Source organism: Neorhizobium sp. SHOUNA12A (assembly GCF_023006505.1).
In the GTDB taxonomy this organism is placed as follows: Bacteria; Pseudomonadota; Alphaproteobacteria; order Rhizobiales; family Rhizobiaceae; genus Neorhizobium.
The window spans coordinates 1-57,671 of sequence record NZ_JALBGV010000016.1; the positions used below are offsets into that span (position 1 = coordinate 1).

General features: G+C 60.5%; 50 protein-coding genes and 3 pseudogenes (1 of these 53 running past the window's edge). 21 read left to right on the plus strand and 32 right to left on the minus strand.

Features of this window, described 5'->3' with window-relative positions:
- Positions 1–180: 180 nt before the first annotated feature.
- The 7 genes from MOV63_RS09910 to MOV63_RS09940 form a co-directional block, all read right to left on the minus strand.
- Positions 181–1,320: an ABC transporter ATP-binding protein gene (locus tag MOV63_RS09910; protein ID WP_247033523.1), complete on the minus strand. Its 1,140-nt coding sequence runs from the start codon at positions 1,318–1,320 to the stop codon at positions 181–183.
- A 42-nt stretch (positions 1,321–1,362) separates the two neighbouring features.
- Complete coding sequence (locus MOV63_RS09915) at positions 1,363–2,769, minus strand: FAD-dependent oxidoreductase (protein ID WP_247033524.1); 1,407 nt, start codon at positions 2,767–2,769, stop codon at positions 1,363–1,365.
- A gap of 15 nt (positions 2,770–2,784) precedes the next feature.
- Positions 2,785–3,621, minus strand: a complete 837-nt coding sequence (locus MOV63_RS09920; RefSeq protein WP_247033525.1) for a carbohydrate ABC transporter permease — start codon at positions 3,619–3,621, stop codon at positions 2,785–2,787.
- The gene (locus MOV63_RS09925; RefSeq protein ID WP_247033526.1) at positions 3,618–4,559 is read right to left on the minus strand and encodes a carbohydrate ABC transporter permease; all 942 of its coding nucleotides are present in this window, start codon (positions 4,557–4,559) and stop codon (positions 3,618–3,620) included. The genes MOV63_RS09920 and MOV63_RS09925 overlap by 4 nt, the downstream gene beginning before the upstream one ends.
- 1 nt (position 4,560) lies before the next feature.
- Complete coding sequence (locus tag MOV63_RS09930) at positions 4,561–5,916, minus strand: ABC transporter substrate-binding protein (protein WP_247033528.1); 1,356 nt, start codon at positions 5,914–5,916, stop codon at positions 4,561–4,563.
- 63 nt (positions 5,917–5,979) lie between these two features.
- Positions 5,980–7,554: a trehalase family glycosidase gene (locus tag MOV63_RS09935; protein WP_247033530.1), complete on the minus strand. Its 1,575-nt coding sequence runs from the start codon at positions 7,552–7,554 to the stop codon at positions 5,980–5,982.
- Positions 7,554–8,261 (minus strand): GntR family transcriptional regulator, encoded by a 708-nt coding sequence (locus MOV63_RS09940; protein WP_247033533.1) that lies wholly within the window; start codon positions 8,259–8,261, stop codon positions 7,554–7,556. Before MOV63_RS09940 ends, MOV63_RS09935 begins: the two co-directional genes overlap by 1 nt.
- Before the next feature lie 495 nt (positions 8,262–8,756).
- Here MOV63_RS09940 and MOV63_RS32930 point away from each other — a divergent pair, with 495 nt between their 5' ends.
- Positions 8,757–9,437, plus strand: coding sequence for a zinc-binding dehydrogenase (locus MOV63_RS32930; protein ID WP_405029315.1), 681 nt, complete (start codon positions 8,757–8,759; stop codon positions 9,435–9,437).
- A gap of 691 nt (positions 9,438–10,128) precedes the next feature.
- Here MOV63_RS32930 and MOV63_RS09950 read toward each other — a convergent pair.
- Positions 10,129–10,788 (minus strand): hypothetical protein, encoded by a 660-nt coding sequence (locus MOV63_RS09950; protein WP_247033535.1) that lies wholly within the window; start codon positions 10,786–10,788, stop codon positions 10,129–10,131.
- Between the two features lie 308 nt (positions 10,789–11,096).
- Between MOV63_RS09950 and MOV63_RS09955 the strand changes: the two genes are divergently transcribed.
- The 4 genes from MOV63_RS09955 to MOV63_RS09970 all read left to right on the plus strand — a co-directional run bounded on the left by MOV63_RS09955 (position 11,097) and on the right by MOV63_RS09970 (position 22,534).
- On the plus strand, positions 11,097–12,722 hold the full coding sequence (locus tag MOV63_RS09955) for a winged helix-turn-helix domain-containing protein (RefSeq protein WP_247033537.1): 1,626 nt from the start codon (positions 11,097–11,099) through the stop codon (positions 12,720–12,722).
- Between the two features lie 428 nt (positions 12,723–13,150).
- Positions 13,151–14,905, plus strand: coding sequence for a ShlB/FhaC/HecB family hemolysin secretion/activation protein (locus MOV63_RS09960; protein WP_247033539.1), 1,755 nt, complete (start codon positions 13,151–13,153; stop codon positions 14,903–14,905).
- Between the two features lie 10 nt (positions 14,906–14,915).
- Entirely contained in the window at positions 14,916–21,902 is a 6,987-nt protein-coding gene (locus tag MOV63_RS09965; protein ID WP_247033541.1) for an MBG domain-containing protein, read from the plus strand.
- Between the two features lie 98 nt (positions 21,903–22,000).
- Entirely contained in the window at positions 22,001–22,534 is a 534-nt protein-coding gene (locus tag MOV63_RS09970) for an invasion associated locus B family protein (protein ID WP_247033543.1), read from the plus strand.
- A gap of 632 nt (positions 22,535–23,166) precedes the next feature.
- Here the strand turns inward: MOV63_RS09970 and MOV63_RS09975 are convergent.
- The 3 genes from MOV63_RS09975 to MOV63_RS09985 are packed head-to-tail and all read right to left on the minus strand — an operon-like array spanning position 23,167 to position 26,406.
- Positions 23,167–23,763: a hypothetical protein gene (locus tag MOV63_RS09975; protein WP_247033545.1), complete on the minus strand. Its 597-nt coding sequence runs from the start codon at positions 23,761–23,763 to the stop codon at positions 23,167–23,169.
- Positions 23,763–24,212, minus strand: a complete 450-nt coding sequence (locus tag MOV63_RS09980; protein ID WP_038546276.1) for a (2Fe-2S)-binding protein — start codon at positions 24,210–24,212, stop codon at positions 23,763–23,765. The genes MOV63_RS09975 and MOV63_RS09980 overlap by 1 nt, the downstream gene beginning before the upstream one ends.
- Before the next feature lie 13 nt (positions 24,213–24,225).
- Positions 24,226–26,406, minus strand: a complete 2,181-nt coding sequence (locus MOV63_RS09985) for a xanthine dehydrogenase family protein molybdopterin-binding subunit (RefSeq protein WP_247033546.1) — start codon at positions 26,404–26,406, stop codon at positions 24,226–24,228.
- Positions 26,407–26,577: 171 nt separating this feature from the next.
- Here MOV63_RS09985 and MOV63_RS09990 point away from each other — a divergent pair, with 171 nt between their 5' ends.
- Positions 26,578–27,570: a LysR family transcriptional regulator gene (locus MOV63_RS09990; RefSeq protein WP_247033614.1), complete on the plus strand. Its 993-nt coding sequence runs from the start codon at positions 26,578–26,580 to the stop codon at positions 27,568–27,570.
- A gap of 174 nt (positions 27,571–27,744) precedes the next feature.
- Here MOV63_RS09990 and MOV63_RS09995 read toward each other — a convergent pair.
- Positions 27,745–28,224: pseudogene (locus MOV63_RS09995) on the minus strand (SDR family NAD(P)-dependent oxidoreductase); the annotation flags it as partial.
- Positions 28,225–28,291: 67 nt separating this feature from the next.
- Between MOV63_RS09995 and MOV63_RS10000 the strand changes: the two are divergent.
- The 9 genes and pseudogenes from MOV63_RS10000 to MOV63_RS10040 all read left to right on the plus strand — a co-directional run.
- Positions 28,292–28,573, plus strand: a pseudogene (locus MOV63_RS10000) (winged helix-turn-helix transcriptional regulator); the annotation flags it as partial.
- Between the two features lie 132 nt (positions 28,574–28,705).
- Positions 28,706–29,005 (plus strand): annotated as a pseudogene (locus tag MOV63_RS10005) (short-chain dehydrogenase/reductase); the annotation flags it as partial.
- A gap of 59 nt (positions 29,006–29,064) precedes the next feature.
- Complete coding sequence (locus MOV63_RS10010) at positions 29,065–29,655, plus strand: TetR/AcrR family transcriptional regulator (protein WP_247033547.1); 591 nt, start codon at positions 29,065–29,067, stop codon at positions 29,653–29,655.
- 72 nt (positions 29,656–29,727) lie between these two features.
- Complete coding sequence (locus MOV63_RS10015; RefSeq protein WP_247033548.1) at positions 29,728–30,357, plus strand: hypothetical protein; 630 nt, start codon at positions 29,728–29,730, stop codon at positions 30,355–30,357.
- 391 nt (positions 30,358–30,748) lie between these two features.
- Positions 30,749–31,324 carry a DUF308 domain-containing protein gene (locus tag MOV63_RS10020; protein ID WP_247033549.1) on the plus strand — a complete coding sequence of 192 codons (576 nt, stop codon included), beginning with the start codon at positions 30,749–30,751 and terminating at the stop codon, positions 31,322–31,324.
- Positions 31,325–31,484: 160 nt separating this feature from the next.
- Positions 31,485–31,787, plus strand: coding sequence for an SDR family NAD(P)-dependent oxidoreductase (locus tag MOV63_RS10025; RefSeq protein WP_247033550.1), 303 nt, complete (start codon positions 31,485–31,487; stop codon positions 31,785–31,787).
- 459 nt (positions 31,788–32,246) lie between these two features.
- Positions 32,247–32,633 carry a hypothetical protein gene (locus tag MOV63_RS10030; RefSeq protein WP_247033551.1) on the plus strand — a complete coding sequence of 129 codons (387 nt, stop codon included), beginning with the start codon at positions 32,247–32,249 and terminating at the stop codon, positions 32,631–32,633.
- Positions 32,634–32,938: 305 nt separating this feature from the next.
- Complete coding sequence (locus tag MOV63_RS10035; protein WP_247033553.1) at positions 32,939–33,481, plus strand: YcnI family protein; 543 nt, start codon at positions 32,939–32,941, stop codon at positions 33,479–33,481.
- Positions 33,482–33,511: 30 nt separating this feature from the next.
- Entirely contained in the window at positions 33,512–35,128 is a 1,617-nt protein-coding gene (locus tag MOV63_RS10040) for a copper resistance CopC/CopD family protein (protein WP_247033555.1), read from the plus strand.
- A 55-nt stretch (positions 35,129–35,183) separates the two neighbouring features.
- Here MOV63_RS10040 and MOV63_RS10045 read toward each other — a convergent pair whose 3' ends face one another.
- Complete coding sequence (locus tag MOV63_RS10045) at positions 35,184–36,401, minus strand: NnrS family protein (protein ID WP_247033557.1); 1,218 nt, start codon at positions 36,399–36,401, stop codon at positions 35,184–35,186.
- Positions 36,402–36,567: 166 nt separating this feature from the next.
- Here MOV63_RS10045 and MOV63_RS10050 point away from each other — a divergent pair, with 166 nt between their 5' ends.
- Positions 36,568–37,263: a Crp/Fnr family transcriptional regulator gene (locus MOV63_RS10050; RefSeq protein WP_038546264.1), complete on the plus strand. Its 696-nt coding sequence runs from the start codon at positions 36,568–36,570 to the stop codon at positions 37,261–37,263.
- A 52-nt stretch (positions 37,264–37,315) separates the two neighbouring features.
- Here MOV63_RS10050 and MOV63_RS10055 read toward each other — a convergent pair whose 3' ends face one another.
- From MOV63_RS10055 to MOV63_RS10075, 5 genes are read right to left on the minus strand one after another with little or no spacing between them, the layout of a single operon-like run.
- Complete coding sequence (locus MOV63_RS10055) at positions 37,316–37,516, minus strand: hypothetical protein (RefSeq protein ID WP_038546262.1); 201 nt, start codon at positions 37,514–37,516, stop codon at positions 37,316–37,318.
- Positions 37,513–37,800, minus strand: coding sequence for a metal-sulfur cluster assembly factor (locus MOV63_RS10060; RefSeq protein WP_247033615.1), 288 nt, complete (start codon positions 37,798–37,800; stop codon positions 37,513–37,515). Before MOV63_RS10060 ends, MOV63_RS10055 begins: the two co-directional genes overlap by 4 nt.
- 1 nt (position 37,801) lies before the next feature.
- Positions 37,802–38,323: a DUF2249 domain-containing protein gene (locus tag MOV63_RS10065; RefSeq protein WP_247033558.1), complete on the minus strand. Its 522-nt coding sequence runs from the start codon at positions 38,321–38,323 to the stop codon at positions 37,802–37,804.
- Positions 38,320–39,678 carry a hypothetical protein gene (locus tag MOV63_RS10070; RefSeq protein ID WP_247033559.1) on the minus strand — a complete coding sequence of 453 codons (1,359 nt, stop codon included), beginning with the start codon at positions 39,676–39,678 and terminating at the stop codon, positions 38,320–38,322. Before MOV63_RS10070 ends, MOV63_RS10065 begins: the two co-directional genes overlap by 4 nt.
- A gap of 12 nt (positions 39,679–39,690) precedes the next feature.
- Positions 39,691–39,960 carry a DUF2249 domain-containing protein gene (locus MOV63_RS10075; protein ID WP_038546255.1) on the minus strand — a complete coding sequence of 90 codons (270 nt, stop codon included), beginning with the start codon at positions 39,958–39,960 and terminating at the stop codon, positions 39,691–39,693.
- A gap of 200 nt (positions 39,961–40,160) precedes the next feature.
- Between MOV63_RS10075 and hemN the strand changes: the two genes are divergently transcribed.
- A complete protein-coding gene (hemN, locus tag MOV63_RS10080) occupies positions 40,161–41,513 on the plus strand; it encodes an oxygen-independent coproporphyrinogen III oxidase (RefSeq protein WP_247033560.1) in 1,353 nt (450 codons plus the stop codon).
- Between the two features lie 63 nt (positions 41,514–41,576).
- Here the strand turns inward: hemN and MOV63_RS10085 are convergent, their stop codons facing one another.
- The 6 genes from MOV63_RS10085 to MOV63_RS10110 form a co-directional block, all read right to left on the minus strand.
- On the minus strand, positions 41,577–43,475 hold the full coding sequence (locus MOV63_RS10085) for a nitric oxide reductase activation protein NorD (protein WP_247033562.1): 1,899 nt from the start codon (positions 43,473–43,475) through the stop codon (positions 41,577–41,579).
- 9 nt (positions 43,476–43,484) lie between these two features.
- A complete protein-coding gene (locus tag MOV63_RS10090) occupies positions 43,485–44,297 on the minus strand; it encodes a CbbQ/NirQ/NorQ/GpvN family protein (protein WP_405029316.1) in 813 nt (270 codons plus the stop codon).
- A 66-nt stretch (positions 44,298–44,363) separates the two neighbouring features.
- The gene (locus MOV63_RS10095) at positions 44,364–45,710 is read right to left on the minus strand and encodes a cbb3-type cytochrome c oxidase subunit I (RefSeq protein ID WP_247033564.1); all 1,347 of its coding nucleotides are present in this window, start codon (positions 45,708–45,710) and stop codon (positions 44,364–44,366) included.
- Positions 45,711–45,732: 22 nt separating this feature from the next.
- A complete protein-coding gene (locus MOV63_RS10100) occupies positions 45,733–46,185 on the minus strand; it encodes a cytochrome c (RefSeq protein ID WP_038546246.1) in 453 nt (150 codons plus the stop codon).
- Between the two features lie 257 nt (positions 46,186–46,442).
- Complete coding sequence (locus MOV63_RS10105) at positions 46,443–46,715, minus strand: cytochrome C oxidase subunit IV family protein (protein WP_247033566.1); 273 nt, start codon at positions 46,713–46,715, stop codon at positions 46,443–46,445.
- A 9-nt stretch (positions 46,716–46,724) separates the two neighbouring features.
- Positions 46,725–47,270, minus strand: coding sequence for a cytochrome c oxidase subunit 3 (locus MOV63_RS10110; RefSeq protein ID WP_247033568.1), 546 nt, complete (start codon positions 47,268–47,270; stop codon positions 46,725–46,727).
- A gap of 121 nt (positions 47,271–47,391) precedes the next feature.
- On the opposite strand from MOV63_RS10110, the gene MOV63_RS10115 reads away from it, so the two are divergent.
- A complete protein-coding gene (locus tag MOV63_RS10115; RefSeq protein ID WP_167551678.1) occupies positions 47,392–47,547 on the plus strand; it encodes a hypothetical protein in 156 nt (51 codons plus the stop codon).
- 59 nt (positions 47,548–47,606) lie between these two features.
- Here MOV63_RS10115 and MOV63_RS10120 read toward each other — a convergent pair whose 3' ends face one another.
- The 8 genes from MOV63_RS10120 to MOV63_RS10155 form a co-directional block, all read right to left on the minus strand.
- Positions 47,607–47,882, minus strand: a complete 276-nt coding sequence (locus MOV63_RS10120) for a DUF6522 family protein (RefSeq protein ID WP_247033570.1) — start codon at positions 47,880–47,882, stop codon at positions 47,607–47,609.
- 156 nt (positions 47,883–48,038) lie between these two features.
- Complete coding sequence (locus MOV63_RS10125) at positions 48,039–49,097, minus strand: ABC transporter ATP-binding protein (protein WP_247033572.1); 1,059 nt, start codon at positions 49,095–49,097, stop codon at positions 48,039–48,041.
- 27 nt (positions 49,098–49,124) lie between these two features.
- Positions 49,125–49,991 carry a carbohydrate ABC transporter permease gene (locus MOV63_RS10130; protein ID WP_247033574.1) on the minus strand — a complete coding sequence of 289 codons (867 nt, stop codon included), beginning with the start codon at positions 49,989–49,991 and terminating at the stop codon, positions 49,125–49,127.
- A complete protein-coding gene (locus MOV63_RS10135; RefSeq protein WP_247033576.1) occupies positions 49,991–50,926 on the minus strand; it encodes a carbohydrate ABC transporter permease in 936 nt (311 codons plus the stop codon). Before MOV63_RS10135 ends, MOV63_RS10130 begins: the two co-directional genes overlap by 1 nt.
- Positions 50,926–52,257, minus strand: coding sequence for a sugar ABC transporter substrate-binding protein (locus tag MOV63_RS10140; protein ID WP_247033578.1), 1,332 nt, complete (start codon positions 52,255–52,257; stop codon positions 50,926–50,928). The genes MOV63_RS10135 and MOV63_RS10140 overlap by 1 nt, the downstream gene beginning before the upstream one ends.
- A 50-nt stretch (positions 52,258–52,307) precedes the next feature.
- Positions 52,308–52,988, minus strand: coding sequence for a GntR family transcriptional regulator (locus MOV63_RS10145; RefSeq protein ID WP_247033579.1), 681 nt, complete (start codon positions 52,986–52,988; stop codon positions 52,308–52,310).
- Between the two features lie 5 nt (positions 52,989–52,993).
- Positions 52,994–53,872, minus strand: coding sequence for a dihydrodipicolinate synthase family protein (locus MOV63_RS10150; protein WP_247033582.1), 879 nt, complete (start codon positions 53,870–53,872; stop codon positions 52,994–52,996).
- Between the two features lie 225 nt (positions 53,873–54,097).
- Positions 54,098–54,847, minus strand: coding sequence for a hypothetical protein (locus MOV63_RS10155; protein ID WP_247033584.1), 750 nt, complete (start codon positions 54,845–54,847; stop codon positions 54,098–54,100).
- Between the two features lie 251 nt (positions 54,848–55,098).
- On the opposite strand from MOV63_RS10155, the gene MOV63_RS10160 reads away from it, so the two are divergent.
- The 3 genes from MOV63_RS10160 to MOV63_RS10170 all read left to right on the plus strand — a co-directional run.
- Positions 55,099–55,998, plus strand: coding sequence for a dihydrodipicolinate synthase family protein (locus MOV63_RS10160; RefSeq protein WP_247033585.1), 900 nt, complete (start codon positions 55,099–55,101; stop codon positions 55,996–55,998).
- A gap of 31 nt (positions 55,999–56,029) precedes the next feature.
- Positions 56,030–56,713, plus strand: a complete 684-nt coding sequence (locus MOV63_RS10165) for a GntR family transcriptional regulator (protein WP_038546205.1) — start codon at positions 56,030–56,032, stop codon at positions 56,711–56,713.
- Positions 56,714–56,926: 213 nt separating this feature from the next.
- On the plus strand, positions 56,927–57,671 hold the 5' portion of the coding sequence (locus tag MOV63_RS10170) for an ABC transporter ATP-binding protein (RefSeq protein ID WP_247033586.1). The gene runs 350 nt beyond the window's last position; the window shows 745 of its 1,095 coding nt (coding positions 1–745); the start codon lies at positions 56,927–56,929; its stop codon lies beyond the right edge, outside the window.

Below are 57,671 nucleotides of genomic sequence, written 5' to 3' on the forward strand. Positions count from 1 at the left end.
CGTTCAACTTCTCCAAAGCCTCCGCTGCCTGACAGACCCGGATATCGCTTCGCGAAAGGGGCTGGTTCAGAGATACCGCCTACGTCAATGTGCATGGAAAATCGCGCTTACAAATGAGCCCTGCCTACCTGCGAAGAGCTCCTCAATTCTCTCACCCTGATTGCACGCCGGAACACACACTTACGTTGAGTCAGCTGATTGCTTGCATTGCGAGCGTCGTTCCGACGGCGGTGGTTGACGAGTTGGACGCACCTGCTTCAAGGCACTCCCGTTGGCGCCAAAAATATGTATGCGTTCCTTGGCTGCGGCGAGGTGCACTACATCTCCTTTCCTTACCGCGAGAGTACTGTCCACCTTGGCGACTATCGGCTGGTCTCCAACATAGAGCAGCTGGTGCTCGCCCAACTGTTCGACAACGGACACGACTTCATGGAATACAGCGTCTTCTTGCGGGACAATCTCAAGATCCTCCGGCCGTATTCCGAGGCTGATTTTTTCTCCGATGCGGGTTATCGGCGGGAGCTGGTTGCCACATGGAATAACTTCGCCTCCAGGCAGCACTATCCGGCCTCCATCCTGCACGGTGCATGACAGGATATTCATCGCAGGTGAGCCGATGAACTGCGCGACAAAAAGGTTTGCGGGTTCCCGATAGAGTTCCATCGGGGTTCCAACCTGCTCGACGCGACCGTTGTTGAGGATCACGATCCGGTCGGCAAGCGTCATTGCTTCGACCTGATCGTGCGTCACGTAGATCATTGTGGCGTTCGGCAGCCGCTCGTGGAGCTTTGCGATTTCCAACCTTGTCGCAACTCGGAGTGCCGCATCAAGATTGGAAAGTGGTTCATCAAAGAGAAACACTCTCGGATTGCGGACGATAGCCCGGCCGATCGCAACCCTCTGGCGTTGCCCACCAGAAAGCTGTCTAGGCAGGCGGTCGAGGTAATCGGAGAGATGGAGTGTCTTGGCCGCCTTTCGCACTTTATCGTCTATGTCATGCCGGGTTGACCCTGCAAGCTTCAGTCCAAATGCCAGATTGTTGTAGACCGTCATGTGAGGATAAAGCGCATATGATTGGAACACCATGGCAATACCCCGCTGAAGGGGGGACAGCTCATTGACTACCTTGCCATCGAAGGTCAGGTTTCCCGAGGTGATGTCTTCCAGTCCCGCAATCAGTCGAAGGAGAGTTGACTTCCCACATCCAGAAGGCCCAACGAATACAATAAGTTCACCCGCTGTGATATCCAGATCAATCCCATGTAAGACCTCGAGGTTTCCGTAAGTTTTTCTTACATTTCGGAACATCATCTCTGTCATTTCTGCCTCCCGTTTTGATTTTTTGTCTCTGCCCGGCCGCTTTCAGTCCACGATAGCACCGGCGCTTCTCAGAGCTGTTCTGACGCTTTCGGCATCGAGTTGATGCGCCGAAATGTCACCTCGAGCGCAAAGGGCTGCGGCGGTTCCAGCCGCCTGGCCGGTTGCCATTGCTGGGCTTAGTACCCTGAGAGCCGCAAGCGCTTCATGGGTTCCACTGATGCAGCGGCCACTGGCAAGAAGGTTGTCGGCTTCGCTCGCAACGAGAGATCTGTAGGGGATGGTATAATAATCCCCGTCCTTGAGATGCTCCCACTGAGGAAGACCCCGGTCTGGTTGATGAATTTCAACGGAACTGGCATTGCATGCGATGGAATCGTCGAACTTTCTGCCCGAGATCAGGTCCCGCGCTGTGACGTCGTAGAGCCCTGAGATGCGCCGGGTCTCTCGTACTCCGACATGACTTGCGATCTGTGCCACAAAACATTGCTCATAGCCGGCCACTTGCTTCCGTAGGAAATCAGACACAAATTCGTCAACCTGTCGTCGGCCTTCGAGTTCGGCTTTCGCGAGAAGCCGGTTGTCAGTACCCTTTTCCACATCCACCCGCGTCGCTATGAACGATCGCCACCCTGGCCTGCCGAAAATCTGATTGACGGCAGGATCGCGACGCGAGTTTTCAACCGCACTTTCAAACGCATTCCACGCTGCACTGATGACGTCACTCGGCGCAGCGCGAGCCTCATTAATGCCTGCAACTGAAAAAACGAGCGACATTGTCTGCGTCCGGTTGTCCCGCTGGCGACCCATCGGGGTAGTCAAGCCTGCAAGACGGGCAACTTGAGCGTCGCCAGAGCTGTCAATTACGACCCTCGCTCCGTATTGCAGCGCGCGACCGTCCTTGTTGTAGAAGGTCAGGCAACCTATCCGTTTCTGATCCCGCGCCACGGAAAGCAGCGGCGAGTAAGTGAGGAGCTCGACTCCGGCCCCTTCCAGAAGCCCTGCAAGAACGAACTGGAGCTGTTCAGCATCGATCGATATCCATTCCTTTGTGCTGAAGTCGTCGCCGACACCCCCGCGTGCCAAAAGCATCTCTAGGATTTCTGTAATGATCCCGCCGACAATCATTCGGTCGGAATTTCGGGCTCTCAACCCGCTGATGGGCAGGCCGGTCGTGCCGTTCCCACCCACGAAGGGAAGGGCTTCGGCGAGCAGCGTGCGAGCCCCTGTTCTGGCCGATGCGACTGCGGCGCAGACACCACTCAGTCCCCCGCCCACAACGATGACGTCGTAGTGACCTGCGAAATCGGTCGCAACTTGAACGGAACGGACTTCGCTGCCGGTTACGCCTTCGTCGGGTAAAAATTCGACCGGCTCCGGGTTTCCACATATCATGCTTTTATCCTTGCGCTTTTCACTGCCAATGCGCGGCGCGGCCTGAAGTCCGCGCACGTATCAAGGACAGCTTTATTTTGAAGATCCGGCAGTCAGGCCCGCGATGACATGCCGTTGAAGGCCAAGGAACACTGCGATCGGCACAAGCATGACGATCGTCGCGCCCGCCAGAGCCCCGGTGACATTGAATCTGAACTGCGACTTGAAGCCTGCTAGTGCCACCTGAACGCTCTGGTTCTCCTGAGATGCTGTGAGCAGGTTAGCGAAGAAGAAGTCATTCCAGATGATCACGAAGGCAACGACAGCAGCGGTTGCCAGAGCAGGGCGACAAAGTGGGATTACGATGTGAAAGACGATCCGGAAGTACCCAGCGCCATCGATCAGCGCTGCTTCCTCAAGATCCGTCGGGAGACTGAGCAGGAATGACCTGAGGATGACGAACGAAAGTGGGAAGAGCTGCGCGCTGAAGAAAATTACCATTCCGATCTTGGTGTCGAAAAGCCCAAGCGCTCGCATAATGAAAAACTCAGGGACCGCCAGGCCAACGACGGGAAGGGCGAGCGCGAGGCTGATGATAGCTACGAGCTGGTTTCGGCCGCGAAACTTGTAACGTGCGAGTGGGTACGCCGTCAGGACTGCAAGTGAGAGGGCTCCGATTGTACCTCCGGTCGCGTAGATGAAGGTATTCAGGAGATATTCGTGGAGACGAATCTGCGTGAAGGCATCAATATAGCCTTGACCAGTCACCGGCGCCGGCAGAAGGCCGGATCCGGAGAAAATCTGCGGGGTTGTCTTGAATGAAGACAACATTACCCAGAGCGTCGGGCCTAGCGCTGCCATGGAGGTGAGCGCCAGGGTGGAGTAGATCGCCAGCGCCGAGCAAAAGGGGCGTCGGTTCGCTTTTCTCATTGGGCACGCTCCCCAATGCGGAATACCCGGCTCACACCAATGATAAGGACAAGCCCAATCAGCAGTATGGTCGCTCCCACGGCGTTGGCGAAACCCCATTCACCATTGAGATATGCGCGATATGCATAGAGAGCCAGAGTAGCGGTGGAGTCGTCGGGTCCGCCCGATGTGAGAATGTAGACCACGTCAAATAGCCCGATGTCCGTGAGCAGTCTGATGAGGACGCAGGTTCCAATCGCGTTACGAAGGAGCGGTAGTGTGATGTATCGATGCTGTTTCCAGCCACTTGCTCCATCACATCTCGCAGCTTCGTACAGTTCTTTGGGGATGCCTGCGATTTCGGCCATCACCACGATCATCGTGAAACCGATCACGAACGCGAAGGTGCCACCGATTGCCCACGGTGCCGTTGACGTGTCGAATAGCCAGTCGTGACGTCCGCCCAATCCGACGACCGCGACGAGATCGTTCAGCAGGCCGAAGCGGGGATTGTAGAACATTGAAAAGACCAGGGCGAAGGCTGCGCCAGAGATCACCCATGGAATGAAGATGATCGCCCGAAACACTCGCCAACCCGGGATTTTCTGCGAAAGGATGACGCCGACCAGAATACCGAGTGGCATCTGAATTCCGACGCCAATCATGGAGTAGAAGAGAGTATTCCTCACCGCCTTCCAGAAGACATCATCCACGGCCATTCGGTGAAAGTTCTGAACTCCCGTGAACCTGAAGTCTGTGCCGCTCCAGTCTGAAAACGCTGTGACAACAAGTACGGCTAAAGGTACGATGAAGAAGGTGAAGAACAACAACAGACCGGGTACCAGCGACAAGCCAATCTGCAGCCGCATCCCTGGCCGGACCTTAGCTGAACTATCCACCACGGCTGTTCGGTGTCGGTCGGGCCGCCATGAACGGCGATTTGCGGTAATCGCTGCCATACTACCCCCTCTTGCCAGACGACGCGTTTGCCAGGCGCTGGAGAAACGTAGGCGTGTCCATTTCGCCCTTGGCGTAGGCGGGCCAGAGGTTTTTCCATGCCTCTAGGAAGCCGCCGGGCGCATGTACGCGCCAGTGCGGGTAGGTAAATGGTAGGGTATCCGCAAGCTCTCCAAGTTTAGCGCCGAGAGGCTCCAGATTGCTTGACTGCATGATTTCGCGGTCGACCTTCACGGCTGGACGCGCCCCTGTCTCGCGGGCTTGCACAAGCTGTTCGTTCGGAGACGAGAGGAACTCAAGGAACGCGAGGACGGCCTCCGCGCCGGTGTCGTGTGCAGTATGACCGCTCGACCACCCGGCGCCAGTTACAACCGCAGCGCCCCGCATAGCCTCTTTCCAGCCCGGTGAAGGAGCGTATCCGGTCTCCTCGTACAGCCCGGCTGCCGCAGCATTCGTTTTGATCTGCGTGTTTACCATCCAGGGGCCATTGGCAATCATTGCCGCTTCACCGGACATGTAGACCGAGGCTGCATTCTGGAATTCGCCCGAGAACGCGTCTACGTTGACATACCCCTTGGTGTGCCAGCGCCTGAGTGTCTCGGTGGCGATCACGACAGCCTGGTTAGCCGTATATGCTTCCGCAGTTTTGATGCCTACTTCCAGGAAAGCCTTGCCATCTGGATGAGTGCCGATCATGTTTGTCCACATTAGCAGTGTCGACCAGCCGCCATCCATCGCGATAGCGATCTTCCCGCTCGCTCGAAGCTTCTCGGCGGCATCTTCGAAATCTTCCCACGTCTCCGGGAAATTGCTGTAACCAACCGAGGCAAGAAGAGCCTTGTTGTAAAAGATCCCGATTGCGTCCCGCTGTTGCGGAATTGCCCAGATATGTCCTCCATCACTCGACAATGCTGAAAACACATTTTTCAGGAACGAGTCACGCCATGCTGAACGAGCAGCAAGATCATTCGCAAAATCCCGCAGTTTCCCGGTCTGCTGAAGTTCTTTTATCTCTGAAGCATTCAGCAGAAATATATCTGGAAGGTCTCCAGCAAGTGCCAGCCTCTTATAGTATTGAAGCCTATCGGGACCGCCGGAGTTCGCGTACTGGTTCTGCAGTGTTTCGACGTGATATTTTCCCTTATTCTTCTCATTGAATCTCTGGGCAGCCTCGAAATTGTACTGCAGAAACGGGTCGCTGGGACTTTCCTGACATGCACCACACGTGATGGTGATGGTGCCGGCCTCTGCGAAATCAGCGGACATAATGCCAGTGATGAAGAATGCAACCGTTGCTGCTCGCAAAGTGCTTTGGAGCTTTCCAGCCTGTACGGGCAAAACTATCCTTCTAAGCGGCATGATATTCTCCTCCCTGTCTGGTGAATTTTGTGTGGTACGGTCGACGCCTTGTCTTGAGTGCCATCAAACCTCTTGGCTATGCAGCGCCGGAAAGGCATCGCCGAAGCAGGAGAAATCCGGGTAAAGATCAAGCAGCGCTAACGTGATACTTGCGGTCCAGCCCTGTCCGCTCTGGATAGGATAGCCGCCGCCGCCGCCCGGTCCGCACTCCACGACATCATACTTCTCAAAGAGCCTGCCGGTTTTTTCGTAGACCCCCGCCGTCATCGCCAGCCATCTGCCGGCTATATCTCGGGCATCATCATCCAGGCCGTAGCGGCGTAATCCCTCAACGGCGATCCACTGGTTGGCCGCGAAGCCATAGGGGGCATCCCACTGCTCCCCTGTTGTGCAATTCGTGTTCAGCAACCCGCCTTTTTCAAGCAGATCCTTCCGGACCCGGCGAGCTGTTGACAGTGCTTGCTCTTCTGTGGCGAGTTTGACAAAAAGGGGTGCAAGCATCGCAGCAGAGACGGCGGCGCGGCGACTTTTGGCTTTCCAGTCATAATCGTCGAACAATCCCAGTTTCTCGTTCCATAGAACTTCATTCATCGCTGCTCGACGGGCCGCGGCCCTACCTTGGTAAACTGCTGCACCTGCATGGTCGCCAGAGCGCGCGCAGCCGGAAGCAATCGCTTGCTCAAGACCATAGATGAAACTGTTAAGGTCAACTGGGACGATGGATGTCGTCACGATTGTCGCCATCGTCTGCCGATCGGCAAACCAGCGCGAGCTGTAATCCCACCCACTTTCAGCGCCGGCGCGGATATCGCGGAACACCTCAGCGGCGGATCGCCCCACCGCTGCGGAAGCAATGGCACTATCACGGAAAAAAGCCTCATCTCTTGGCGTATCACAATCATCCCAATATCGATTGAGGATGGCACCGCTCGTCAGCCTGACGGCGTGGCGGCTGGCTTCACCTGGCTTCAGGCTTTCTTCCCCTGCCATCCAGTACGCATGTTCCTTTTGAAGCAACGGTAGATGCTCAGCGAATACGAGTGCCTCGTCCATTGGGTTGAGCAGGCTTAGCATGCTGAAAAAGAGCGGCGGCTGTGACCGGCTGAGATAATAGGTTCGATTTCCGTTTGGTACATGACCGAACCGATCGATCAGGCTGGCGATGTTGCCCACCATCTCTGTCTTGAGCGCGGAGTGCTGTGCGCCGAGCCCGACCATCAAGAAATAGGTATTCCAGTAGTATTGCTCCCGCCACAGTCCACCGGACGTGATGAAACGGCCTGGCATTGAGATAAGAGAACTGTGAGGTGGCACGTCCCTTGACTGGATGGTTGAGCGCGTCCACCTGCCCGCGATGTAAGAACGCAAGGAAAGGGTATCCACTGAGCCGGCATCAGACGGCACGTCTGAAGGTAGTTCGAACCAGCGCTCGATGAAGGTATGAAGATCGTCAGCCCCTCGAGGTGGGTTGCTGCGAAAGTTTTGGAGGATGACGCCTGGAGCCTCTTTTGGGACCGCATCCGCGAACCGTTTCATCTTCTGGAACAGTTCACTTGATCCAACCCTCTGGTAAAGACCCGGAAACAGGTCGGACGGAGGTAGCATCACCGCCTCCTCGATTTTATCAGGACGGGACATTACCAGCCACTCCCGGCCTTCCGGCCGAAACCTGAGAATCGGATATCGTCTGAAGCCGCCAGTCGAAGAAATAGATCCTCTTTGGCGCCCGTCAGGTGGGCGTCGATAATCTTCGCCGCTTGGTCGCCGTCGTTAGCTGCGAGCGCATCGATAAGTTTCTCATGTTCGCCAGAAGCCTCGCGCAGTCGCTCAAGTCCGTAACCTACACGTAGACGCTGGGCGTCGGGAATCTTGCTTTGCCGCTCAACGAAATCGAGGGCAAGATCATTGCCGCTCAGACGATTGATAGCCCGATGGAAGCGCTTATCGGCCCGCAGACAAGATGCTACGTCGCCCTTTCCTACCGCCTTGTTGAATTTGACTGCCTCGGCTTTGACGAAGTCCAGCACGTCGGATGACGCTACTTCTGCGGCGTTTCTAACTAGCAGCATCTCAATCGCCTTGAGCATATCGTAATGGTCGGCCAAGAACTTCTCGTTGATGGCCTGAACAACAGCGCCGCGGTTTGGAAGTACCCGGACCAGTCCTTCTCCTTGCAGAATGTGAAGGGACTCGCGGATCGGCATCTGACTGGTCACATACCGTTTGGCCAGATCGAGAATCTTGAGGCGCTGCCCCGCGATGAATGAGCCCGCAAAGATGTCCTTCCGGATCAGGTCCGCGATCCGAAGATAGGTTGGCGTGCTGGCTGCTATTTTCGGCATCATGCTTTCTTTCAGCGACTAGTTGCGTTGCTCATTTTCAGCGAGAACGCCTACCCGCGCTCCAGTTCGTTTTGGGCTCGATGAAATTAAGATAATCGATAATTATTCAAAGCGCAATACGGATGACAATATACTGTATCTATTTGAAAATACTAGAAAAATATGAGATATAGCTCGCATTCTGGAGAATTATCGATAATATATAGAAGCAATATGACTGGCGTGGCGCCGCTGGTTGGCAGAGCCATGCCGTTTCGAAAAGCGAGAATCTGCGCAAGCTGGACTATCGCATGCACCGTTGAGTACCGCGCCCGGAGTGCTGGGAAATGCCGGGTTCACGGCCTGGGCAGGCCTGGAAAATATCGGCCAGCCGAAACTAGGTGAGACAGCGGTGATCGCGGCGGCAAGCGGCGCGGTCGGATCGGCGGCCAGATCGCACGCATTTGAGGCGCACGCGCAGTGGGGATCGCCGGTGGGTCGGAAAAATGCGCCTTCGTCTTGAACGAACTCGGCTTCGACGCGACAGTCGATCATCGGCGCCCCAACTGTGCCGAGGAACTTGCCCGAGCCTGTCCGCAGGGGATTGACGTCTATTTCGAGAACGTAGGTGGCAAGGTTTGGGATGCGGTCTTTCCGCTGTTCAATCCATTCGCCCGCATTCCCGTCTGTGGCCTCATTGCTCAGTACAACGTCGCGACCGGTGAAACGTCTGGTCCGGACCGTCTAGCCGATACCATGCGGACGGTTCTGACGAAGAGCCTGCAGATTCGTGGGTTCATTCAGAGGGAGTTCGCCAGCCAACGCGACAGATTTTACAACGAGGCGAGTGAATGGCTCGCACGAGGTCAATTGCGTTATCGTGAAGATATCGTTGATGGGCTGGAGAATGCACCGGAAGCTGTCATCGGGCTCCTGCAAGGGCGCAATTTCGGCAAGCTTGTCATCCGAGTCGCAAGCGACGCGGTGCGATACAGGGTCCGCGACTATCGAATTCAGCACTCCATTAAGACCGACACCAATAACTGTTCATGCTGCCAGTTTTGGTATCGCGCGCTCAACCAATCGCAGGAATCGGGTGTTGCGAGCCCCCCGCAACCAACGGACACTCTCGAAAAGCCCGGCAATCCAATAGGTTACCGGGTTTTTGCTTTCTGTGCGTACAGGCCCATTTGCGCGTAGATTAAACAAAATCAATGATTTAGCTGTGTAGGTTCAAATCTTGGGTACTACACCCCGCAACCAGCACAGTTTTGCAGTTTCCTTGCTGTGGCTATGCCCGGATATGTGGATCTCAATGTGAATGAGCATGGGGAAAGCAAGATAGGCTTTCATCCCTCCGGAAATGTTGCAGCAAGCAGCGCTTGACGAATAGTCAAAGCAAATGTCCAAAGTTTAAAATTCTCCTGTCCGGTTCAAATTCATAGTTGCCGCAGAAGAAGGAAGGGATGTGGCCGCGAGCCGCCCCCAATCTTTCAGGACTCCTGCATTGGATTGGCAATAAATCGCTGTCCGTGGCGCGCCGTTATCTCTGACGTCGCTGGATATAAGTCTGGCGTTGGAGCTGCAGCCACCTCAGACACCGAAAAAGAGAAGCCCTGCCGAAACTATGAAAAAACGGCACAATCCTCGTCGTCCATTTTTGATGCTCGCCCTGCGATCTCTGCGAACGCCTCTTGGAAGATGATGAGCTTGCGCGCCTGCGCCATCGCGTATTCCGTATAGAAACCGTCCGAAATCCAGATGCGCGAGCGCCCGCGACGGCCATTCCAGCCTAAGCCGCCGATCGATTCCGCTTCGGCGAACTTGCGGCTGGTATGCGCCCGTGAAAGCGCTAGGAAATCGGCGAGATGCGAGATCGATCTGACATCCGTTAGGTAGCCGCCAGGCCGCGATGCGTGTCGGTCGATCCCGCGACAAGCCGGTCCATCAAATGCCCGCCTGCATCGGTCCAGGCGAAGATCCGGTAGAGCGGCCCCGGCCTTCGTATCTCGGGGCTCGCCAGGAGGCGATCGCCTATGGCCGGCGCGAGAAGCGGAAGCAGCCGTTCGGGCGCGCTGCGAAAGCGACTGCCCCTATCTCCCCCGTCGATACAGTCGAGAGCGGCAAGATGCACCTCGTACCACCCTCCGAGTACCAGTAGGGCTGCGGGCGCAGGCACCACTTCCCCCGCGCGGCTCTCTTCGGGCGCGGGAAGGACTAGGCCGTACTTCAGAATTTCGTCGAAGAAGGCATAGGCGGTGTTGCGGCTGGCAATGCTGTGCTGGACCGCGAGATGCCCGATGGCCCTTCGCGACACGCCGGGTCCGCCAGCCCCTGCGGCGCGAAAATGCCGAGCGAGCGCTGCCTGGGAGAGCAGCCAGCGCTGCTGCGAGGCGAATAGCGCCGATGGACGCGGCGCGGCGACATGGCTCGCGATGAAACTCTGTGCCAGCAACGCGATCGCATCGCCAAAGGCTTCCGCCGCCATCAGACCGTCGATCCCGCTTGCTTCCGGCAGAAGGTGGAAGCGCCGCTCAAACATGGACGTCACAGCATGACACTCGAGCGATATGGAGCCATGACAGACAGATCTGCGCTCCCTTTTTTTGTCAGGCACGGTCATTCCCCAGTCATGCATCACCAGCCGCCACCCTGTGACCCGTTCGACAGATAGCCGCGATGCCGGCGCAACGTCCTGAAGGCCAGCCGGCAGAATTCTGAAATTTCCTGATTCTTTTCTGAAATTGCCCACCTGCACCGACCGCGCCATACCGTCCCCACACGCCCGACCCCACCGGTTGGCGGCTCTGCCGGGTGCTCATTATGGTGCGCCCTATTGTGTAAGGGCGTGGAGGGCACTTGTTCTTATTTTCGGGCTTCGTTTTGGATCCGGACCGTGCCGAACTGCGCGCGCCTGACGGGTCCGTGACCCGGCTGCGCCCGAAAGCCTTCGAACTGCTGAAACTGTTTGTTACCAACAGCCATCGCGTGCTCGGCAAGCAGGACTTGATGGACGTCGTCTGGCCCGGCATCCATGTCGGCGAGGACAGCCTCTTCCAGTGCATCCGCGAAATCCGCACCGCGCTCGGTGATAGCGAGCGGCAGATGATCAAGCTGGTCTCGGGCCGAGGCTATCTCTTCGCCGTCGATGTTACCCACGGACAGGAGCGCGAGACGGCACTACCGCTCCCGCAAACGGGGAACCAGTCCGGCGCAAGGCTGCGCCGGAGACTTCGCACCGTGGTGCTCGCTAGCCTCGGCGTTCTAGTTGTAGCACTCCTCATTCTCTTCAACCGTTCCTATCTTTTCCAACAATCTCGGCCCGTGCTGGAAGTGCTCCCGGTCGCCGATGCCTCCGGTAGTCCCGAGGGTGTGGCCCTGTCCCGCAGCACCACCGCCGAGCTGGTCGGCGGCCTTTCCAAGATCGAAGGCATCGATCTCGTCGCAAGCGAGGGATCGAACACCCGTGCCTCCTACCAGGTGCAAGCTGATCTGCGCAAAACTGGATTATCCTGGACCATTCAGGCGCGCCTCATCGATGTTGCCAGCGGCGAGATCCAGACGGTCGCCGAGATATCGGTGGACGCCGGGGAAACCGATCCACAACGTCTCCAGTCCCGCCTTACGGCGGGCGTCGGCTATGCGCTGGCCGTCCGGATGAACAATCTTGCTGAACGAGACAGCACGCACCGAACCGGCGGCGCGGATATCGCGATCCAGCAGGCCGTCGCGTCGATCAACCAGACGACGCGTGAGCGTTTTGCAACGGCGCGGGAGATCCTTGAGACATATCGTGCCGCCGATCCTGGAAACGTCGACCTGCGAGTGGCACTTGCCGGCCTGCATCTGCGCGCTGTGCAAATGGGCTGGTATAACGCCGCCGAAAGCGCCGCCGCCGAAACCGATGCCCGCGCCTTGCTGGAAGATGCTTTCCGGTCGCGACCGCAATCCATAGCCGTGCTGGGTGCATACTGCCGCTTGCTGACGGCGACCAACCAGTTCGCCGAAAGCCTTGTCGCCTGCGCGCGTGCGCTGACACTCAATCCCTGGGACGGCGCGGCGCTCTATCAGATCGGTCTCGCAGAGGTCCAACTCGGCCGCTTCGAGGATGGGCTGCGGACATTCGCCGAGGCCGACCGCTTCGATACGCCGGCTGTCTCCCGTTGGACCTGGCTGCTCGGGGCTGGCTGGGCGAACCTGCTGCTCGATCGCAACGCAGAAGCAATCGGCTTGCTGGAACGCTCGATCGCCATCACTCCTGGCTCCGGCCGCTCCTACATGCTGCTGGCGACCGCCTACCGGCGCCTCGGCCGCAAGACGGAGGCATGGGAAGCGTTCCTGAAAGGCATGACGCTACGTCCCGACTTCACCGTCCGCACTCTCCCCCTGTCGCGTCGCAACGCGAGCGACACCTACCTCGTCGCCACCCAGGCCGTTTTGCGAACGCTTGTCGAAATCGGCCTGCCGACCGGCGATCCGCGATAGACGCCAGATACCGTTTGGCACTAAGGCGGCAACGATCTGCGACCCCTGCATGATCGCATAGGTTCCGGCATTGTTCGGCAGCAGTCCGTCCAAGCAACCCCTGAAGCATAGCAAATCGCGGATGCCGGTTCACGGGCAGTCAAAAATGGACGCAGACAATCACGGAGAATTTTCCTAGCTCTTGGGCGGAACAGGTTCCCCGAACGCCCTGTTCTCGCGATTGCGGGCAAAATAGCCGCTCCACGGACGGATTCTGCATGGGTCTGCGCTGAGTGAGCAGCGCGACTTTTGTGGGTTGTCTAGGGCGTTGCTGGGCTCGCCTTCGATCGCCGGGGGAAGCGTGCGGGGAAACAGGCAGGTCGAGGTGAATTTTGATTTCGAGATGTGACGATGTGCGGCGGGCCGCGTTGCTCGCCGGAACGGCGATCATGCTGTTTTCGGTGGGACCGGTCCTGGCGCAGACCGCCTCGCAAGTGACGCCGCAGACGTTTGAACCAAAATTGCAGAAGCAGGCGCGCGGTATCGTGATTCCCGAAGGCGCGGAGCAGGCCGCACCCGCCGGTGCGGAAAAGCTCGACGTCCATATCGGGAGTGTCGTCGTAGAAGGCGGCCTGCCGGCGCTGACGGAAGACACGGCGAAGCTGAAGGCGGAACTTGCCGGCAAGACAGTCACCGCTGCCGATCTCTTCGCCGCCGCGAGCCGTTTGCAGGCAGCCTATGCCGCAAAAGGCTATCCGTTGGTGCGCGTTCTCCTGCCGGCGCAACGCCTCGTGAACGGCGCGACTTTGCGCATCGCCGTCATCGACGGTTTCCTGGAAAGGATCGACACCTCGCATCTGCCGGACAACATCCGTGAACGCGTCGCGAAACTGCTGGCGCCGCTGGTAAGTAAGAAAAGCATCACCAATGCCGAGATCGAACGACGGGTGCTGCTGGCCGGCGACCTGCCGGGCATCGTGCTGCGCTCTACCCTTTCCAGGGGGACGACGGCTGGCGGCAGTGTGCTGACGATCGAGGCCCGTTACAAGCCGGTGCTCTTTTCTCTCAACGCGGACAACCGTCAGTCGGACCAGCTTGGCAAATATAATACGGGCATGGGCATCGACTTCAATTCGGTGTTCGGTTTCGGGGAGCTTATCTATCTGCGCGCTTCCGGCGCTCCGCGCTTCGACGGCGACACCGATTTCTTCTCAGGAGCGCCGCGCAACCGCATGCTGGCCGGCGGCGTCACCCTGCCGCTCGGCAATGATGGACTGAGCCTCAATTTGGAGGCGACGGTCTCGCGCACCGCGCCGGAAGCTGAGGCTGGCAGCATTGCCTTCCAATCGGACTTCACCCGCTATTCCGCCAAACTCAACTATCCGCTGATCCGGTCGCGCAACCTGACGCTTAACCTGACAGGCGCATTCGACGCGCAGCAGGAGAAACTGAGTGCCATCAATCTCAGCGGCGTTGCTCTATCAAAGGACCGGCTGCGCGTCCTGCGAACCGGGGCGGACCTCTCCTGGTACGTGTTCGGCGATTCTCTGTTCTCGGCCGGGCTGACCGGCTCCTTCGGCATCAACGGTCTGGGTGCGCGCAGTGCTGCGGATGCTGCCGCCAGCGATACGCCGCTGTCGCGGCAGGGCGCCGACGCCGACTTCCAGAAGCTTGAACTCACGCTTGGCTATCGCCAGCCGGTCGCCGAACACCTGACCTTCGATCTGGTCGCCAAGGCACAGACCTCCTTCGGCCAACCGCTGCTCAATTCCGAGCAGATCGGCCTTGCCTCGACCTCCGGCCTTTCGACGTTCCCCTCCGGCCTGATGCAGGGCGATGACGGCTTCGTCGTCCGCGCCGAGGCGCAGTTTCCGTTCACCATGCCGCTCAGCCTGCCGTTCGCGCTATCCGCCTTCCCGGCGCAGCAGGGCACTAACCTGCCGGCGGACGGGGCGGCGAGCGGCGCCTTCCTCGCCTCACCCTATCTGTTTGGGGCCTATGGCGGTGTGCGCCTGCATCAGCCGACCGCATTGGAAACAGCCTGGACACAAGGGGCGTCGTATGGGGCAGGCTTGCGCCTCGGCGCCGCCGAGCAGGCGAGCTTCAATTCCATGACCCTCAGCCTCGAATATGGCCGCACCGAGCGCTTCGGTGATGGTTCAAACGACAATCGCTTCACGCTCTCGGCAGCGTTCCAGTTTTAGGACCATCGCCATGCTGCACGTCAAAGACCACCGCTCCATCGTCCGCCCCGTCCCCACGAGGACCCGGCTCATCGTCCTTCTTGCCTCCACGGCACTGGTCGGGGCCAATCCGGCCTTCACCCAGTCCCTGCCGACGGGTGGAAGCGTCGCGGCGGGCAGCGTGACGATCGGCACGCCGTCAAACGGCACGCTGACGATCAACCAGACGAGTGCGAACGCCGTCGTCAACTGGCAGAACTTCAATATCGGCCAGGGCAATGGCGTCACTTTCGTCCAGCCGAATGCCTCCTCGGCCATCCTCAACCGCGTCATCGGCTCGACCACGACGACCATCGCTGGCAGTCTCACTGCCAACGGACAGGTCTATCTGGTCAACCCTAACGGCATTGCCATTACCCCGACGGGGACGATCAATACCGGTGCCTTCGTCGCCTCGACGCTCGGCATCTCCGACGACGACTTCATGGCCGGCAAGCGGACGTTTACCGGCAACGGCGCATCCAGCTCCGTGACCAATGCGGGCACGATCACCATCAATCGGAGTGGCTATCTCGCCTTGATCGGCCGCTCGGTCGAGAACTCCGGCGTGATTACCGTGCCGATGGGCAAGGTGGCGCTTGGCTCGGGCGAGCAGGCGACGCTCGATCTGGCCGGTGATGGATTCCTGCAGGTGGCGATCCCGACAACGGCCGCGGGCACGAAAGCGCTCGTCTCCAACAGCGGCAAGATCTCCGCCAATGGCGGTACGGTGCAGCTTTCGGCCGCCGCCGCCAGGGACATGGCGCGTCAGGCGGTCAACATGTCCGGCACGATCGAAGCCAAGGGCGTTTCCGGCAGGAGCGGCGACATCACGCTCACCGGCGGTGACGGCGAGGTGGCGATCTCCGGCACGCTCAATGCCAGCAATGCCGCCGGCATCGGCGGTAAGGTCACGGTGACCGGGCGGTCGATCAAGCTCGCTTCTGCCAGGGTGAATGCTTCCGGCAAGAGCGGCGGCGGCACGATCAATATCGGCGGCGAGCGGCAGGGTAGCGGCACCTTGAAGCACGCCGAGACGCTGACCGTCGATGCCGGCACCGTCATCAATGCCGATGCAATCACGACCGGCAACGGCGGCAATGTCGTCTTGTGGTCGGACGATCGCACGCAATTCGAAGGCCTGATCACCGCCCGCGGCGGTTCGCTCTCCGGCAACGGCGCCGATGTGGAAGTCTCCGGCAAGGCGCTACTTTCCTATACGGGCTTTACCGACCTGACGGCGGCTAATGGCGCTTTCGGCAATCTGCTGCTCGATCCGTATAACGTCACGATCTCGTCGGGCACTGACAGTAATTCGTCCGGCTTCACCGCCACCGGCGACGACAGCGTCATCAATGTCAGCACGCTCGAGGCCGCACTCGCGGGCGCCAATGTCACTGTGACGACCGGCGACGGCAGCTCCGCCGGCTCGCAGGCCGGCACGATCACGGTGGCCGATGCGCTCTCCTGGAGTGCGGGCACCACGCTCACCCTCAGCGCCGCGTCCGACATCGCGATCAACGCCGCCATCACGGCTTCGGGAACCAGCGCCGGGGTGGTGCTACAAGCCGACAATTCGGGCACCAGTACGGGCACGGTCTCCTTCGGTGCGGGTGGTTCCGTCAATCTTTCCGGATCGGCCTCCACGGCAAATATCTACTATAATCCCGCCATGTTCGGGACCGCGACCGATTTCAGCGGCAATGTCACGGCAAACAGCCTCGTCGCCTATCAGCTGGTAAACAATCCCACCGGCCTCCAAAGCATCCAGGATCACCTCACCGGAAGCTTCGCGCTCGGCAAGGATATCGACGCCTCCGACACCGCCAACTGGAATTATGGCTTTGGCTTCCGATCGATCGGCACCGATGGGTTCCAGGCGCTGAACGGCGGCGCCGGATTTGCCGGCAATTTCGATGGCCAAGGCCACACGATTTCCGGTCTGACGATCGACAATCAATTACTCTATGCCTATACCGGCCTGTTTGGCTATGTCGGTCCAGGCGCGACCATTGCGAATGTCGGTTTGATCGGGGGATCCATCACAGGCGCCCAATGGGTTGGCAGCTTGGTGGGCTACAACAACGGGGGAACCATCACCAACGTCTATGCCACCGGCGCCATCATCGCCCCCAACGGCGGTACATATATCGGAGGCCTGGTGGGTTACAACAATGGCACCATCACCAACGCCTATACCACCGGCGCTGTCGGCGGCTGGGACTACGTCGGCGGGTTGGTGGGTTACAACGATGGCGGAGGAACCATCACCAACGCCCATGCCTCCGGCAATGTCACCATCTTTGATATGGACGCTGGAGGCTTGGTGGGTACCAACTACGGCACGATCACCAACGCCTATGCCACCGGATCTGTCACCGGCAATTCATACGTCGGAGGCCTGGTGGGTGAAAATTATGGCACGATCACCAGCGCCCACGCCACCGGCGCTGTCACCAGCTACCTTGTCTACAGCGGAGGCTTGGTTGGTTACAACGACGGCACGATCGCCGGCGCATACGCGACCGGCGCTGTCAGCGGCTCGGACTATGTCGGCGGCCTGGTGGGTTACAACAAGTCCGGAAGAACCATCACCAACGCCTACGCCACCGGCCCTGTCAGCGCCGGCTTAGGGCTTCATGGCTACTATGCCGGAGGCCTGGTGGGTTACAACGACCACGGAACCATCACCGACGCCTACGCCACCGGCGCTGTCGGCGCCATTGGCGAAGCCGGAGGCCTGGTGGGTTTCAACTATGGTGGAACCATCACCAACGTCTATGCCGCCGGCGCCGTCACCAGCACCGGTTCCAGCGGCTCTACTGGCAACTTTGGAGGGCTGGTGGGTCACGACCTTTCCGGCACTCTCCGCAACGTCTATGCCACGGGCGCTGTCAGCGGCACGTATTATTTTGATAATTTAGATAATGGCAAGTTCGGAGGTTTGGTGGGATTCAGTGACCATACCACTATCACCAACGCCTATGCCACGGGTGCCGTCAGCGGCACCTTCACCACTAGTCGAAACTGGAACAATTATAATGGCCCCTATCTCGGAGGCTTGGTGGGTGGGAGCGAAGTAGCCACCGTATCATCCAGCTTCTGGGATATCGAAACCACGGGACAGCCATCTGGCGGTGGACAGGTTCAATACCCATATTCTTTTTCCGCAATAGGCCTCACCACGGCGCAGATGAAGGACCCGTTCACCTTTATCAATGCGGGCTGGGATTTCTTGTCTGACTGGGGCAAATCAACCAGCGGCGCGAACAGCGGCTATATGATGCTGCGCGCGCTCAGCACAGGCCTTTATGACGATTATATCTCCATCGGCAGCGCCACGCGCGTCTATGGCGACGCCAATAGCACCATTTCCGGCGCGGCGCTGACGGGCGTCGGCACGGGCAATGTCTCCCTGAGCTGGGGCAGCGCGGTGGGTGCCGCCACCAATGCCGGCACCTACAATTATTCGGATGCCAATATCGTGTCCGTGACCGGTTCGCGCACCGCCTATATCGACACCAGCAACGCTTTGACCATCGCGGCCCGCCCGATCACGGCGACGGCGACGTCGGGTCAGAGCTTCAGCTATGGTGACACGCCCACACTCGCCTACAGCGTGACCAGCGGGTCGCTGGTGAACAGTGACACGCTGTCAGGAGCACTCGCGGGCATCACTAGCTCGAGCGATGTCGGCACCTATGCTCTCACGCAGGGGACACTGTCGGCTTCGTCGAACTACGCCCTGACCTATGTCGGCGCGAATGCGACCGTCACCCAGCGCGCGCTCACGGTGACGGCGGATGCTCTGTCGAAAACCTATGGCGATGCCAATCCGGCACTGACCTATACAATCAGCGGCCTCGTCAACGGCGATATGCTCTCCGGATCGCTTTTAACCTCCGCCGGGCAATATTCGGACGTGGGTAACTATGCGGTTGGCCTAGGCACACTCGCTGCATCGAGTAACTATGCGATCACCTACAACACCGCCAACCTGACCATCAATCAGCGTACGCTAGCCGTGACGGCGGACGGGCTCGCCAAGACCTATGGTGACGCCAATCCGGCACTAACTTATACGGTCTCTGGCCTCGTCAACAACGATACGCTCTCCGGTTCACTTTCGACCCCGGCGGGGCGATATTCGGATGCAGGAACCTATGGCATCACCATCGGTACGCTCGCGAATTCCAACTATTCGATCAGCTACACTGGCGCCGATCTGACGATCAATCAGCGGGCGCTCACCGTAACGGCTGATGCCCTGTCGAAGACCTATGGCGATATCAACCCGGCGCTGACTTACACCACATCGGGCCTCGTCAACGGCGATACGCTCTCCGGTTCACTTTCGACCCCGGCGGGGCGATATTCGGATGCGGGAACCTATGGCATCACCATCGGCACGCTCGCGAATTCCAACTATTCGATCAGCTACACTGGCGCCGATCTGACGATCAATCAGCGGGCGCTCACAGTAACGGCTGATGCCCTGTCGAAGACCTATGGCGATATCAACCCGGCGCTGACTTACACCACGTCGGGCCTCGTCAACGGCGATACGCTCTCCGGTTCGCTTTCGACCCCGGCGGGGCAATATTCGGATGCGGGAACCTATGGCATCACCATCGGCACGCTGGTGAATTCCAACTATTCGATCAGCTATACCGGCGCCAACCTGACGATCAATCGGCGGGCGCTCACGGTGACGGCGGACGCGCTCACCAAGACCTACGGCGATATCAATCCGACGCTGACCTACACGGCGACGGGTCTGGTCAACGGCGACACGCTGTCGGGGTCGCTCTCGACCTCGGCAGGCCGCTATTCCGATGTCGGCAACTATGGCGTTACCATTGGGACGCTCGCCAATTCGAACTACGCGATCAGCTACACCGGCGCCAACCTGACCATCGGCCAGCGGGCGATTACCGTTCAGGCGGACGCTGCGTCGAAGACCTACGGTGACATCAATCCGACACTGACCTACACAACCTCGGGCCTAGTCAACAACGACACGCTCTCCGGATCGCTTTCGACCCCGGTGGGGCAGTATTCGAATGTGGGTAGCTACGGGATCACCATCGGCAGCCTCGGCAATACCAATTACGCGATCACCTATAATGCCGCCGATCTGACAATCACGCCGCGAGCACTGACGGTGACGGCGGATGCGCTATCGAAAACTTATGGCGATGCCAATCCGGCGCTAACCTACACGGTCGGAGGTTCGGGCCTTGTCAACAACGACATGCTCTCCGGTACGCTTTCGACCACGGCGGGACAGTATTCCAATGTCGGCGCCCACGCGATCACGCAAGGATCGCTGGCCAACGCAAACTACGCTATCAGCTATACGGGCGCCAACCTCACCGTGAACCCGCGGGCGCTGACGGTGACGGCAGACGCATTGTCCAAGATCTATGGCGATGCCAATCCGGCGCTGACCTATACCGCGACGGGCCTTGTCAACAACGACACACTTTCCGGATCGCTTTCGACCTCGGCGGGGCAGTATTCGAATGTGGGTAGCTATGGCATCACCATTGGCAGCCTCGGCAATGCCAATTATGCGTTCACCTATAATGCCGCCAATCTGACGATTACCCCGCGAGCGCTGACGGTGACGGCGGATGCGCTATCGAAAACTTATGGCGATGCCAATCCGGCGCTAACCTACACGGTCGGAGGTTCGGGCCTTGTCAACAACGACATGCTCTCCGGTACGCTTTCGACCACGGCGGGACAGTATTCCAATGTCGGCGCCCACGCGATCACGCAAGGATCGCTGGCCAACGCAAACTACGCTATCAGCTATACGGGCGCCAACCTCACCGTGAACCCGCGGGCGCTGACGGTGACGGCAGACGCATTGTCCAAGATCTATGGCGATGCCAATCCGGCGCTGACCTATACCGCGACGGGCCTTGTCAACAACGACACACTTTCTGGATCGCTTTCGACCTCGGCGGGGCAGTATTCGAATGTGGGTAGCTATGGCATCACCATCGGCAGCCTCGGCAATGCCAATTATGCGTTCACCTATAATGCTGCCAATCTGACGATTACCCCGCGAGCGCTGACGGTGACGGCGGATGCGCTATCGAAAACTTATGGCGATGGCAATCCGGCGCTAACCTACATGGTCGGAGGCCTTGTCAACAACGACACGCTCTCCGGATCGCTTTCGACCACGGCGGGGCAATATTCCGATGTCGGCGCCTACGCGATCACGCAAGGATCGCTGGCGAATGCAAACTACGCCATCAGCTATACGGGCGCCAACCTCACCGTGACCCCGCGGGCGCTGACGGTGACGGCAGACGCATTGTCCAAGACCTATGGTGACGCCAATCCGGCGCTGACCTATACGGCGGCGGGCCTTGTCAACAACGACACACTTTCCGGATCGCTTTCGACCTCGGCGGGGCAGTATTCCAACGTTGGCGCCTATGCCATCACCGGCTCGTTCTCGGCGTCAAGCAACTACGCCCTGACCTATGTCGGAGCCAACTTGAGCATCAATCAACGCGCAATCACCGTGACGGCGGATGCGCAGTCGAAGACCTATGGTGATGTAAACCCGGCGCTGAGCTATACGGTCGGGGGTGCAAGCCTGGTCAATGGCGACACGCTCTCCGGATCGCTTTCGACCACGGCGGGGCAGTATTCCAATGTCGGTGCTTATGCGATCACCCAAGGCACGCTTCTGGCGTCCGCCAATTATCGCATGAGCTTCCTTCCCGGCGTGCTGACCGTGGAAAAGGCCGCCGACCCCCGACCCGGCACACAGGCAAGCTCCGTCACGCCGACCTTCGATGCCGGCCGGTTTGTGCCGATCCGGCCGGTGTCCGACGATGCCGAAACCGCGGATGACAGTCGCGACCTGATCACCGATCCGCGTTTCAAAGGAACGTTCGTCTGCCTCGCCAATGGCAGCGGCTGCGTCTCGCTCCCGGCCCAGTCAACGCCATAATCACTATACACAAGCCGCCAAACGCTGGCCGGTCGGCGGGTCTGAACCGCTCTGGCAGGGATGGTCGGATCCCAGCCATATGAAAGGAACCTGTTCGAATGACTTTATCCCGCTATTTGCCGAAGGCTTCACTGCTGGCGGCAGCGCTCGCTTTCGTCAGCTGCACCGCGACCGCCGCCCCCCTGCCGGGCGGCGCCAGCTCGCTGGTCGAGACCTACGACGATTGGAGCGTCGTCTGCCAGATGCAGGCCAATGCTCCATCCTGCCTCGTCCGGCAGGTCCAAACCAACAACCAGACCAAGCAGACCGTCCTGGCCGTAGAGATCGGCAAGAGCGCCGACGGCAAGTTCCGGGGCACGCTGGTGCTGCCGCTCGGACTGGCGCTGCCCCAGGGCGCTCAGTTAAAGATCGACGATGCCGCGCTCGGCAATACTTTGCCCTTCTCGACCTGCCTGCCGCAAGGCTGCGTCGTGCCGCTGGCCTTCGAGGCAGACACGATTGCAAAGCTCAGGGCCGGCAAGGCCCTCAACGTCACCGTTTCCGCCGCCAGCCCGGCCCAACCGCTGGCGCTGGCCGTCTCCCTGAAGGGCCTCGCCGGCGCGCTCAACCGCATCGCCGACCTCACCAAATAACGCCTCTCGCTTTCCGGCGGGAAACGACTTTCCAAGCGTACGGAAACCCAGAGGTACAAGAGGTCCGTTACCCGTGCCGGCCATAGCCTCTGGGACATCGTCACGGACCCCGGCGTGGGGCGCAGGGCCGGCAGCGATCGACTAAGCTTTCGTTGTATTTCAGCTACTTGAGTGCTGATTGGAAGCAACGGAAAGCCTAGGTCCTTGGTTCGAAGCCCATCAAGGCGAGGGATTCGAACTGGGTTTACCTCTACGGCCTAAGCCGCTAGATTTGGGACAGGCCTTTCGACCAATCGCAGGAATCGTTGGTTGTGAGCCCCCGCAACCAAATTCTTCCCACAACTTCAATAACTTCGCGGCCTCCCCACAGAGGCAGTAGTCGTTTCTACGCCTGGAGCCGGTGGTCAATCTGCTGGGACGAGGTAGCCCTTGCCGGGATCGACCAGAGGGCCTGTGCCGGACGCCGCGATGGTGCCGCCGGCCGCGAGCGCCGGATGAAGTCCGCACCCGCAAAACCCGGCCGGCGCGACCGTCGCTGCGGCCACAGATTGCAGGAAATTGCAGGAAGTGGCGGCGTCGATCGGTGTCGTCTTTGCTTGATCCGCCGCGATCCGGCAAGTCCTGAACTCCGGCTATTTCGGACATGCGGCTCCGCTGCTCACCCAGCTTTCGGCATCCTTCATGAATTCCTCATAGGGGACGGGCGGGGTTGTTCGTGTCTTCCCGGTCCGGTCGACGCCTGGCGACCAGGCCCATCTGACGAGAGCCGATCTGAGATGATCTATGACCTGACCACCATTGCGGTTTCCGTTGTGTTGTGGATCCTTCAGGTGTTCGCAAAGCTCATGTTGGGAAAGGCCGTCCCAACCCATGGTGAGTGGCGCGAGCCGCCATTCGTCGTTGGCGCCGGGGACGCCACTGGCTGCGTTGTTCGATCGTCCGTGACAGGTGGAACAAGGCAGGCCGGCCGCACCATCATCTGCGGGTCCACGCATCACATGGAACATGTGTCGATGCCGGTCGTCGCCCTGGCGCGGAAAGCCCGTCAGGGTATGGCAATTCTGACAGCGGGGGCTGGCCATGACGCGTGCAACCGTGTCGAAGGCGTCGGCCGCCGACGTACTGTCGCCCTTCGCTTGCGACCGCACAGGCGGCACGAAGGCCAAGGCTACCATCACGCCGAGCGTCACACCGGCGAGTGTTCGTGCCTGAAGCAAACGGCCAATCATCACGCACCTCGCACTGCACGATGCACTGCGGCGCGGATGCGGGCATAGGTGCCGCAGCGGCACAGATTGGTGATTGCCGCATCGATGTCGTCATCGGTTGGATGCGGCCTGTCTTTGAGCAGCGCGGCGGCGGCCATGATCATGCCGGATTGACAATAGCCGCATTGCGGAACCTGTTCCGCAATCCAGGCCCGCTGCAAGGGATGCGAGCGATCGTCCGATAGCCCCTCAATCGTCGTGACCTGTTTGTCTTCCGCGTCAGCGAGCGAAAAGGAACAGGAGCGTACTGGCTGGCCGTCGACATGCACTGTACAGGCGCCGCACGCAGCGATGCCGCAGCCGAATTTGGTGCCGGTCAGCCCGAGGTGGTCGCGCAACGCCCATAGTAGCGGCGTGTCCGGATCGGCGTCGACCGTGACCGCACTCCCATTGACTAAAAATCGCGTCATTGTATGGCTCCCGTCAGACCAACTGATAGCCGCTGCGCGAAATCGGCAGGGTTCGGATGCGCTCGCGAGTCGCAGCGAACACGGCATTGCAGAAAGCAGCGTGCGTTGGCACCGGACCTAATTCGCCAACACCGGTCGGCTCGCCGCCGCTGTCGACGAACCGCGTCGTGATTTTAGGGGTTTCCGACAGGTGCAACGGATCGAATTGATCGAAGTTAGTCTGCTCGATCTCGCTGTTAGCGAAAGTGACCTCCGTGCGCAGACCGGAAAGGCCCCAGACCACGCCTCCTTCGATGTTGGATGTGGCAATGCCTGAGTCGAGTGTGCGGCCGATGTCGACGGCGCTCCAGACGTGGTGACACCTAACGTCCTTGTCCATGACGGAGATTTCGACGACTTGCGCGATATAGCCGCCGAATGCCTTGGCGAGCGCCAGGCCGCGGAACCGCCCGGCCGGCAATGCGTTCGACCAGCCGCACAGCGCCTCGACCGCCTTCAGCACGGCAACCGCGCGAGGATCGGAAGCGGCAAGCTTCAGCCGATATGAAAGCGGGTCGTCCTTGGCGCGATACGCCAATTCGTCGACGACACTTTCCAGGACAAAGTTGTTCGGCCCGTGGCCGGTTGTGCGCCAGACGGAAACGGCAAGCGGCGTGCCGACCCGATGCTGCTCGACCGCGTAGTTTTGAATGGCGTAAGGCGTTTCCGTCAGACCTTCGACCGCCATGCCGTCATAGGCCGCCGGCGGCATGATCGGGCGCACCCAGTCGCCCTCTGCCTTGATAACGCCGCGCGGGAATATATAGAGCATGTGGGACGGCGAGACGACACGATGGGTCATCGCCACCGGTAGGCCGTCACTGCCGAGAGACGCCTTCACCTCATGAACCATTGGCGGGCGGTAGGCGTCGTAGCGAAAATCTTCTTCCCGGCTCCAGATGACCTTGACGGGACGGCCAGCGGCCTTTGCGACCATGATGGCGATCTTGGCGAAATCCGCGAGCAGCCGCCGGCCAAAGCCGCCGCCGAGCAAGGTCCGGTGGATTATGATCTGGTCGTCCGTGAGGCCCGTCACCTGCTTAGCGACGGCATGGGTGATCTCGACGCCCTGCGTCGGAATCCACAACTCGCACCGGTCCCGCGTCACATGGGCCGTGCAGTTCATCGGCTCCATTGTCGCATGCGCCTGAGCGGGGATCTCGAAAGTTGCCTCCAGCACGTCGTTCGCGGCCGCCAGAGCGGCGGTGGCATCGCCTGCTTTGACCTTGGCGTCGAACGAGGCGGATTTCAGCAGCGCGATATATTCGGCCTTCTGGCCCTCGGTTGAATATCCGGCGAGCGGGCCAGGCGTGAATGTAAGCTCGGCCCGGTCGAGAGCCTGCTTCGCTGTCCAGTAGTCATTGGCAACGACGGCGAGGCCGGACGGAATTTCGACGACGGCAAGCACGCCACGTTCGGCCTTGATCGCCGTTGCATCGAATGTCGCGAGTGATCCCCCTTGCGAACGGGCCCGGCGGATAGCGGCCACCGCCATGCCAGGCACTTTCACATCGATGCCGAAGATCGCCGATCCATCGACCTTCGAGGGTATGTCGACGCGGGGCTGCGGCTTGCCGATGAGGTCCGAGCTGCTTGCCGGCTTGATCTGGGGTTTTTTCGGGACATCGAGCCTCGCCGCGTCCGCGGCAACCGAGCCAAAGGTCACCATCCGGCCTGTCGGATCATGATGGATGCGGCCCTTGTCGACGCGAAGGCTGGCAGCCGCAACACTCAGGCGCGCCGCGGCTGCCTCGACGAGCATCTCGCGTGCGGCCGCGCCGATGGTCCGCATGATCGGGAAGAAGGTCGAGATCGATTCGCTGTTGCCGGTGAACATCCACTGATATTGCGGATGCCGGTAAGCGGGATCGAAATCGGACCATTCCAGCCTGACCCGCGACCAGTCTGCGCCGAGCTCGTCCACGAGCGCCAGGGGAAGGGTGGTTTGGATGCCCTGTCCCATTTCCGATTGGGACAGCAGTATCGTCACTTGATCGTCAGGATCGATGCGCAACCAGGCATTCACGAATTTGCCCAGGGATGCGGCCCGCGCTTTCACGGTCAAGTTCGCCGACAAGACCAGCGCGCCGGCCATGCCCAGGAACTGCCTTCGATCCAGTGATACGGGCTTTGTCGCAAGTGGGGTACGCATCATGGTCAGCAATTTGCTCCAAGCTCCGCAGGCCATGCCAGTACCGGCCTCTAGCCATCGATCATAGGATTTGCCATTATTCGATCAACTGAAATCGCTAGATATGCGATATGAACGAATGTGATATCACATCGCCGAAACAGGTGATCGCGTTGCGAGGAGGAGATGCAGTTGATGCGCAAAACCAATGCCGATCAGCTGAAGCTGCGCCGGCTGGACTTCACCATGCTGGCAATCTTCCGCGATCTCGTACGGATGCAGAAAACCACGCTCGTCGCGGCAACGCTGGGTGTCAGTCAGTCCGCCGTCAGCCATGCGCTCGCGCGGCTGCGCGAGCTGTTCGACGATCCCCTCTTCATCCGGCGCCCGAACGGGCTGGAGCCGACGCCTCGCGCCTCACAGCTTCTTCCGCAGATTGAAATCATTCTTCGGCTTGCCCACGAGGCCCTTGACGTTCCCACGCATTTCGAACCTGAATCTTCATCGCGCACCTTCAGGCTTGCGAGCAACGACCTCGTCGGCGCCGTGATTGCCCCTCCGCTGATAGGGATGCTGCGCGCCGAAGCACCCGGATGCCGGGTCGCGTTTCAATTCGCTGTCGGAGCCGAAAGCCTGAGCGCCCTGCGCACGAACGAAATGGAGATGGCGATCGGGCGCGTCTGGGATCTGCCGGATGAGTTCCAGGCCGTGCCGGTCTTCGAGGAAGACTTTGTCGTCGTGGTCAGGAAAGACCATCCCGTTGCGCAGGGCCCGATATCGCTCGACCACTACCTGGCACTCGATCACGTGCTTGTCTCATTCAGAGGCGGCTTTCATGGCATGGTCGATCAGGCTTTGAAAAAGCGCCGGCTCCGGCGGCGGGTCGTCGCGAGCGTTCCAATGTTCATGACCGCCATGGGCGTTGTCGCGAGTAGCGACCTCTCGTCAACGGTTCCGGCCAGACTCGCTGCCAAATACGCCAATCAATTCGGGCTTGCGGTGCTTGAACCACCGCTCGCCATCGACCCCTTCACGTTCAGCCTCGTGCGGCATGTAAGATCGGCATCAGACATTGGCCTGGATTGGTTGTCGGCAAAGATAATCGAGTGTGCCGGCTCGCCGCAGGCCGGCAGCACAATCAGGCAAGGCGAAGCGAATGGCGCTGACAGTGATATGCCCGATCAATGACAGGCTCACCGGCGATGCACAATCGACGCGTTACGCGCGAGTTGTTTCTGCTAGAGCGGATCCTGGTTTCGAGACGCCTTGGCCGCACGCAAGATTACGGCCTGTATTCCATCTCGGGCAAGCGGAAAGGTTGTCATCCCGCACGATCCGGCTTTGATTTAACGAGTCTTGAGCCTAGATCGTAGGGAGCATCCCGCCATCCAGTCGAATATTTGATCCTGTGATGTAGGCTGCTCGTGGACTGACAAGGAAAGCGATGGCATCCGCGATCTCTTGCAACGTTCCCACCCGGTTCACCGGCACCTGCGCAAACAGTGGCAACACGACCTTCTCGACGTCCCGCCAAGGTGCGTCGGCGGCGACACCGTGCTTGACCGCGACCTCGCGAAACTTCATGTCAAGCTTCGCGCTGTGGATCGTGCCCGGAGAGATAGCGTTCACTGTCACCCCTTCGCCGGCGACGGCCTTCGCCATCGATGCGGTCATCGCAAGCATTGCGGCCTTGGCGGCGGAATAATCTGGATTGACAGGAGGAGGCATCAGGCCCGCGAGGCTCGATATATTGATGACCCGGCCCCATTTTGCCAATCGCATGCCCGGTAGCACTGCGTTGGTAACCCGCAGGGCAGCAATCACGTTGCGGTCGTAGGTCGACCTTGCCATTCAGCTGTAAATCCATGATCCAATCACCTATCTTTTGTCGGACCAGATAGGAGGCTGCGTGGGAGCTACAAGAACGTACCAAAAGGTGCCTGTTCCATTAGATGCCCGATCCGTATGCCTGGGTCCGGATGGGGCGGTCGCTCATGTCACACGCACGCTTCACATGATTAGCGGGCGTTGGAAGATGCCGATCCTGTTTCGCCTTTATGCCGATTCAACGATGCGAAGCTCCCAGTTGCTTCGCGAAATAGAGGGCATTTCCCAAAAAATGCTGACGCAACATCTGCGAGAGTTGGAGCAGGAAGGGTTGATCGACAGGAGAGATTTCGGTTGTCATCCCATTGGTAGCTTTCGAATCGCGAGCGGAAGCTCCGACGTGGACGATCGAAAACCGCGGACGATAGGCGTCGCGCAGGCTCTCATCCGCGGACAATCCGTTATTTGCGGTGCCCGGGAAGCAAATCACGCTAGCTGCCCCGGCTCCTTCCGGACAGACTGGGCGGGGCGCTCCATGGTTCGCACAGAGCGGTCCATTGCAGATTACGACAGCCTTTTTGATCCGATCCGCGAGGCCCGACAGGCCGTGAGCGGCAAGCAGCTCGGCGACCCGGATAAATTGGCAGTTGCTGTCTTGACCCCGGTCGGATCCGATAATCCCCCGCCGCAACTTCTCCTGAGCAGTGATGCCTACAAGCACGTGTCGGCCAGGATAGAGCGCCTTCAGCAGGAAATCGACGCTTGGAAATCCATGACCCTCTCGACCGACGGCTGACAAACAATGTGATCGCGTTAAGCTATTGACGCTCTGCCTACTAGAAGGTAGAAGGAGATATGAGCGATCTTTCTACGACCTCCGATGAAATCCTGGCCTCCGCGCGAACCTTGATCATGAGCGGCGGCTATAATGGCTTCAGCTATGCTGATATTGCCGAGGTTGTCGGCATCCGCAAGGCCAGCATCCACCACCATTTCCCCAGCAAGGTCGACCTGGTGCGAGAACTGGTCAAGCAATACCGCGAAGTTGGCGTGGCAGGGGTGGCAATTCTTGAGCAAAACGTTTCGAACCCGCTTGATATCCTGAGGGCTTATGCAGGTCATTGGGCCAAGTGCATCGAAGATTCGAGCAGGCCTTTTTGCGTATGCGCTCTGCTTGCCAGCGAGCTGCCATCGCTGCCACCAGAGGTCGCGAAAGAGGTCACGGCATTCTTTCGTTTCATCTCTTCATGGCTGACCTCAGTTATGGAGCGCGGCGCGGAGGAAAAGACGCTCAACCTTTCGAGCGAGCCCGGCGTCGAAGCCGAGGCATTCCTGGCAACTGTTTACGGCGCGATGCTTTCTGCCCGCGCTTACGGCAACGGGGAGGTATTCGCCACCATACTGGCTCCCACTCTCAACCGGCTGTCGCCCGTCGCCACTCACTAATCCTGCGGGCGGCCTTGGCTTCCTCAGGTAAAACTGCGCCATCATCAACTACCAACTAGTAGGAAGAGTGAAATGATGAAGAACCACCTCCCCACCATTGCCCTGGTGCTGTCAAGTCTCTCGTCCGTGGCAATCCTCGTAACGCCCGCCCATGCGGAAGATAAGAAGGCCGCTCAGATCCATGTTCGCGGCAGCATCGTCAACTTTGGCGGATCCACTCTGAAGGTGAAGACGCGTGAAGGTGAGACGGTCGACGTCGCCATTGCTGCAGACCGGAAAGTTGCGAGCGTCGCGAACGCCAAAGTCACAGACATCGAGCCAGGCGACTTCGTCGGCATCGCATCCATGCCAAAAGACGGCGGTGGTGATGGTGCGCTTGAAGTCCTCATCTTCCCGCCGGCCATGAAAGGCGCCGGCGAGGGTAGCTACGGTTGGGATCTTAAACCCGATAGCAGTATGACCAACGCGACCGTCGCGGATGCCGTTAAAGGCGTCGATGGCCGGACGGTGACCGTGACCTATCATGGCAAGGAAAAGAAGATTGCCATCCCGGACGGCACACCTGTCGTGACCATCGCTCCAGCCACCAATGACGATCTAGTTCCCGGTGCCGTCGTCTTCATTGCCGCCGAGAAAGGTACAACCGGCACGATCGCGCATCAGGTGATCGTCGGTAAGAATGGCGTGGTTCCCCCAATGTAAACCACGTCGCCGTCGCTGGCTGGATCGGCCGCCATACCGGTTCGGCCGGCGACAACACACAAATGCTGCTTAATCTGCACCCGACGCGACCGACGAAGGGACGTCGTCATGAACGAGACCGCCACCAACGATAACGTTCGATATCCTCGGACAGTATTTATCTGCCGCCACTGTTCTTCGTTCAGCCGAACAACTGACCATGAAGGCGGGAGCATGAGGAACCCAGTTCCATGCATAAATCTCCCGGACGGTTTTCAGGCGAGAGCGAGCGGATCGGGCAAGGCAATCGGGGAGACAAGACACCCTTCGGAAAGCACGTCGTCTACGTGTGATTTCCAACATGCTTGAAAACAGAAGAACAACTCAATCAAACCAGAATTAGGATTTCACTATGACAAACTACCAAACGGACATCGCCGAAAACGGCGGGCATTACTGGCTGAAGCGGTACTACTTTGCGCGAGCGGCGTTTTCCATAATCTGGGTCGCAGCAGCGCTGACGGCCGGCCGCCAGTCTTTTACTATCGCGGCCATTCTGCTGATTATCTACCCCGCCTGGGATGCGGCCGCCAATTACGTCGATGCCGGACGAAACGGCGGCCTGGCGAACAACCGGAGCCAGGCGATAAACGTTGCGGTCAGTTTGGTTATGACCGTTGCAGTCATTGTCGCGCTCACAATGAGCATGAACTGGGTCCTTGGCGGCTTTGGTCTGTGGGCAATCTTTTCCGGCCTGTCACAGCTTGCCACAGCGGTTCGGCGCTGGAAGACGAGCAGTGGGCAGTGGGCAATGATCCTGAGTGGCGGCCAGTCGGCAATAGCAGGCGCGTTCTTCATCGCCCAAGCGCTGAAGCCCGTTGAGCCTTCAATTGCCAATGTTGCCGGCTATGCTGGTCTCGGTGCTTTCTATTTTCTTGTCTCGGCGGTTTGGCTCACAGTCAGCCAAATGCGGCAGAAGACTGCTTGACGAAGTTTTCTCTCTGATTCATCGGGCGGGAATTTTTGAAAGCTGTCGGAGTCCCGTAAACCATCAAGGTCGAGCTCGAGATGTTGTCGTAACCGGGGGATCGACCGGAATCGGTTTCTCCATTGCTCAAACAGCGGCATGGAGGGGCTAAGTCTTTACAATGCTTCGAAAGCCGCTGTCAGGTGCGTTCGCACGAACTTGGGCCAACGATCTTCGCGGTCAGAAAATCCGCGTCAACGCGCTCAGCCCGGGCTTCACGCTCACCCCTCTCATGGAAAACGGCCTCCATATGGGGCAGGCCGAGATCGAAGCCCTAAAAGACTTTGCGGCTCGCGAAGTTCCGCTCGGCTATATGGCGGAGCCGGTCGAGATCGCGACCGCCGCCCTGTTCCTCGCGTCGCAGGACGCCAAGTATGTCAACGGTATTGAACTTACCGTCGATGGGGGATTGTCGCAAATCTGAAGATCGGGAAATCTTGGCGGTCCGAATGCGAACCGCCATGCACGAGGGACACGATTCCAGCTCGGCAGAACTCTCACAAAACGCGATTGTTAAGTCTCTGATTTAGAGACAGATAGACAACGGGTTCGCCGGTTCAAATCCTATCGAGGCGGTAGATAATGCTACGCTGCGATTTCGGGAACGTGCCGCTCAACCAATCGCAGGAATCGTTGGTTATGAGCCCACGCAACCAAATCCAAAACTATCATCAACAAGCTCTCCTAACCAGGAGGGCTTGTTGCGTTCCGGGCCTTGCCCAGTTTAACTAACCGAGTCCGCCATAAGAGCGCTGAGCCGGGAGTTTGATGCGCATCAAAGAACGCTGTGGCGGAAGGGCGCATAGACAGATGTCACCGTGCCGTGCCAATAACGGATGTCCAAATCGGACATCCGTGGCTTGCCGCAACTGATGAGGGGACCGTGAAGAACCGCAAAGCAGCTGCCTGGGGTGTTGTGTTCGCGTCGATCGCGGCCTACGCGCTCGTCGTGCAGATGCTGCTTGGGTCCTTCCTTCTCGGTTCGGCGGTCGCAGCTCCCGTCCTCGATGACTTTGGAAACCCGCTTTGCATTACCCATGCCGGCGGTAGCGGCCAATCGGATCACAAGGACGGCTCAAAACTGCCCGAGTGCTGCACGCAGGCATGCAGCGTTCTCGCTCCAGCGCTCGCGCCGCAATTCTCCGACAATTTTCTGAACAACCGGCTGGAGGCCACCTCCAAACTGCTTCCAATCGAAGCGGATACAGGTCCCTTCGAACGCCCCGAGACCTCTCCCGGGAATCCCCGCGCGCCGCCTCAGGCGGCCTGAAGGCTTGTCGTGCAAAACGAACGCCGTCTTGCAACACGACATGCGGAACAAAGACTTAAGCGTGACGCGCGACATTGAGATCGCGGGCCGCTGTAAGTCGGGCAATCCTGCGATCTCCTGAGTTCACACCTGGCCAAACGGCAACGAAGCGGCGGAAGCCGCGTGTCGCGCCCTCGCGGCCGGCCGGCCCGGAACACGGATAGGACCGCCCTTTCAAGCCATCAGCCATACCGGCCGGCGCCCTCGTGGCTGCCAGTCGCCCGAAAATCAGGCCGCCCAACGCGCGGCCAAGCATGGAGAGTTACATGTTGAAGGCAATCACGTTGAAGACAATCATCACAACCACCGCCATCCTCGTGTTCGGCAGCACCGCCGCCCTGGCGCATGTCACCCTGGAAGGAAAAGACGCTCCCGTCGGCTCGACCTATAAGGCGGTGCTGCGCGTGCCGCATGGCTGCGAAGGCAAGCCCACGAACACCGTGCGGGTCCAGATTCCGGAGGGGTTCTACGGCGTCAAGCCGCAGCCGAAGGCGGGCTGGACGCTCGACAAGGTCAAGGGAGCTTATGCCAAGGCTTACGACAATCACGGCTCTCCCGTCACCGAAGGGGTGAAGGAAGTGGTCTGGAGCGGCGGCAACCTCGGCGACGACGAGTATGATGAATTCGTTCTGCGTGGCACGATTGCGGCCGACCTGAAAGCCGGCGACATGCTCTATTTCCCGGTGATCCAGGAATGCCCGGAAGGTCTCAAGGAACGCTGGATCGAAGTGCCGGCTGCAGGCCAGAAGGCGTCGGACCTCGAACTTCCGGCCCCGGGCGTCAAGCTTCTTCAGAAGACGGGCAATTAACGACCCATCCACCCGGGAGCATGAAGGCCGATGACGCCGCTTTGCCACAAGGCACTTTCACTGACCGGTACTCTGCAGCGGTTCGTGTTTGCGATCTTGCTGTGGTCGGTCATGACGGCGGCGGCATCCGCCCATGCATCCCTCAATACGACCGAGCCGCGCGATGGCTCGGTCGTGTCCACGGCCCCGCGTGTAATCGCTCTGACATTCAGCGAGCCTGTCTCGCCGACCAGCCTCAAGCTCACGCGGCCGGATGGCAGTATCGCCCCTCTGAAAAACTTCGTGCTGAAGGACAAGGCGGTCGAGATCACGCCGCCCGGAGACCTCAAGGACGGCAGTTATCTCCTTTCCTGGCGGGTTGTTTCGGAAGATGGTCACCCGATCGGCGGCTCGGTCGTCTTCTCGATCGGGCGATCGAACGCCGACGTCCGGGGCACTGCGGCCGATATCGACTGGCCGGTTCGCGCTGGCCTCTGGATCGGCAAGCTGGCGCTTTATGTCGGTCTCCTCTTCGGGGTCGGCGGCGCGTTTGCCATCCACTGGTTCGCGGACGGTTCCCGCAATGCGCTGAGGCAGGTGCTTGCAACCCTCTGCATCGGTTTTGCGGGTGCCTTGCTTTCAGCCGGCTTTCAGGGGCTGGATACGGTGGGCGAGCCGATCTCACGGCTCGTCGCGCCGGCTGTCTGGAAGGCGGGAATGGCTACGAGTTTCGGACCGACGGTCATTTTTGCGATCGCGGCCCTGGCGCTTGCGGGGCTCGCTCTGGCCAGCGGCCGGGGCAGGGATGCCCGCTGGATATCGATATCCGCCGTCATAACCGCGGCATTTTCCCTCTGCCTCAGCGGGCACGCGAGTGCTGCAGATCCGCAATGGCTGATGCGCCCGGCCGTTTTCCTGCATGTCGCGGCTATAGCTATCTGGGCCGGCGCGCTGCTGCCGCTCCTGGCCGAGTTCGGACAAGACAAAGAAGCGGGCGGCGCGGCACTGCACCGCTTCTCGGTCTTCATACCATGGGCCGTCCTGGTCCTTGCCGTGGCCGGAGGCGTGCTCGCCGTCGTCCAGATCCGCACTCCGGCTGGGCTGGTCACGACGGCGTATGGGATCGTATTCCTCGTCAAGCTCGGGCTGCTCGCCCTGCTGTTTGCCCTGGCAGCCATCAACCGGTGGAAACTCACCTCCGGTTCGAAAAAGGGGGAGCCTGCGGCGATCCGCCAGCTCGTTCGTTCGATCGCCGCGGAGACCGTCATCCTGCTCCTCATTTTCGCGGTGGCTGCGACATGGCGGTTCACTCCGCCCCCGCGCACCTTGCTTGCCGAAGTCCAAAGGACTGCCGCGGTTCACCTGGAGACCAGCAAGGCGGTGGCTGACGTCAAGATCACGCCGGATCGGGTCGGGCAATTGGCGATCTCCGCAGTCATCGCCAAAAGCGACCGGTCGCTGCTCGATCCTCAGGAGGTGGCGGTCGTGCTCTCTAACCCCGGGGCCGGGATCGAGCCGATAAGGCGGAAGGCCGAGAAAGGCAAGGACAGCTGGACAGTGCCCGATATCGTGCTTCCCATTCCCGGGCGGTGGCGACTTCGCCTTGACGTGATCATCAGCGATTTCGAGATCACCAGGATGGAAGGCGAGATCGAAATCGCACCTTGACCCGACGCCAGCCGGACGCTCCTCCAGGGCGGAGCGTCCGTAAGCCAACATTCCTTTATCCTTCCGCCACCCGCCGCCGCACGCGGGTCAGCATCGGTCCGTATTCGAGAACAAAGAGGCCGAAGGCCGCAAGCCATGCGGCGCCGGACAGTGAATAGATCAGGCTCGTAAATTCCGGAAAGAGGCCGGCGCTTGGCCTTAGAAGGGCGCAGAGCACGATTGCCGCATAAGAAGCGACAGTCGTCCGCGATGCGGTCAGCCCCCGTCCCGTATGGCCCCGGCTTGCCCGTGTCATGACGGCGAGCATCATCGTGGTCACGGTTCCGACGCTCAGGACGTGGATAGCCGAAGTCCCGTCGAAGAGGTTCACGGCTGCAAGGCCAATTGCGAGGAACCCAAGCGGCACGAACAGGTAGGCGATATGCAGGACCGTCACCAGCATTTCGGCCGTCGTCGTCCAGCCGCGCCAGCGTGCGAGCCGAACCGTATGCATGACTGCCGCCAGTCCTGCTGTCCCCGCGACGAGCTTTCCGTCGCCTAGAATGACCCAGGCGGCCAGTGCGACGACCCCGCACAGGATGGCTGCCGTATCGAACCGGTCGTAGGTGGCGGGGAAATCCGTCCGTCCGGTCTTGTTGATCCAGTTGCGGGTGAAGCTCGGGATAATTCGGCCGCCGACGATGAGGATCATTGCGGTATAGGCCGAGAGGGCGAGCTTGATACCCACGGATGGGTGCTGCCCGCCGGCCACCGCCAGATGATACAGGATGTTTGCGGCGGAGAGGGCGATCAGGCCACCCACGACCTTCAGATCCTTCCACTTCCGTCCTGCGACCACCTCGCGCACGCAGATGAAGAGGAGGAGGGGCAGAAAGGCGCTGTCGGCCAGGATGGCGGCCATGGTGCCGATAAAGTCGGACAGAAGCAGCGCCAGCCGGCCGGCGACCCATACGAGGAACAGGAAGACCAGTGGCCAACCGGACACCGGCAGCCTGCCGGTCCAGTTGGGAACCGCGGTCAGCAGGAAACCGGCCAGCACGGCGCTCGCATAACCGAACAGCATCTCGTGTGCATGCCAATGGACGGTGCCGTAGGAAACCGCCACGTCGATCAGTCCGGCCAGGCTTGCCATCCATAACAGCATCGCGGCAGCCGCCCAGAGGGCCGACGAGAGAAAAAATGGCCGGAAGCCGTAGGAGAATATGATGGGGGCGGTTGTGGAAAGTCCCCTCGGGATGCTTCCAGGTCGCCGCCCGGCCGGAATTGTCGTCATCTTCGGAACTCCTTGTTCGGCACCCTTGTAGCGGCGGCGGCGACGCCCTTCATTGCGGCGTCGCAAGTAGACGCGGGAATGTTTGCTGCCGGCGCGGCAATAGCGCATCTTCGATCTCGCCGCGGGCTGTGCTAGGTTCGCGCGGACCGTAGCGGAGCATAGGCCGTTGAAGATCGATAAGAGCCTCGTGAGAAGTTTTCCCCTGTTCGAAAGGATGGAGGATGCCGATACGGAAGCGCTTCTTGCTCACGCGACCTCCCGCAGGGTGCCTGTGGGCGAAGCCGTCTTCGAACAGGGGGCGGTCGCGGCGCATTTCTATCTGCTCCTGCATGGCAGGCTAAAGGTCACGCAGGTCACCGAAGACGGCCAGCAGATCATCGTGCGCGTCGTCCACCCGGGCGATCTCTTCGGTTTTGCCAAGGCGCTTCAACGGATGGACTATCCCGGCACGGCGATGGCCGTTGCGGAAAGCATCGCGCTTTGCTGGCCGACGGAACTCTGGCCGCAGTTCGTCGATCGCAATCCCCGCCTTGCGGTGACCGCCATGCAGACGATCGGGCAGCGCCTGGAAGAAGCCCATGCCCGCATCCGGGAGATGTCGACGCAGGAGGTCGAGCAGCGGGTCGCCCACGCGGTTCTGAGGCTGGCCAAGCATGCGGGCCGCAAGGAGGGCGACGCGGTGCGGATCGACTTCCCGATCTCCCGGCAGGACATAGCCGAGATGACCGGCACGACGCTGCATACCGTCTCACGGATCATGAGCGCATGGGAGGCGAAAGGCCTGGTCGAAGGCGGACGCCAGAAGCTGCTGGTGAAGGATGCCGAAGGCCTGCTGGCGCTGGCCGAAAGCACGAAGGGATAACGGAGCGGGATAGGCGTTCTGAAACGGGCGCCGGACAACCCGGCGAAATGCCTCAGATCTCCCGGGCGATTGAGTCGCTCAGGCGCTCGATTTCCTCGATGATGAACAAGGCCGGGTCGTCCGCAGCGCCGGATGCTACCATCTCGTAGACCACATGGCGCTTGTCCCGGACATTTCCCGCATGCGAAACGAGCGGCGTCCTATCGTGGTGCCGGGCCCCTCCCCAGCGCCTGATCAGCGTTAGAAGCTTCATGGCGTCATCATCGATGCGTTCCACGGCGGGTCGTAGGTCAGCTCCACTTCGACGCTCTTTACGCCGGCGACCGATGTGGCGCAGGCCCGGATGGCTTCCTTCAGAAAGGTCGAGGCGGGGCAGCCTTTCGTGGTGGTGGTCATCATTATGTGTATGTCGCCGGCATCATCGGCCTCGATGAGGTAGATCAGGCCCATGTCCACGACGCTGCGCCCCATCTCCGGATCGATGACCATGGAGAGCTGTTGCCGGACCTGTTCGGTCAGGTTGGCCTGGTCGGACATGTCAGGCATCGGCAACCCCTTTGCCGATGCGGATCATGATGCGATAGGCGCTGCCGTCCCGATCGAAATTTCCCACCCATTGATGGCCCCGGCGCGTCAGTTCCGGGAACAGGAAGACCGGCTCGCGTGCCAGCACCGCGAAGATCACTTCGCCCGGGTCGAGGGCTTCGGCCGCGCCGAGAATTCGCTGCATCGGTTCCGGCGGATCGAGGTCGGAAAGGTCGAGTTGCACGGACGGTTCGGCCCAGAGTTCGGGCGAGACCGCGTTTTCGGAGAGCGCGACCGCTTCTTGCTGGCGCGGCGTGAAGCGGACCTCGAAATCCCCGCCGTCGAGTTCGATCACGGCGTGATCGAAGCCCCTGGCATCCATGACGCGATAGAGCGGTTGCGGCTTGAAGGGCGCAAGCAGCTTCAGTCCCTGACCGGGCTGCAGCGCGGCGACCGCCGTCATGATCGCTTCGAACGGCTCGCCGCCGTTCTTCAGGATGGACCTGACATCGAGTTCCTTGAATTCCTGGGTCATCGTGACCTCCCGTTGAAGCTTGGTAAGATGAGCCGCCGTGCGGCGACGGCCGATGGCAGCCGGGTCGCGGCCGGAACCATGGCGAGGCGGCGGGCCTGGATGAACTCGAAGGCGAGAGCGCAGACAGCCGCGAGCTGAGCGAACGCAGCCGCCCTGAACAGGTCCGGCATGTCGAGGATCAGGACCGCGGTCGCCGTTGCCGTCGCGGTGAAATAGAGCGCGAACCACAAGGATGCCCGCCGCTCGTTGACGAGGTCCTGGACGCGCGGGACGGCTGTGCGGCCAAGAACGGGCCCGTAAAACTCCAGCCACGTCATGAATGCCACGATCTTATAGAGCTGCCCGAGCCCGAGCCCGGTCAGCCATCCAAACGTGAAGAGATAGGCGACGGGCATCACCATCCCGGCCGGATTGCCGACGACGACCGAGGCCGCGAGAAGAACGAAGCAGAAGAGCAGCATGCCGATCGCCACCAGGCTCGCCATCACGTTCAGCTCCACGGACCTCCGTTTCCGTGCGCGGAAGATCGAGTGGATATCGAGCGTGTAGAGAAGAGCGGCAAGTCCTGAAAGGGCGATCGCCAGGTAAAGCGGCCAGTCCGCGGGCACGCCGGCTCCATCGAGGAAGATGCCGGAGCCTGCTGTCGCGAGAGCGGCGGCCAACAGCCAGCCGATCGCCCGGCTTGTCCCGCGCGTCCTTTCGGGCGACAGCAGGAACATCGTCAGGAGGCGATAGCTGACGCCGATTGCGGTGATAGTCATCCATCCGAACAATCCGAGATAGGCGTGCGCCGGTCCGGCCGAGAGCAGCAGCCCGATGAGATGCGGATCATCGGTAAGGCCGGAGAGGGAAAAGGAAAACAGCAGCCCGACCAGCACAGTGGCGATCAGCGGCACGCAGCCGAGCGCGACGAACTTTGCCGGCAACGAGTACGGCCTCGCTGCCGCAAGCGTGCCCGCGACCATCCAGCAGAGGCCGGCAAAGGCCAGCGTCAGGAGGAGGCCTCCGGCCGGCAGCATCCAAATCCAGAGGGGCACGATATCGGCCAGGCCCAGAAAGCCGGTCAGCAGCAGGGGAAGCCCGATCATGGTCAGCAGCAGCGCGGGCAGGGCGAGATGGGGAGATCGCAGCTGCTGCGAGGCGATTACCGGCACGAACTGAAGCAGCGACCCGGCGAACAGGAGACCGAGCCAACCGATCGCGATCAGGTGAACGATCACCAGCGAGGCCGGGTCGTCGATGGGAGCGGATGGATATCCGAACCCCGATATCGTCAAGGCCAGCCCGGCGACCAGGCAGACCAGCGCCGTCGCGAAATAGGACATCGTCCAGGGGGAGAGAGTGGCGCCGGGCATGGCTTTTGTCTTTCAATGACCGCAGCAGCAGTCGCAGCCGGAGCTTTGCGCCCGCTGGATTTCGACGCGCCAGACATCCGGACCCTGTTCGAGATATTGCCAGTCGAACTCTTCCGGATACCGGCTCTCGATCTGGTAGTGCAGTGGTCGCGGATCATGGTCGCTGGTGACATGCATGACGCCACCGGGGATGAGCGACGTCAGCACGCCAAAAATCTTCGGGTGACGTTCGGCGGGAGCGAGCGTCCTGACATCGATGGAAGGGATCTCAATATCCGACATGGTTTGTTCTGGGCCTTTCGAGCTGGTGCAGCGGCCTGGCCGATCCCGGCCGCCTCCATGATTTAGCGGCGGCGCGATCGACGGAATTTGCGTCGGGACAAATATTTTGCAGAAACAGGACGCTGTCGTTGATTTTGCACAAAGAGAGGCAGGCGCCGGGCAGCTAAATGCTCTTTGAAGAAAACTGAAAGGAGCCCGACATGTCCGCAGCGATAATCGAGAAATATGGCGAGGCACGGCTGCCGCGCTACACGAGCTATCCGACGGCTCCGAACTTCAGCTCGGATTTCGACGCCCTCGACTATCCGGCCTGGCTGAAGGCGTTGCCCCAAGGACAGCCAACCTCGCTCTACATCCACATCCCCTTCTGTCGGTCGATGTGCTGGTATTGCGGCTGTCACACGACGATCACCGAGCGCGACAGGCCCATTCTCGACTATATCGAGATACTTCACCGGGAGATCGAGCTTCTGGCATCCGTCAGAAACGACAGCTTCAGCGTCGGGGAAGTCCACTTCGGTGGCGGTACGCCGACCATTATCAGGCCAGAGGAGTTCATCGCGCTGATGGACGCGTTTCGCGACCGTCTCGGTTTTGCGGGCGCCGTCAATGCCGCGGTCGAAATCGATCCGCGAACCTTGACCGGGGAGATGGCAGTTGCGCTCGGTCAGTCGGGCGTCACCCGCGCAAGCCTTGGCGTCCAGAGCTTCGATCCGAAGGTCCAGAAGGCGATCAACCGCGTTCAGAGCGTCGAGACGACGATGGATGCCGTCGCGCATCTTCGCCATAACAACATCAACGCGATCAATTTCGACCTCATCTATGGGCTGCCGTTTCAGACGGTCGAATCCTGCGTCGAGACCGTCGAAGCGGCCGTCAGCATGCGGCCGGATCGTCTTGCCGTCTTCGGTTATGCGCATATCCCGAGCTTCAAGAAGCACCAGCGGCTCATCGACGAGGCGGCGCTTCCGGATGCACGGGAGCGGGCGCTTCAGGCATCGGCGATCGCCGAGGCCTTAATGGCGGCAGGATATATCAGGATCGGTCTCGACCATTTCGCCCTGCCGGGCGACGACCTCTCGCTGGCGCAGACCGAAGGCCGGCTGCACCGGAATTTCCAAGGGTACACGACGGACGCCTGCGACGCCCTGATCGGGCTCGGGGCGTCGTCGATCGGCCGGTTGCCGCAAGGGTATATCCAGAACGAGGTTCCGCCCGGCCTCTATGCGACCCGGGTGTCGAAAGGCGAGCTGCCGGTCGCCAAGGGCTATCGCCTCACGCCGGAAGATCGCCTGCGCGGTGAGGTGATCGAGAGGCTGATGTGCGACTTTACGGTGGATGTTGCGGCCCTTGCGGCAGCGCGTGGCTTTGATGCCGAGCTTCTGCTGCGGGGCAACGATCGGCTCGATGAGCTTGAACGAGACGGCCTGATCGAACGCCGGGACGGCATCATCCGCGTCTCGGAGGATCACCGGTTTATCGTCCGAGCCGCGGCCTCGGCGTTCGATGTCTATCTGAACAGGAGCGGCAGGTCGTTCAGCAAGGCGGCATAGGGTTCAGACGGAAAATGGAGGTCCGGCAATCCGCCCAGCCGGACCTCCATGCGGCCGGGCTCCCTATCCCGTCAGGCCGCGATAGATGGCGGGCAACGCCGCCGGAAGTTTTGAGATATCTCCGACGACCGCATAACCGTTGCGGCCGAACATCGTCGGGAGATAAGATTTCGCATCCTTGTCCACCGTCACGGCGAAAATGTTGACGCCGAGGCGCCTTGCTTCCTGCACGGCGCGGCGGCTGTCTTCCATCGCGAAACGCCCCTCGTAGTGGTCGATGTCGTTGGGCTTGCCGTCGGTCAGCACGAGAAGCAGACGGGTCCGGTTGGGGCGTTTTGCGAGGTCCGCCGTGGCGTGCCGCAGGGCGGCTCCGAGGCGGGTGTAATATCCGGGTTTCAGGCCGGCGATCCGATCCTCGACAACCGGAGAAAGCGGCTCGTCGAAGCCTTTCACGGTCTCGACCCGGACCCAGGAGCGGCGCCGGGAAGTGAAGGTGAGGATCGAGTGATCCGTGCCACAGGCGGTCAGGCCTTGCGCGAGGACGAGAAGCGCTTCCTTCTCGACATCCAGAACCCGCCGGTTGTCGATCCAGGCATCGGTCGAAAGGGAGACATCGACGAGAATGGTGACGGCAAGATCGGGCGTGCGCGGCCGGCTTGCCACATGGATACGGTCGGTTGCCTGCCCTCCCGCCAAGAGATCGGTCCGGCGCCGGACGACGGCATCGAGATCGAGTTCCACGCCGTCCATCTGCGATTTGAGCATTTCCTGGCGCGGCCGCAGGATTTCGAACTGCTTGCGCACCTTCCTCGCCAGCGCCTTCGTATCCTCCGATATCTCGAGGCGGTCGCCGCTGGCCGAGGTCGGGACGGCAAGGACCCGGCAATGGTTCTTCAGATAGGTGGTCTTTCGGTAATCCCATTCGGGATAGGTCAGCTCGGCAGCGATTTCCTTCAGGTCGACCATTTCCGGCGGAAGGTCGAGATCGAAGTGGAAACGCGAGGAGGGGCGTTCCTTGCGGCGCCCGAGGACCATTTCGTCGAGATCCTCGGCGGCTTTGCCATCCTCCTCGGGTTTGTCGTCGGTCGGCCGGTCGACATTGACCATTTCCGTCATCGCCAGGATTTTCTCGAAGCGGTTGAGGATAAACGGGCTCCGTTCGGAGCGCTTTTCGTCTTCCCGCTCGCGCTTCGCGCTGAACCTTCTCTTGCCAGCCGAACCCTGCGGATCGCCGAGCGGGGTTTCCGAGTCCTCCGCCGAAGAACGGCTTTCCTCCTGGGACAAAAATTCCGGCCAGAGCGGCACGTCCATCATCGGCTGGTAGCCCGGTGGGGCATCGCGGGGGAAGATCGCGCTCGGCGTGTCGTCCGGCAGGCCGGCGCCTGCCCGCAGCAGGCTGATGATCCTGCTTTCCAGCAGCCGTTCCACCGAGGGCAGCCTGCCGCGGTGGCGCTCGGTAAGCGTTGCCTGACATAAATTTCGATAGACCTGGCGCAGGCCGGGAAATGCGGCAAGCGTTTCGTCCACATTGGAGATCGCCATATGCAGCCGCTCGAGATCCCGTGCGAGGGGATCCGGCGAGGCTGGCCGGGCCTCGGGCAATGTAGCTATTGCCGCCGTCAGCCAGACGTACAATGCTCGGTTCAGGCTGCGGTCCGGAAAGAAGTCGATGACATCAGGCAGCATCGCGCGGGCGAAATCCCGGCCCGACTGGGCAATCCGCTCCTCGCCGAGCCCCACAAGCTGGCGAAGCTTCAGGCGGTGTTTCGACGTGCGCTGGTGGGCCGCCACGAGCTGGACCGCGTGATCGCCCCCGAACCCGCGGAAGCAGGATGCGAGGACAGGTTTCATCTCGTCCAGCGTCACCGCTTGCTCGGGATAGCGCGGCAGGCTTCGTGTCTGGCCGACCAGGCGGTGCCAGGCCTTGCCGACAGTTTCTTCCAGCTCGAGAAAGTCCAGCATCATAGCACCTCAGGCAACCACGGCATTCGCCACTTCGATCAACGCCGCACGCACGTCCGGATCGTCGGTCAGCGGCTCGATCATGGCAGCCCGTATCGCACGGCGCGGGTCGAGCCCGCTTTCGATCAGCGTGGCGCAGTAGACGAGCAGGCGCGTCGATACGCCCTCTTCCAGGTCGTGTCCCTTCAAGGCGCGCAGGCGATGGGCAAGGTTTACCAGCGGCACGACGTGCCGTTCGGAAAGGCCGCTTTCGGCCGCGACGATGGCCACTTCCTGCTCCCGGGGAAGGAAGTCGAACTCGATGGCGACGAAACGCTGCTTGGTCGAAGGCTTCAATGCCTTGAGGATGTTCTGGTAGCCGGGGTTGTAGGAGACAACCAGCATGAACTCCGGCGGCGCCTCCAGCACCTCACCGGTTCTTTCGAGCGGCAGGATACGGCGATCGTCGGTCAAGGGGTGGATGACGACGGCGACATCCTTCCGCGCTTCGACGATTTCATCGAGATAGCAGATGCCGCCACCGCGCACCGACTTCGTCAGGGGGCCGTCCACCCAGATGGTCTCGCCGCCCTTCAGGAGGAACCGGCCGGTGAGATCGGCGGCGGCCAGATCGTCATGGCAGGAGACGGTCGCAAGCGGCAGTCCGAGACGCTCGGCCATATGGCAAACGAAGCGGGTCTTTCCGCATCCGGTCGGGCCTTTCAGGAGAAGCGGAAGCTGCCGCTTCCAGGCCGTTTCGAACAGCTCGCATTCGTTGCCGGCGGGAATGTAGTGGGAAATCGGTGCGGCCTGGGCCGGCTTTATCGGAGAAATCATGGTCATTGGAATGTCCTGATCTTAAAGGGACCGAGAAAGGCGGCTCCGTCGTTGAAACGGAGCCGCGCTGCATCATTCGGCCGGTTGGATTCTCGCGGTGCCGGCGGGACGCCGTTCGCGGCCCGGGACGAACAGGGCCCAGAGGAACATCAGCGCCGAGATGAGCACGAATGCGCCCGATCCGAGCCGGACCCAATAGAAGATCGCCAGCTGGTCCTGAACATCCATGAAGCTTTCACCGAGGACGCGCTGCAGGTGCACCTGAAGGACGCCGGCAAAGGTCAGCGCGAAGGTCATGACGGACATGGCTATGCACATGATCCAGAAGCTGGCCATCGAAAGCCACTGGTTATAAGGGCTGCGGCCCCGAAGCTCCGGCACCGCATAGGCCATGACGGCAAGGTTCAGCATCACATAGGCGCCGAAGAAGGCGAGGTGGCCATGGGCTGCGGTGAGCTGGGTGCCGTGGGTATAATAGTTGACCGAAGACAGCGTGTGGAGGAAGCCCCAGACACCGGCGCCGAAGAAGGCCATGACCGAGCAACCGATCGACCAGAGAAGTGCGGCCCGGTTCGGGTGTTTGCGCCCCGCCTTCCAGGTCATCACGAAAGTGAAGACGACCATGGTGAAGAAGGGAGCCACTTCGAGCGTCGAAAAGAGCGAGCCGATCCACTGCCAGTAGCCGGGGGCGCCGATCCAGTAGAAGTGGTGGCCGGTGCCGAGAATGCCGGAGAAGAGGGCAAGGCCGACGATCACGTAGAGCCATTTTTCGACCACTTCGCGGTCGATGCCGTTCAGCTTGATCATCAGGAAGGCCAGCACCGAGGCCATGATCAGTTCCCAGACGCCCTCGACCCAGAGATGGACGACATACCACCAGTACATCTTGTCGAGCGCGAGATTGGCCGGGTTGTAGAAGGCGAACAGGAAGAAGATCGCGACGCCCCAGAGGCCGAAGATCAGGATGTTGGTGACGACGGTCTTGCGGCCCTTGAGCACCGTGAGCGTCACGTTGAACAGGAACATCAGCGCGACGATGACGATACCGACCTTGATGAGGAACGGCTGTTCCAGAAATTCGCGGCCTTCATGATAGTGGAACAGATAACCGACCACGGCGATCGCCGCCGCGACGAGGAAAAGCCAGAACTGCGCAACCGCGATCCTGGTGCTGAACAGCTCGGTTTCGGACTCCTCGGGCAGCAGGTAGTAGGTCGATCCCATGAAACCCATCAGCAGCCAGACGATGAGCGCATTGGTGTGGATCATCCGCACGATGTTGAAGGGCAGCAGTTCCGAAAGCGTGTTCGGCAGGACGTAGATCGTTCCCGCCAGAACACCGAACAGGATCTGTGCGATGAACAGGCCGAGCGCGCCGTAAAAATACAGCATGGCGACCTTTTGGGTTTGATATTTCATGTGTTTTTCCCTTCCCGTGAGATCAGCCGGCGTCGTTCGGCGGCCAGTTCTGGGTCTTGATCCTGCTCGTCCATTCGAGGAAGTTGGCCAGGTCGTCGAGTTCACGTTCCGTGAGGTTGAACTGCGGCATCTGCCGCCTGCCTTCGATGCCGCTCGGCTGCGCGGCCATCCAGGCCTTCAGCGTCGCGCGGGCCGTGTCCGGGTCGGTATCGCCGCCCCAGCGTTTCCACACATTGCCGAGCTCGGGGGCGAAATAGGCGCCTTCCCCGAGGATCGTATGGCAGTTGATACAGGCGTTCTTTTCCCAGACATGTTTGCCGCGCGCGACGGAATCCGTGAGCGTGCTTTCGTCCGTGGACGTGGTTCGCATGTAGTAGTGGCTGTGGGCGGTAAGCCCGAGAAAGATTACGAAGAAGAACGCGGAGCCGCCGTAAAAGACGTTACGAGCCCCGGTCTTTGTGAGGCGTTCTGCCATCCTCATGTCCCCTTTGTGCGGATGCCTTGCGGGTTGCTGCGGGCCACATCCGCGAAAAGCGGACGACGACCCGTGAAGCTTCTATGAGGGGTTTTCCGGAGCCGCTCTTTGCGATTTACCAAACAAAAAAACGTTGCCCGCGGAGTCCGCTATTTTTTGAAAGGTAAGCGTTAGCTTTCCCGATGGCGCGCGGGCAACCATGGACCGGCCTGAGATCAGGCAGGTGCCGGAGGGGAAAGTGCAGGTGAGAACTGAACCTAAAGAATGGCCATCAGTACGACCTTGCCCAGCGAGAGGGCAGAGAAGAAGATAGGCCAGATCATCAGCGCACGGGCCAGATTGGGTCGCATCCCCCGCAGGTCCATGAAGTCGAGCACGATGAGCCGTATCTTTGCAATGGCCATGACGAGGATGACGGCAAGTGCCGCTGCCGGTATCACCTCATGCTTCCATTGTGCAGCGATCAATGCGCCGACGATGCCGAGCATCATCACCCAATTGGCGCTGCCGAAGAGTTTCGAACCGTCCATTCCGGCCTCCTAGCTCAGGTAGATCAGTGGAAACATCACCAGCCAGACGATGTCGATGACGTGCCAGATGGTCGTCAGCGTGACGATCGTCGAACGTTCCAGCCTGATTGCCGCCAATACGAAGAGGGCGGCAACGAATGCGACATGGGCGAGGTGGAAGCCGGTGATGAGAAAGTAGAGTTCGAAAAAGCTCTGCAGGTTCTCATCCCCTGCCGCTGCCCATTCGGAACTGTACTCGGCGAATTTGAGGGCGGCGAAGAGGAAACCCAAAAAAGCTGCGCCGAGCAGGAACAGGCGCTGCCGGCGAGGTTTTCCCTGGGATCTGGCGGCAAGCGCCGCTTGCCAGCTGCTCGCCAGCAGCACGACTGTATTGAGCCCTGCCAGCCGTGGCGCGAGATGCAGCCTGGCGAGCGCAAAACTTTCCGGATGCAGCATGGACGTAACGACATAGCCGGTCAGCAGGATACCGAAAGCCGCAAGCTCGCCCCAGACGAGCACCCAGAGAAGAAGGTCGCCACCTTCATCCCTCTCTTCGCTGGTCGAGATCGCCGCCATTCCGAAACCTCCGGTATTCTTCCGTCCCGGAAAATGGAGGCAATACAGATCCGGCTCTTTGTCATATCGCAAAGAAACGGCAGATAGAGAGGTTAGGATGACGGCAAACCAAGGATTTGCCATGTCTGACGCACAAGTCGGCCTTCTGATGGCCGCCCCGATCATTGTCATATTCGCCATTGCCCTGAAACGAATGGGTGTCCTGCAGGGCTACAGCTCGCTGGCGGCGGTCGTCTTTTCCGTCGCCATCGCGGGCGTTCTCTTCTGGCAACAGTAGCGGCCGTGCCATGCTGCGGTTTTTTGCGGAAATCACGTGGCCGATCAGCCGTATCGGCGTCAAGATCTGGGAGTATGACCTCTTCCTCGAACGAAGGTCACGGCTTCGTTCTGAACCTCGCCTTCGTTATTCAGGACGGCGCGCCACATGCGGTTTCCCAGACGAACGCTCAGGCGGCAAGTTCCAATATCCTCAGCTTCGCCACGCTCGACTGTGCTTGTTACGAGACCCTGGCGAATTCTCCGCCGGAAATCTTCGCGCGACAGCCCGAACCGATCAGCGATCTCACCGGATTCCAGGATAAAGTCGCCGTTCGGATCCCGTTCGATATACATTGCTCTTCCTCAGACCGATGAGGCGGAGGCGGGGTTTACCGATTCAGCGCCTCATCTACGTTCTACGACATCGATTGAAAGCGCGGAAACGGTCCTTCGGTTTCGAGATGCATATCTTTGCGCTCGCGAAAAAGGACAAAACGCGCCAGCTCTCACTCAGAGCCTGTGGCCCGTCGCCTTGTCGAAGAGGTGAACCTGCTTCGCGTCGATCGAGATACCGACCGTGTCGCCGAACCTGACATCGATGCGCTCGCGGAAAAGGCAGGAGAGTTGCTCGCCGCCGCAATCGAGCTTGGCAAAGATTTCCGAGCCGGTGCCTTCGACGATCGCCGCGCGGCCCTGGATGCCCTGATCGCTGGCGCGGATGTGTTCCGGCCTGATGCCGTAGACGAGTGGGCGGCCGCCAGCCTTCGCCGGCGAGACTTCGGCCGGAAGAGGCAGGATCAGCCCTTTTTCGGTGCGGAAAACGCCTTCCTCGATCTTGCCGTCCAGAAAGTTCATGGCCGGCGAACCGATGAAGCCGGCGACGAAGAGGTTGGCCGGCCGGTCGTAGAGTTCCAGCGGAGCGCCGACCTGCTCGATATTGCCGTCATGCAGGACGACGATCTTGTCGGCCATGGTCATGGCCTCGATCTGGTCATGCGTCACGTAGATCGTCGTTGTGCCGATGCGCTGGTGCATCGCCTTGATCTCGCTGCGCATCACTACGCGCAGCTTGGCGTCAAGGTTCGAGAGGGGCTCGTCGAAAAGAAACACCTGCGGATTGCGGACGATTGCCCGGCCCATGGCGACGCGCTGGCGCTGGCCGCCCGAAAGCTGGCGAGGGTAGCGTTGAAGCAGGTTTTCCAGGCCGAGGATCGCGGCCGCCTTCTTCACCCGCTCGGCCGTATCGGCAGGGTTCGCCCGCTTGAGCTTCAGCGCGAAGCCCATGTTGTCCTCCACCGTCATATGCGGGTAGAGCGCGTAGTTCTGGAACACCATGGCAATGTCGCGGTCGCGGGCCGGCAGGTTGCTGACCTCGCGGGCGCCGATGCGGATCTCGCCGCCGCTGACCTCTTCGAGGCCGGCGACCATGCGCAGCAGCGTGGACTTGCCGCAGCCCGACGGGCCGACGAGAACGACGAATTCGCCGTCAGCAATATCGACGCTCAGGTCCTGGATGACGTTGACCGCGCCGAAGCGCTTCTGGATGTTCTGGAGAGTGACGGTTGCCATGAAATTCGATCCTGTTTGTGAGCCTGCTCAGCCGCCTTTGACCGCGCCGGCCGTCAGGCCTGCGACGATCTGCTTCTGGGCGAACAGGGTGAGTACCAGCACGGGGAGGGTGACGATCAGCGCGGCCGCGGCGAGCGGTCCCCAGCTGACCTGTTCGAAGGAAAGCATGTTGTAGACGGCAACGGGCAGCGTCCGCGTGGTGCGGCTTGCAAGCACGATGCCGAAGACGAAGTTGTTCCAGGAGAAGATGAGCGCCAGGATGAAGGCGACGACGATGCCCGGCTTGGCGATCGGCAGAGCCACGAGGCGGAACACCTGCCAGGGCGTCGCGCCGTCGATGCTGGCAGCCTCCTCGAGTTCCATCGGCGTCGTCTCGAAATAACCGATCATGATCCACACGACGATCGGCACGGTGACGACTAGGTGGATGATGATCTGCGGCCAGAGCGTGCCGAGCAGGTTCAGCCACTGGAACAGCAGGAAGAGCGGAATGAGGAAGGAAAGGCCGGGCGTCATGCGGGCGATCATGATGACGATCGCTGCCCTCTCCGCCTTCAACCGTGCGATGCCGTAACCTGCCGGCACGCCGATAATGAGAGCCAGCAGCGTCGCGGCCCCCGTCACCAGCACGGAATTCCAGAAATACAGGAAGAAATTGTTCTCGCGGAACACCTGCACGTAATTCGACCAGGCGAAGTTTTCCGGGATCAGGATCGGCGGATAGGCGCCGTTGTCGATTTCGTATTTGAGCGACAGCGAGATCATCCAGAGGAAGAACAGCACCACCGGCGACACCATGACCAGGGCCGCGAACAGCAAGCCGATGCGATCGAGCGTCTTGCGTCTGACGAGTGGGCGTTTGTTGAGGGGGCGTTCGACGAGGCCGTGTTCCATCAGCGCGTCTCCATGTCCGACCAGTTTGCCCGTGCGCGCACCATCATCAGCGCGAAAGAGAGCGCGATGATGATCACGAAGAAGACGACCGCCATGGCCGAGCCGTAGCCGATGTCGTAATAGGAGAAGGCGGTGTTGTAGAGGTAGATGTTGATCGTCTCGGATGCCGTGCCCGGTCCCCCTTGCGTCATCGCGTAGATGATGTCGAAGCTCTTGATCGCGTCGATCGAGCGGATGATGACGCCGATCATCAGGAAGGGCGCGATCATCGGGAGCGTCAGGTAGCGGAATTTCTGCCAGGCGTTGGCGCCGTCGATCTCTGCGCTTTCATAAGGTTCGCGTGGAAGTGCGGCGAGGCCGCCGAGCACGATCAGCATGATCAGCGGCGTCCATTGCCAGGTCTCGACGAGGACCAGCGACGGAATGACGCTGTAGCGGTTATAGATCCATTCCTGCGGGCCGATGCCGACCAGCGACAGCAGATAGTTGAGGACGCCGAGCTGCGGATGGAACATCATGGTCCAGACGAGGGCGATGGCGACCGGGGTCGCCATCATCGGCATGACGAAGACGCCGCGCAGGAAGCCCCTCCCCGGAAATTGAGCATCGAAGATCAGCGCCGCGAGCGTGCCGAGGAAAAGCGGCGCCACGACCGCCAGCACCGTGAAGATCAGCGTGTGCCAGAGCGATTCCCAGAAGCGGAAATCGGTCGCAAGCCGGATGTAGTTGTCCAGTCCGGCGAAGGTCTGCGCCTGTCCCAGCGTCCAGCTGTTGACGCTCATCCAGAGGGTGAAAACCCAGGGGAAGACGATGACCGCGCCGATGACGATGAGGGCGGGAACGACGAAAGGCCAGTAGTTGGGAGCAAGCCGGCTCGGCTTGCTCCTCTTGTCACCGGTTTCCGTCCGTGCTGTTTCGATGCTCACGGAGGCCATTATCCCTCGCTCTTGGCAAGCACCGGTTCGAACTGCGCCGTCGCCGTCTTGAGCTCCGTCGCCGGGTCGGCACCACCGATCATGTTGGTGAGACCGACGCCGTAGATGTCGCGGAATTCCGTGACCGGGATGATGACCGGCAGCGCAAGCTGCGACACCTTGCCGGAAGCAGCGACCGCATCCACCCATGCGCTGGGCATGGTGACACCCTTGCGGACTTCCGCATCGGCAAGGATCGACTGGCGGAAGGGAACGCCGGCGCCGGCCTGCAGCAGGCGTGCGCCCATCTCCTTCGAGATGACCCACTGGCAGAACAGATAGGCCGCTTCCTTCTTCTGGCTGGCTGCGGTGACGCCGATGCCATCGCCGAAGGTGGCGGCCGCCTGCGCCTTCGGTCCCTTCGGCATGACGCCGTAACCGACCTTGCCGACGACACGGGACTTCTGCGGGTCTTCGAGCGGCGGAGCGAAGCCGACGCCGTCCAGCCACATGCCGATCTTGCCCTGCAGGAAGGCAGACTGGGCTTCCGCCCAGTTGAAGCCGGAGACCCCGACGGGGGCCGCCTTGGTCATCAGGCGCTGGTAGAGTTTGGCGGCCTCCACGGCTTCATCGGAGGTCGTGCGCAGCTTGCCGTCAGGCCCAAGCGCCGTCGCGCCGTAGCCGAGCATCAGCGCCGTCCACACTGGAACGTTGGCGTTCTTCAGGCCGCGGGCGACGAAGCCGTAGGTATTGGTGGTCTTGTCGGTCAGCGCTTCGGCCGCCGCCGCCATCTCATCGAAGGTCTTCGGGTAGGCGAGACCCTTCTTCTCGAAGAGTTCCTTGTTCCAGTAGATGATCCAGTAGTCGACCGAGAAGGGCAGGGAGCGCAGCTTGCCGTCCTTGTCCTTGGCAAAGGTGAGGCCGGCTTCGGCGAAATCGCTTTCAGTCAGCGACGGGTCGGTGAGCGTCGGATCCTTCAGGAGGCCGCTGATATCGGCAAGCCAGCCGCCCTTTTCGAACTGGCGCTTCTGGACATGGTAGCTCAGGTGGATGACGTCGAAGCTCGGCTTGCCGGACGAGAGCTCGATCGTCGCCTTCTGGCGCTGCTGCTGTTCCGGGGTGGCTTCGGCATTGACCTTGATGCCGGTCAGCGTTTCGAACTCGGCCAGGTACTTGATGATGGTGTCGCTGCGCGGGCTTTTGACGAGGTTCACTTCCAGCGTGGTGCCGGCGAAGCGCTTCCAGTCGACGGCGGCCGATGCCGGGCGCGAACCGACCAGCCCGGCGGCACCAAGCGCCGCCGAGCCGGCCAGGAAGCTGCGGCGGGTGGGATTCCAGAACGAAGATGACATGCTATTCCTCCTCCTAATGCGCCGGATACCCTTGTCTCCGGCTTCTTTTTCTAAAGTCTGATCGCGCGATCCCTCGCGTGATTGATATGGGCGACGAGTGCCGCGACCGCTTCCTCCACGGAGCGCCGCTCGATCGCTTCGAGCACTTTCAGATGCTCGCTCATGACGGGGCCGACCCGGCCGTCGATGCGGAACCGCTCCTGCCTGATCAGCCGCATCTTGATGGAATTCACCCGGTAGACGTTTGAAATGATGGTGTTGCCGAGCGCATCGATGAAGGCGTCGTGCATGCCCCAGTCGACCGCCTGCGCATGCAGCTCCAGCTCACGGCTGTCGTTGCCGCCCTGGATCGCCTCCAGGATTTCACGATGCTCCTTCAAAAGCCTGGCGATTGCCTGGTCCGGGGCCGATTGGGTGAACAGTGCAACGGCTTCCTTTTCCAGGAAGACGCGAAGCTGGAAGGCTTCACGGATGAGGTTGAGGTCGATATGGGCGATCTGCAGCCCGCGTTGCGGCACGGTCTTGATCAGCCCCTCGGCCTCCAGCCGCGGAACGAGTTCACGGATGGCGCCAAGCGTCAGGCCGGTCAGTTCCACCAGCCGGCGCTGCGAGACGAACTGGCCCGGGCGTACGTCACGGGCCAGAAGGTGGCGCGTGAAGCTCTCGTAGGCCTTCTCCCTCAGCGTCGGCTGTTCCTCGACCTGGCTTTCCGTGGGACGCCCCTGATCCATGGCTTTCAGGCAGCCTCCGAACGGAACAGAGCGTCGAAGGCCGATGCCAACAGGCGCTGGCCTTCATCAGCGATCCGAAGAAGCGGCGGCCGCACCGTCAGCCACGACGGGTCGTTCGAAAGGTGGGCGATCATCACCTTCACCGCCGGAATGACGGGATATTTCAGCAATTCCACGACGAGATCGACGACCCGCTGATCGTCCTCGCCATCCACGGCCATGCGCCGAACTTCGCGTGGGGCGAAATTCGCGACGCCGGATATCGCACCCTGCCCGCCGAGACGTACGCCTTGAGCCAGATGCCGCTCGTCACCGATCAGGATGATGAGGTCGCCATGTTCCTTGAGCAGCTTTTCGGTAAAGGCCCATTCTCCGCCGGAATCCTTCACCCCGGTGACAATGCCGGGAAACGCCTGGCGAAGCCGGCCAATCAGCGCGTGGCTCAGCGGCACCATCGTGACCGATGGAATGTGGTAGACGATGATGTCACGGGCCTTGTCGCCCAGCAGGGCGAATACGGCGGAGAACCAGCCGAATAGGCCTTCGTCGCTGACATTCTTGAAATAGGAGGGCGGGGCCAGAAGAATGTTGCGCGCCCCCTTGGATAGCGCCTGTGCGGCCTGTTCCGCGGCGTCCGCCGCCGCGTCTACGAGAACACCTGCTACGATCTGGCGCGGCACGATGCCGCCCGAAATCATGGCGGCGAGGACCTTTTCCCGTTCGCCGTTGCCGATCGAGGCGCCTTCGCCGGTCGTGCCGAAAACCGTAACGCTGTCGCAACCGGCATTGAGGCTGCGGCGAGCTTGGGCGACCATCGCGTCGAGCACGATCTTGCCGTCTTTGTCAAAAGGGGTCGCGAGTGCGACAGAGAGCCCGAAACGCATGTTAGACTATTTATCCTCCCAGTGTTGCCGCGACGCTCGCACACTAACATGTTAGAAGTCAATCAGGCAATTTGATTGAAATTGAGGTGCGGGCGCTTGCGTAGATCGAACGGCACTACCGAGCGCGATCACGCGAGCTGCACTTGGCCTATGCCGCAGATGTTGACCTTGATGCCGAGCTTGCGCGCGAGAGCTGCTTTTGATCGAAAAAGGCCGAAATTGGCGTCAGCGCAGGTCGAGGACGAACCGCTGTCCGCCCATGTTGACTTCGATCCTGCCCGGTTCCGCGACCGGGATCAGTCCGCACAATGTGCCCGTCGTCATCACCTGTCCCGCCTTGAGCATGGAGAAGGAGGAGAGCTGATCCTGGTTCGCCAGCACGACCATGGTCTTCAGCGGATCGCCGTCGGAATGCGCCGCGGGCTTGTCGAAGCCGGACTGTCCGTCGATGAAAACCGACAGCTGACCGATCGATGCGCCTTCGTCCAGCAGGCTCCGGTCCAGCGACGGGCCGAGGACATAACCGACATTGCTCATCATGTCGGCGGCGGCGAGGGCCGGATCGCCCCGGGAGCCGCCCTGGTAACGGCTGCGGAGAAGCTCCACGCCGATCCGCACTGAGCCGATCGCGTCGACGATATCCTGGCGGGTTACATCGCCGTTGCTGGCCACGACATCCTTGTCGAGCACGAAGGCCAGTTCCACCTCCAGCGAGATGCCCGGCTGATGGTCATGGCTGGTTTCTTCGTTGACGAACAGAAGCGGTGCGCTCTGGCAGAAATCACCCTTCAGGGTGAGCTTGGCGCCCTTGAACGGCTGGCCGAGCGCCCGAAACACGTCCGTCTGCACCGCATAGGCATCCGCCAGCGGCAGCCCGAGAAAGGGCTCCGGATCAAGCACGGTCCTCGACAGGATGGCATTGCGAATGGCACTCGCGAGGCGGGCGGGGAGGGTGTCGGCAGGCATGTCCGGCATAGGTTCAGTTTCCTTGGTTTGAGGTGGAAGCCCAGGGGCATTCGCAATTAGTACCAATAGCCGAGCTTTCAAGCATCCCAATAAAATCAATGGATTTTGCACGCTTCAAAATATGCCGACGGCAGTCGCGCATCCGTTCCTCCATCGCCAGTCCCGGGCGCAACATGCCGCAGCCGGCGACTGATGTAAATATATATTTGACGACTGATACCTACACTGATTATATCAGTTCTATAACGAGGAACCTATTCATGTCGAATGCTGCGTTGAAGGGCATTGTTGCCGCTTCCGTCACACCGGTGACGGCCGATTTCCGTATCGATACCGTCCGTCTGAAGGCGCATATCGATCATCTCCTGGCAAATGGCTGCAGCTTCATCTCGACGTTCGGCACCACGGGCGAGGGCGCATCTTTTTCGACCGCTCAGAAGCTCGAAGCTCTCAAGGCACTAAAGGCGGACGGGGTGGAGATGGGCCGTCAGCTGCCGGCGATCATGACGCCGAGTTTCGACGATGCGGTAACCTCGCTGATTGCCTATGGAGAGCTCGGCTGTCGCGCCGCGCTCGTCCTGCCGCCCTTCTATTACGGAGCGAGCGAGGACGGCGTTGCGGCGTTCTTCGATGCACTGATCGAGCGGACCAAGGCGCATACGGAAATCGCTCTCGTGCTCTACAACATCCCGCAGCTCAGCCGGGTCCGCTTCACGCAGCCGCTGATTGCGGCTCTGCTGCGCAGGCACGGCAGCCGCATCGCCGGGATAAAGGATTCGACCGGGGATCTCGACAACGGGTTGATGCTGGTGAAGTCCTTCCCGGAGCTTGCCGTCTTTACAGGCGACGACGGGGTTCTGCCCACGCTCGTCAAGGCCGGGGGCGCCGGCATGATCGGCGGCATGCCGAACGTCTTTACCCGCGATCTGAGGGCGCTTTACGACAATCCCGACGATGCCGGCCTTCTGGAGAAGCAGTCGCGGCGCATCGAGGCAGTGGATGCTTACGGATCGCTCGTTGCCCTCAAGGCGGCTCTTGCCCATTATCGCAACGACGAAAGTCTGGCATATGCGGTGCCGCCTCTGGTTGCTCTCAACCAGTGCGATCGTGCTATGCTCATTGAATTATTCGAGCGGACGGGTTATCGCGCCGCTGCTTGACCCGCCCGGTGCCGCCGGCGATAGGAGACAGATGAGCGTACTTACTGCACCGCCCGGCACTGGACAGCCAGACCTTCGCTCGGTCAAACAGGTCGCCTATGAGCGGTTTCGCGAGGCGCTGTTCGATGGCCGACTCCGGCCCGGCCAGTTCGTGTCCCAGCGGGAGCTCGTCGCTCTTCTCGGCCTTTCGATCGGCGCTCTGCGCGAACTCCTGCCGCGCCTGCAATATGAAGGCCTGCTGGTGGTCATGCCGCAGCGAGGCATCCAGATCACCCAGATCGACCTCTCGATCATCCGCCAGGCTTTCCAGGTGCGCATGGCGCTGGAGCGCGAGGCCGTGCTGACGGCCGTCAGGCGGATGCCCGACGTTATCCTCGATGAACAGGCCAGGCTTCACCAGTCGATCCTCGACGAGGTCCGCAACGCTCCCTCGCCGGATGTCTTCGAACGTGGCCAGAAGGTCGACGACGGATTTCACAACCTTCTCGTCGATTCGACCCAGAACGATCTGCTGATCCAGGCCTATGCGGTCAACGCGATCCGCATGCGGCTTATCAAGCTCGACAGAATCAGCCTTTCCGAGCAGGTCCTGCCGCCGGCCTTCGCCGATCATCTGGCGATCATCGACGCCATCAAATCCCGCGATCCGCATGCGGCAGGCGATGCCATCGACCGCCACATCATGCATGCCCGTGAACGAGCGATCGAGTTCTGATCACCTTCCACTTTATTTTATCGGCGTTTTGCCTTGGCCATCATACATCTTGGTGGCCGATCTCCATATGTGCGCCCCTCTTAATGTATAACTGATCATATCAGTTTTCATAGAAGTTGTCGAACAACATGTTTACAGGTTCGAATTTTTGTTGCATGGTAAAGCTGTCAGTCATCTGACGCTTTGGGAGAGGCAATTCAGGGAGGACCGAGCTTGGCGCGGCTGGAGCTATCCAACGTTTCGAAAAGCTACGGGGCATTCGACGCCATCACGGACGTATCGCTTGCCATCGAGGACGGAGAATTCGCGGTTTTCGTCGGCCCGTCCGGTTGCGGCAAGTCCACGCTGCTGCGCCTGATCGCGGGGCTCGATCCGATCAGCGACGGCGCCATCAGAATCGGTCCGGATGACGTGACCCGCCGGCCCGCAGGTACGCGGAGCGTGGCGATGGTGTTCCAGTCCTACGCGCTCTATCCGCATATGAGCGTCTACGACAACATCGCCTTTCCGCTGCAGATGGAGCGCCGTTCGAAGGGCGACATCCGCCAGCAGGTCGAGAAGGCTGCCGGCACGGTGCAGCTTTCCACCCGGCTGAAGGACAAGCCGTCGAAGCTTTCGGGCGGCCAGCGGCAGCGCGTCGCAATCGCCCGAGCGATCGTCCGCAAGCCGAAAATCTTTCTGATGGACGAGCCGCTTTCCAATCTCGACGCGGCATTGCGCATCGAGATGCGTACCGAGCTCACCCAGCTCCATAAGGAGCTTGGCGCCACCATGGTCTATGTCACCCACGACCAGCTGGAGGCCATGACCATGGCCGACCGGATCGTGGTGCTGAACGGCGGCCGTGTCGAGCAGGTCGGCAGGCCGATGGATCTCTATCACAAGCCGGTAAACCGTTTCGTCGCCGGCTTCATCGGCAGTCCGCCGATGAACATGTTGCGCGGCAAGGTGAAGGCGA

Coding starts and splice junctions, on each gene's coding strand:
- MOV63_RS09910 (WP_247033523.1), bottom strand. CDS start 1,320: ATGACAGAGATGATGTTCCGAAATGTAAGAAAAACTTACGGAAACCTC.
- MOV63_RS09920 (WP_247033525.1), bottom strand. CDS start 3,621: ATGAGAAAAGCGAACCGACGCCCCTTTTGCTCGGCGCTGGCGATCTAC.
- MOV63_RS09925 (WP_247033526.1), bottom strand. CDS start 4,559: ATGGCAGCGATTACCGCAAATCGCCGTTCATGGCGGCCCGACCGACAC.
- MOV63_RS09930 (WP_247033528.1), bottom strand. CDS start 5,916: ATGCCGCTTAGAAGGATAGTTTTGCCCGTACAGGCTGGAAAGCTCCAA.
- MOV63_RS09935 (WP_247033530.1), bottom strand. CDS start 7,554: ATGTCCCGTCCTGATAAAATCGAGGAGGCGGTGATGCTACCTCCGTCC.
- MOV63_RS09940 (WP_247033533.1), bottom strand. CDS start 8,261: ATGATGCCGAAAATAGCAGCCAGCACGCCAACCTATCTTCGGATCGCG.
- MOV63_RS09960 (WP_247033539.1), top strand. CDS start 13,151: ATGCTGTTTTCGGTGGGACCGGTCCTGGCGCAGACCGCCTCGCAAGTG.
- MOV63_RS09965 (WP_247033541.1), top strand. CDS start 14,916: ATGCTGCACGTCAAAGACCACCGCTCCATCGTCCGCCCCGTCCCCACG.
- MOV63_RS09970 (WP_247033543.1), top strand. CDS start 22,001: ATGACTTTATCCCGCTATTTGCCGAAGGCTTCACTGCTGGCGGCAGCG.
- MOV63_RS09975 (WP_247033545.1), bottom strand. CDS start 23,763: ATGATTGGCCGTTTGCTTCAGGCACGAACACTCGCCGGTGTGACGCTC.
- MOV63_RS09980 (WP_038546276.1), bottom strand. CDS start 24,212: ATGACGCGATTTTTAGTCAATGGGAGTGCGGTCACGGTCGACGCCGAT.
- MOV63_RS09985 (WP_247033546.1), bottom strand. CDS start 26,406: ATGATGCGTACCCCACTTGCGACAAAGCCCGTATCACTGGATCGAAGG.
- MOV63_RS09990 (WP_247033614.1), top strand. CDS start 26,578: ATGCGCAAAACCAATGCCGATCAGCTGAAGCTGCGCCGGCTGGACTTC.
- MOV63_RS10010 (WP_247033547.1), top strand. CDS start 29,065: ATGAGCGATCTTTCTACGACCTCCGATGAAATCCTGGCCTCCGCGCGA.
- MOV63_RS10015 (WP_247033548.1), top strand. CDS start 29,728: ATGATGAAGAACCACCTCCCCACCATTGCCCTGGTGCTGTCAAGTCTC.
- MOV63_RS10020 (WP_247033549.1), top strand. CDS start 30,749: ATGACAAACTACCAAACGGACATCGCCGAAAACGGCGGGCATTACTGG.
- MOV63_RS10025 (WP_247033550.1), top strand. CDS start 31,485: ATGCTTCGAAAGCCGCTGTCAGGTGCGTTCGCACGAACTTGGGCCAAC.
- MOV63_RS10035 (WP_247033553.1), top strand. CDS start 32,939: ATGTTGAAGGCAATCACGTTGAAGACAATCATCACAACCACCGCCATC.
- MOV63_RS10040 (WP_247033555.1), top strand. CDS start 33,512: ATGACGCCGCTTTGCCACAAGGCACTTTCACTGACCGGTACTCTGCAG.
- MOV63_RS10045 (WP_247033557.1), bottom strand. CDS start 36,401: ATGACGACAATTCCGGCCGGGCGGCGACCTGGAAGCATCCCGAGGGGA.
- MOV63_RS10055 (WP_038546262.1), bottom strand. CDS start 37,516: ATGAAGCTTCTAACGCTGATCAGGCGCTGGGGAGGGGCCCGGCACCAC.
- MOV63_RS10060 (WP_247033615.1), bottom strand. CDS start 37,800: ATGTCCGACCAGGCCAACCTGACCGAACAGGTCCGGCAACAGCTCTCC.
- MOV63_RS10065 (WP_247033558.1), bottom strand. CDS start 38,323: ATGACCCAGGAATTCAAGGAACTCGATGTCAGGTCCATCCTGAAGAAC.
- MOV63_RS10070 (WP_247033559.1), bottom strand. CDS start 39,678: ATGCCCGGCGCCACTCTCTCCCCCTGGACGATGTCCTATTTCGCGACG.
- MOV63_RS10075 (WP_038546255.1), bottom strand. CDS start 39,960: ATGTCGGATATTGAGATCCCTTCCATCGATGTCAGGACGCTCGCTCCC.
- hemN (WP_247033560.1), top strand. CDS start 40,161: ATGTCCGCAGCGATAATCGAGAAATATGGCGAGGCACGGCTGCCGCGC.
- MOV63_RS10085 (WP_247033562.1), bottom strand. CDS start 43,475: ATGCTGGACTTTCTCGAGCTGGAAGAAACTGTCGGCAAGGCCTGGCAC.
- MOV63_RS10090 (WP_405029316.1), bottom strand. CDS start 44,297: ATGACCATGATTTCTCCGATAAAGCCGGCCCAGGCCGCACCGATTTCC.
- MOV63_RS10095 (WP_247033564.1), bottom strand. CDS start 45,710: ATGAAATATCAAACCCAAAAGGTCGCCATGCTGTATTTTTACGGCGCG.
- MOV63_RS10100 (WP_038546246.1), bottom strand. CDS start 46,185: ATGGCAGAACGCCTCACAAAGACCGGGGCTCGTAACGTCTTTTACGGC.
- MOV63_RS10105 (WP_247033566.1), bottom strand. CDS start 46,715: ATGGACGGTTCGAAACTCTTCGGCAGCGCCAATTGGGTGATGATGCTC.
- MOV63_RS10110 (WP_247033568.1), bottom strand. CDS start 47,270: ATGGCGGCGATCTCGACCAGCGAAGAGAGGGATGAAGGTGGCGACCTT.
- MOV63_RS10115 (WP_167551678.1), top strand. CDS start 47,392: ATGTCTGACGCACAAGTCGGCCTTCTGATGGCCGCCCCGATCATTGTC.
- MOV63_RS10120 (WP_247033570.1), bottom strand. CDS start 47,882: ATGTATATCGAACGGGATCCGAACGGCGACTTTATCCTGGAATCCGGT.
- MOV63_RS10125 (WP_247033572.1), bottom strand. CDS start 49,097: ATGGCAACCGTCACTCTCCAGAACATCCAGAAGCGCTTCGGCGCGGTC.
- MOV63_RS10130 (WP_247033574.1), bottom strand. CDS start 49,991: ATGGAACACGGCCTCGTCGAACGCCCCCTCAACAAACGCCCACTCGTC.
- MOV63_RS10135 (WP_247033576.1), bottom strand. CDS start 50,926: ATGGCCTCCGTGAGCATCGAAACAGCACGGACGGAAACCGGTGACAAG.
- MOV63_RS10140 (WP_247033578.1), bottom strand. CDS start 52,257: ATGTCATCTTCGTTCTGGAATCCCACCCGCCGCAGCTTCCTGGCCGGC.
- MOV63_RS10145 (WP_247033579.1), bottom strand. CDS start 52,988: ATGGATCAGGGGCGTCCCACGGAAAGCCAGGTCGAGGAACAGCCGACG.
- MOV63_RS10150 (WP_247033582.1), bottom strand. CDS start 53,872: ATGCGTTTCGGGCTCTCTGTCGCACTCGCGACCCCTTTTGACAAAGAC.
- MOV63_RS10155 (WP_247033584.1), bottom strand. CDS start 54,847: ATGCCGGACATGCCTGCCGACACCCTCCCCGCCCGCCTCGCGAGTGCC.
- MOV63_RS10160 (WP_247033585.1), top strand. CDS start 55,099: ATGTCGAATGCTGCGTTGAAGGGCATTGTTGCCGCTTCCGTCACACCG.
- MOV63_RS10165 (WP_038546205.1), top strand. CDS start 56,030: ATGAGCGTACTTACTGCACCGCCCGGCACTGGACAGCCAGACCTTCGC.